At 54.3% G+C, this 57,671-nt stretch carries 54 protein-coding genes (2 of these 54 cut by a window edge); 14 read left to right on the top strand and 40 right to left on the bottom strand.

All coding sequences use genetic code 11. The features are described 5' to 3' along the window. Together betT and dauA are read left to right on the top strand one after the other, a co-directional pair. A protein-coding gene (betT, locus tag RO22_RS16480) for a choline BCCT transporter BetT (RefSeq protein ID WP_009287370.1) crosses the window boundary here: on the top strand, nucleotides 1–1,316 show its 3' portion. The gene continues 733 nt to the left of window position 1, outside the view; the window shows 1,316 of its 2,049 coding nt (coding positions 734–2,049); its start codon lies beyond the left edge, outside the window; its stop codon occupies nucleotides 1,314–1,316. Between the two features lie 151 nt (nucleotides 1,317–1,467). Next, the gene (gene dauA, locus RO22_RS16485; RefSeq protein ID WP_041158851.1) at nucleotides 1,468–3,216 is read left to right on the top strand and encodes a C4-dicarboxylic acid transporter DauA; all 1,749 of its coding nucleotides are present in this window, start codon (nucleotides 1,468–1,470) and stop codon (nucleotides 3,214–3,216) included. 76 nt (nucleotides 3,217–3,292) lie between these two features. Here dauA and adhP read toward each other — a convergent pair whose 3' ends face one another. Both adhP and RO22_RS16495 read right to left on the bottom strand, forming a co-directional pair. Beyond that, on the bottom strand, nucleotides 3,293–4,321 hold the full coding sequence (gene adhP, locus RO22_RS16490; protein ID WP_041158852.1) for an alcohol dehydrogenase AdhP: 1,029 nt from the start codon (nucleotides 4,319–4,321) through the stop codon (nucleotides 3,293–3,295). Nucleotides 4,322–4,459: 138 nt separating this feature from the next. Continuing rightward, the gene (locus RO22_RS16495) at nucleotides 4,460–5,980 is read right to left on the bottom strand and encodes an aldehyde dehydrogenase family protein (protein WP_027958074.1); all 1,521 of its coding nucleotides are present in this window, start codon (nucleotides 5,978–5,980) and stop codon (nucleotides 4,460–4,462) included. Nucleotides 5,981–6,096: 116 nt separating this feature from the next. Between RO22_RS16495 and RO22_RS16500 the strand changes: the two genes are divergently transcribed. Continuing rightward, complete coding sequence (locus tag RO22_RS16500) at nucleotides 6,097–6,774, top strand: response regulator (protein ID WP_022522294.1); 678 nt, start codon at nucleotides 6,097–6,099, stop codon at nucleotides 6,772–6,774. Here the strand turns inward: RO22_RS16500 and RO22_RS16505 are convergent. From RO22_RS16505 to RO22_RS16560, 12 genes are all read right to left on the bottom strand, one after another. Further along, entirely contained in the window at nucleotides 6,771–8,147 is a 1,377-nt protein-coding gene (locus RO22_RS16505) for a hybrid sensor histidine kinase/response regulator (protein WP_022522293.1), read from the bottom strand. The two genes, RO22_RS16500 and RO22_RS16505, sit on opposite strands and share 4 nt — an antisense overlap. Beyond that, nucleotides 8,116–9,282 (bottom strand): nitric oxide-sensing protein NosP, encoded by a 1,167-nt coding sequence (gene nosP, locus RO22_RS16510; protein ID WP_041158853.1) that lies wholly within the window; start codon nucleotides 9,280–9,282, stop codon nucleotides 8,116–8,118. Before nosP ends, RO22_RS16505 begins: the two co-directional genes overlap by 32 nt. Further along, complete coding sequence (locus RO22_RS16515) at nucleotides 9,263–11,509, bottom strand: ATP-binding protein (RefSeq protein ID WP_041158854.1); 2,247 nt, start codon at nucleotides 11,507–11,509, stop codon at nucleotides 9,263–9,265. Before RO22_RS16515 ends, nosP begins: the two co-directional genes overlap by 20 nt. Then, nucleotides 11,499–11,996, bottom strand: a complete 498-nt coding sequence (locus RO22_RS16520) for a molybdopterin-dependent oxidoreductase (protein WP_051052028.1) — start codon at nucleotides 11,994–11,996, stop codon at nucleotides 11,499–11,501. Before RO22_RS16520 ends, RO22_RS16515 begins: the two co-directional genes overlap by 11 nt. Before the next feature lie 165 nt (nucleotides 11,997–12,161). Next, a complete protein-coding gene (locus RO22_RS16525; RefSeq protein ID WP_022522289.1) occupies nucleotides 12,162–12,980 on the bottom strand; it encodes a DUF2189 domain-containing protein in 819 nt (272 codons plus the stop codon). Nucleotides 12,981–13,305: 325 nt separating this feature from the next. Next, nucleotides 13,306–13,734, bottom strand: a complete 429-nt coding sequence (locus RO22_RS16530) for a universal stress protein (RefSeq protein WP_027958076.1) — start codon at nucleotides 13,732–13,734, stop codon at nucleotides 13,306–13,308. Between the two features lie 11 nt (nucleotides 13,735–13,745). After that, nucleotides 13,746–16,340, bottom strand: a complete 2,595-nt coding sequence (locus RO22_RS16535; RefSeq protein ID WP_022522287.1) for a TRAP transporter permease — start codon at nucleotides 16,338–16,340, stop codon at nucleotides 13,746–13,748. Between the two features lie 157 nt (nucleotides 16,341–16,497). Beyond that, complete coding sequence (locus tag RO22_RS16540) at nucleotides 16,498–17,478, bottom strand: TAXI family TRAP transporter solute-binding subunit (RefSeq protein ID WP_022522286.1); 981 nt, start codon at nucleotides 17,476–17,478, stop codon at nucleotides 16,498–16,500. A gap of 324 nt (nucleotides 17,479–17,802) precedes the next feature. Beyond that, a complete protein-coding gene (locus RO22_RS16545; protein WP_009287381.1) occupies nucleotides 17,803–19,110 on the bottom strand; it encodes a TRAP transporter large permease in 1,308 nt (435 codons plus the stop codon). Continuing rightward, nucleotides 19,100–19,579, bottom strand: a complete 480-nt coding sequence (locus tag RO22_RS16550; RefSeq protein ID WP_027958078.1) for a TRAP transporter small permease — start codon at nucleotides 19,577–19,579, stop codon at nucleotides 19,100–19,102. Before RO22_RS16550 ends, RO22_RS16545 begins: the two co-directional genes overlap by 11 nt. Nucleotides 19,580–19,640: 61 nt before the next feature. After that, entirely contained in the window at nucleotides 19,641–20,651 is a 1,011-nt protein-coding gene (locus RO22_RS16555) for a DctP family TRAP transporter solute-binding subunit (protein WP_041158855.1), read from the bottom strand. Nucleotides 20,652–20,772: 121 nt separating this feature from the next. Next, a complete protein-coding gene (locus tag RO22_RS16560) occupies nucleotides 20,773–21,771 on the bottom strand; it encodes a LacI family DNA-binding transcriptional regulator (protein WP_039859393.1) in 999 nt (332 codons plus the stop codon). Nucleotides 21,772–22,029: 258 nt separating this feature from the next. On the opposite strand from RO22_RS16560, the gene RO22_RS16565 reads away from it, so the two are divergent. The 3 genes from RO22_RS16565 to RO22_RS16575 are packed head-to-tail and all read left to right on the top strand — an operon-like array spanning nucleotide 22,030 to nucleotide 25,556. After that, entirely contained in the window at nucleotides 22,030–23,208 is a 1,179-nt protein-coding gene (locus tag RO22_RS16565; protein ID WP_041158856.1) for a Gfo/Idh/MocA family protein, read from the top strand. 2 nt (nucleotides 23,209–23,210) lie between these two features. Continuing rightward, nucleotides 23,211–24,287 (top strand): sugar phosphate isomerase/epimerase family protein, encoded by a 1,077-nt coding sequence (locus RO22_RS16570; RefSeq protein ID WP_041158857.1) that lies wholly within the window; start codon nucleotides 23,211–23,213, stop codon nucleotides 24,285–24,287. A 42-nt stretch (nucleotides 24,288–24,329) separates the two neighbouring features. Then, nucleotides 24,330–25,556: a nucleoside permease gene (locus RO22_RS16575; RefSeq protein ID WP_041158858.1), complete on the top strand. Its 1,227-nt coding sequence runs from the start codon at nucleotides 24,330–24,332 to the stop codon at nucleotides 25,554–25,556. A gap of 110 nt (nucleotides 25,557–25,666) precedes the next feature. Here the strand turns inward: RO22_RS16575 and RO22_RS16580 are convergent, their stop codons facing one another. From RO22_RS16580 to RO22_RS16630, 10 genes are all read right to left on the bottom strand, one after another. Then, on the bottom strand, nucleotides 25,667–25,945 hold the full coding sequence (locus RO22_RS16580) for a hypothetical protein (RefSeq protein ID WP_152618914.1): 279 nt from the start codon (nucleotides 25,943–25,945) through the stop codon (nucleotides 25,667–25,669). A 410-nt stretch (nucleotides 25,946–26,355) separates the two neighbouring features. Beyond that, the gene (locus tag RO22_RS16590) at nucleotides 26,356–26,631 is read right to left on the bottom strand and encodes a type II toxin-antitoxin system RelE/ParE family toxin (RefSeq protein ID WP_041158861.1); all 276 of its coding nucleotides are present in this window, start codon (nucleotides 26,629–26,631) and stop codon (nucleotides 26,356–26,358) included. Continuing rightward, nucleotides 26,628–26,900, bottom strand: a complete 273-nt coding sequence (locus tag RO22_RS16595) for a CopG family ribbon-helix-helix protein (protein ID WP_041158862.1) — start codon at nucleotides 26,898–26,900, stop codon at nucleotides 26,628–26,630. Before RO22_RS16595 ends, RO22_RS16590 begins: the two co-directional genes overlap by 4 nt. A gap of 162 nt (nucleotides 26,901–27,062) precedes the next feature. Further along, nucleotides 27,063–27,761, bottom strand: coding sequence for a PQ-loop domain-containing transporter (locus RO22_RS16600; protein ID WP_041158863.1), 699 nt, complete (start codon nucleotides 27,759–27,761; stop codon nucleotides 27,063–27,065). Between the two features lie 285 nt (nucleotides 27,762–28,046). Next, nucleotides 28,047–28,685, bottom strand: a complete 639-nt coding sequence (locus RO22_RS16605) for an HAD family hydrolase (protein ID WP_041158864.1) — start codon at nucleotides 28,683–28,685, stop codon at nucleotides 28,047–28,049. Between the two features lie 218 nt (nucleotides 28,686–28,903). Continuing rightward, nucleotides 28,904–29,680 (bottom strand): DUF1080 domain-containing protein, encoded by a 777-nt coding sequence (locus RO22_RS16610; RefSeq protein WP_041158865.1) that lies wholly within the window; start codon nucleotides 29,678–29,680, stop codon nucleotides 28,904–28,906. A gap of 17 nt (nucleotides 29,681–29,697) precedes the next feature. Beyond that, a complete protein-coding gene (locus tag RO22_RS16615; RefSeq protein ID WP_041158866.1) occupies nucleotides 29,698–30,357 on the bottom strand; it encodes a gluconate 2-dehydrogenase subunit 3 family protein in 660 nt (219 codons plus the stop codon). After that, a complete protein-coding gene (locus RO22_RS16620; RefSeq protein WP_041158867.1) occupies nucleotides 30,354–32,042 on the bottom strand; it encodes a GMC oxidoreductase in 1,689 nt (562 codons plus the stop codon). Before RO22_RS16620 ends, RO22_RS16615 begins: the two co-directional genes overlap by 4 nt. A gap of 36 nt (nucleotides 32,043–32,078) precedes the next feature. Beyond that, nucleotides 32,079–32,978: a hydroxypyruvate isomerase family protein gene (locus RO22_RS16625; protein ID WP_041158868.1), complete on the bottom strand. Its 900-nt coding sequence runs from the start codon at nucleotides 32,976–32,978 to the stop codon at nucleotides 32,079–32,081. A gap of 47 nt (nucleotides 32,979–33,025) precedes the next feature. Beyond that, complete coding sequence (locus tag RO22_RS16630) at nucleotides 33,026–33,913, bottom strand: sugar phosphate isomerase/epimerase family protein (protein WP_052475665.1); 888 nt, start codon at nucleotides 33,911–33,913, stop codon at nucleotides 33,026–33,028. A 326-nt stretch (nucleotides 33,914–34,239) separates the two neighbouring features. Between RO22_RS16630 and RO22_RS16635 the strand changes: the two genes are divergently transcribed. Next, nucleotides 34,240–35,091, top strand: coding sequence for a DMT family transporter (locus RO22_RS16635; protein ID WP_022522271.1), 852 nt, complete (start codon nucleotides 34,240–34,242; stop codon nucleotides 35,089–35,091). 117 nt (nucleotides 35,092–35,208) lie between these two features. Continuing rightward, nucleotides 35,209–35,943, top strand: a complete 735-nt coding sequence (locus RO22_RS16640) for a ParA family protein (RefSeq protein WP_041158869.1) — start codon at nucleotides 35,209–35,211, stop codon at nucleotides 35,941–35,943. A 161-nt stretch (nucleotides 35,944–36,104) separates the two neighbouring features. Here RO22_RS16640 and RO22_RS16645 read toward each other — a convergent pair whose 3' ends face one another. The 7 genes from RO22_RS16645 to RO22_RS16675 form a co-directional block, all read right to left on the bottom strand. Beyond that, on the bottom strand, nucleotides 36,105–36,638 hold the full coding sequence (locus RO22_RS16645) for a DUF192 domain-containing protein (RefSeq protein ID WP_041158870.1): 534 nt from the start codon (nucleotides 36,636–36,638) through the stop codon (nucleotides 36,105–36,107). A gap of 2 nt (nucleotides 36,639–36,640) precedes the next feature. Further along, complete coding sequence (locus RO22_RS16650) at nucleotides 36,641–37,801, bottom strand: ABC transporter ATP-binding protein (RefSeq protein ID WP_235270525.1); 1,161 nt, start codon at nucleotides 37,799–37,801, stop codon at nucleotides 36,641–36,643. After that, nucleotides 37,794–38,462 carry a molybdate ABC transporter permease subunit gene (modB, locus tag RO22_RS16655; protein ID WP_027958096.1) on the bottom strand — a complete coding sequence of 223 codons (669 nt, stop codon included), beginning with the start codon at nucleotides 38,460–38,462 and terminating at the stop codon, nucleotides 37,794–37,796. Before modB ends, RO22_RS16650 begins: the two co-directional genes overlap by 8 nt. Before the next feature lie 13 nt (nucleotides 38,463–38,475). Beyond that, nucleotides 38,476–39,252 carry a molybdate ABC transporter substrate-binding protein gene (modA, locus tag RO22_RS16660; RefSeq protein WP_041158871.1) on the bottom strand — a complete coding sequence of 259 codons (777 nt, stop codon included), beginning with the start codon at nucleotides 39,250–39,252 and terminating at the stop codon, nucleotides 38,476–38,478. After that, nucleotides 39,239–40,714 (bottom strand): pyruvate kinase, encoded by a 1,476-nt coding sequence (gene pyk / locus RO22_RS16665; RefSeq protein ID WP_041158872.1) that lies wholly within the window; start codon nucleotides 40,712–40,714, stop codon nucleotides 39,239–39,241. Before pyk ends, modA begins: the two co-directional genes overlap by 14 nt. Nucleotides 40,715–40,832: 118 nt before the next feature. Further along, nucleotides 40,833–41,321, bottom strand: a complete 489-nt coding sequence (locus tag RO22_RS16670) for an ureidoglycolate lyase (RefSeq protein ID WP_041158873.1) — start codon at nucleotides 41,319–41,321, stop codon at nucleotides 40,833–40,835. 134 nt (nucleotides 41,322–41,455) lie between these two features. Further along, nucleotides 41,456–42,286 carry a bifunctional allantoicase/(S)-ureidoglycine aminohydrolase gene (locus RO22_RS16675; RefSeq protein ID WP_039859406.1) on the bottom strand — a complete coding sequence of 277 codons (831 nt, stop codon included), beginning with the start codon at nucleotides 42,284–42,286 and terminating at the stop codon, nucleotides 41,456–41,458. Nucleotides 42,287–42,533: 247 nt separating this feature from the next. Between RO22_RS16675 and RO22_RS16680 the strand changes: the two genes are divergently transcribed. Further along, on the top strand, nucleotides 42,534–43,982 hold the full coding sequence (locus RO22_RS16680) for a YfcC family protein (RefSeq protein WP_039859408.1): 1,449 nt from the start codon (nucleotides 42,534–42,536) through the stop codon (nucleotides 43,980–43,982). Nucleotides 43,983–43,993: 11 nt separating this feature from the next. Here the strand turns inward: RO22_RS16680 and RO22_RS16685 are convergent, their stop codons facing one another. The 6 genes from RO22_RS16685 to puuE all read right to left on the bottom strand — a co-directional run bounded on the left by RO22_RS16685 (nucleotide 43,994) and on the right by puuE (nucleotide 49,052). Further along, nucleotides 43,994–44,722 (bottom strand): amino acid ABC transporter ATP-binding protein, encoded by a 729-nt coding sequence (locus tag RO22_RS16685; RefSeq protein WP_022522261.1) that lies wholly within the window; start codon nucleotides 44,720–44,722, stop codon nucleotides 43,994–43,996. Further along, nucleotides 44,703–45,359 carry an amino acid ABC transporter permease gene (locus tag RO22_RS16690; protein ID WP_041158874.1) on the bottom strand — a complete coding sequence of 219 codons (657 nt, stop codon included), beginning with the start codon at nucleotides 45,357–45,359 and terminating at the stop codon, nucleotides 44,703–44,705. The genes RO22_RS16685 and RO22_RS16690 overlap by 20 nt, the downstream gene beginning before the upstream one ends. Continuing rightward, complete coding sequence (locus RO22_RS16695; RefSeq protein ID WP_022522259.1) at nucleotides 45,356–46,033, bottom strand: amino acid ABC transporter permease; 678 nt, start codon at nucleotides 46,031–46,033, stop codon at nucleotides 45,356–45,358. Before RO22_RS16695 ends, RO22_RS16690 begins: the two co-directional genes overlap by 4 nt. An 8-nt stretch (nucleotides 46,034–46,041) precedes the next feature. Continuing rightward, entirely contained in the window at nucleotides 46,042–46,896 is an 855-nt protein-coding gene (locus RO22_RS16700; RefSeq protein WP_052475666.1) for a transporter substrate-binding domain-containing protein, read from the bottom strand. 322 nt (nucleotides 46,897–47,218) lie between these two features. After that, nucleotides 47,219–48,094, bottom strand: a complete 876-nt coding sequence (locus tag RO22_RS16705; RefSeq protein ID WP_041158875.1) for a MurR/RpiR family transcriptional regulator — start codon at nucleotides 48,092–48,094, stop codon at nucleotides 47,219–47,221. Between the two features lie 22 nt (nucleotides 48,095–48,116). After that, nucleotides 48,117–49,052 carry an allantoinase PuuE gene (puuE, locus tag RO22_RS16710; RefSeq protein WP_009287395.1) on the bottom strand — a complete coding sequence of 312 codons (936 nt, stop codon included), beginning with the start codon at nucleotides 49,050–49,052 and terminating at the stop codon, nucleotides 48,117–48,119. Nucleotides 49,053–49,375: 323 nt separating this feature from the next. Between puuE and RO22_RS16715 the strand changes: the two genes are divergently transcribed. The 4 genes from RO22_RS16715 (at nucleotide 49,376) to RO22_RS16730 (ending at nucleotide 54,642) form a co-directional block, all read left to right on the top strand. Next, nucleotides 49,376–50,128 carry an aspartate/glutamate racemase family protein gene (locus tag RO22_RS16715; protein ID WP_041158876.1) on the top strand — a complete coding sequence of 251 codons (753 nt, stop codon included), beginning with the start codon at nucleotides 49,376–49,378 and terminating at the stop codon, nucleotides 50,126–50,128. 154 nt (nucleotides 50,129–50,282) lie between these two features. Further along, nucleotides 50,283–51,641, top strand: a complete 1,359-nt coding sequence (locus RO22_RS16720; RefSeq protein ID WP_041158877.1) for an NCS1 family transporter — start codon at nucleotides 50,283–50,285, stop codon at nucleotides 51,639–51,641. Between the two features lie 29 nt (nucleotides 51,642–51,670). Continuing rightward, nucleotides 51,671–53,149, top strand: a complete 1,479-nt coding sequence (locus RO22_RS16725; protein WP_041158878.1) for an NCS1 family nucleobase:cation symporter-1 — start codon at nucleotides 51,671–51,673, stop codon at nucleotides 53,147–53,149. A gap of 419 nt (nucleotides 53,150–53,568) precedes the next feature. Beyond that, nucleotides 53,569–54,642: a hypothetical protein gene (locus tag RO22_RS16730; RefSeq protein WP_041158879.1), complete on the top strand. Its 1,074-nt coding sequence runs from the start codon at nucleotides 53,569–53,571 to the stop codon at nucleotides 54,640–54,642. 139 nt (nucleotides 54,643–54,781) lie between these two features. Here RO22_RS16730 and RO22_RS16735 read toward each other — a convergent pair whose 3' ends face one another. From RO22_RS16735 to uraH, 3 genes are read right to left on the bottom strand one after another with little or no spacing between them, the layout of a single operon-like run. Next, on the bottom strand, nucleotides 54,782–55,498 hold the full coding sequence (locus RO22_RS16735; RefSeq protein WP_041158880.1) for a GntR family transcriptional regulator: 717 nt from the start codon (nucleotides 55,496–55,498) through the stop codon (nucleotides 54,782–54,784). 18 nt (nucleotides 55,499–55,516) lie between these two features. Further along, entirely contained in the window at nucleotides 55,517–56,716 is a 1,200-nt protein-coding gene (locus tag RO22_RS16740; RefSeq protein ID WP_041158881.1) for a urate hydroxylase PuuD, read from the bottom strand. A 15-nt stretch (nucleotides 56,717–56,731) separates the two neighbouring features. Then, a complete protein-coding gene (gene uraH, locus RO22_RS16745; protein WP_027958116.1) occupies nucleotides 56,732–57,085 on the bottom strand; it encodes a hydroxyisourate hydrolase in 354 nt (117 codons plus the stop codon). Between the two features lie 163 nt (nucleotides 57,086–57,248). Here uraH and uraD point away from each other — a divergent pair, with 163 nt between their 5' ends. Then, nucleotides 57,249–57,671: the 5' portion of a 2-oxo-4-hydroxy-4-carboxy-5-ureidoimidazoline decarboxylase gene (gene uraD / locus RO22_RS16750; protein ID WP_027958117.1), read on the top strand. 114 nt of this gene lie beyond the right edge of the window; the window shows 423 of its 537 coding nt (coding positions 1–423); the start codon lies at nucleotides 57,249–57,251; its stop codon lies off the right edge, out of view.

Below are 57,671 nucleotides of genomic sequence, written 5' to 3' on the forward strand. Positions count from 1 at the left end.
TAGCAACGATTTCTGTGGTGACCGGCGTTGAGAAAGGCATTCGCCGCCTCTCTGAGTTCAATATGCTGCTGGCATTGGCGCTGATGCTGTTTGTGCTCTTTTCAGGCGACACCCTGGTACTGCTGGATAAGGTGGTCAATAACGCCGGTGATTATCTATCCGGTTTTGTCGCTGCAAGCTTTGACACCTACGCCTTTGCCGATGAAGGCGCCCAAGAGTGGAAGATGTGGTGGACGATCTTCTTCTGGGGCTGGTGGATTGCCTGGACACCGTTTGTGGGTCTGTTCCTGGCACGTATCTCCCGCGGCCGCACCATTCGTGAATTTGTCGCAGGCGCCTTGTTTATTCCGCTGGCCTTTATGATGGTGTGGATGTCGGTATTTGGTAACAGCGGCATTGAGCTGGTGGCCAACCAGGGCGTTGTCGAACTGGGTGAACAGGCTCTTAACACCCCACAAACAACGCTCTACACGCTGCTTGAGTACTACCCCTATGTCGGCCTAACTGCGGCGGTTGTCACCGTGCTGGGTATCGTGTTCTTTATTACCTCAGCGGACTCCGGTGCACTGGTACTGGCCAACTTCACCTCTATTTTGAGCGACGTGAACCACGATGCGCCGGTGAAACTGCGTATTTTCTGGTCTGCGACGATAGGGTTGATCACCATAGCTCTGCTGATGGCCGGAGGCTTGAACGCACTACAGAGTGCCGTCGTTATAACCGCACTGCCCTTCTCAGTGGTGATTTTCGCGGTAATGGTGGGCATGTATAAAGCGCTGAAACTTGAAGGTAGCAAAGCCGATGCACGCCGCATGATTGCTGGTGGTGCCCCCGGTGGTGACTGGCGAGAGCGCCTGGATCGCGCCCTGGATACCTCTAATCGTGCGGGTGCCGCTGCGACGATCGAGCACTCCATTCGCCCAGCGATGACCCAGTTTGCTCAGGAGCTTGAAAGCCGTGGTCAAACCGCCAATGTGACCGAAGAGCATGTCGAGGGCGAGTCGCTACCGAACCTGACGCTCCAGGTCGACTTCGGTGACGCCACCAGCTTTGTCTACCAAGTGTGTCCGCACCGTATGCGCACACCAAGCTTCATCCCTGCCGATGATGACTTCTATGTACGTCTGGATGTCTACCTGGCGGAAGGTGGACAAGATAAAGACCTTAACGGTTATACCCGTGGTCAGGTGATTGGTGATTTGGTGGCTGAGTATGAGCGCCACTTACACTTCCTCACCTTGGCCGGTGAGCAGATGGGTCATGTTCAGGCAATGCCTGGCACCATCGGCGAACCGCCTGAAGACTCGCAGATATAAGTAAGCATCTGCGCTTAGCCTAAAAAAATCCCAGCCAAGCGGCTGGGATTTTTTGTGCGCGAACGACTCCGCGACTAACGACTTGTTGTGCAAATTTCACCGCAGGCGTAGCGTAATGGCTTGTTTTCCCTATTTTTAGGAGGCTGACTCTATGTCCCGTGTCCATCAATCTTCGGGATACGTTTTCCCGATGCCTGGCCGCGCGTTAGTAAACGCCTGGCGTGAAGGGTATACGCTGGCCAAATTCAAGCGGGATGTAATGGCGGGTCTGACGATTGGTGTGGTGGCGGTACCGCTCTCCATGGCGCTGGCCATCGCTACTGGCGTGCCACCTCAGCACGGGCTATACACTGCCATCGTGGCAGGCGCGGTGATCGCCTTGACCGGCGGTTCGCGGTTTAATATCTCTGGCCCTACCGCCGCCTTTGTGGTGATCCTATTCCCCATTGTGGCCAATCATGGTTTGGGCGGGCTGCTGATTGCTACCTTTATGGCAGGCGCCATTTTGGTCGCGCTGGGGCTGTCGCGGCTGGGCAGTCTGATTCAGTACGTCCCCTACCCAGTCATTCTTGGCTTCACAGCGGGCATTGGCGTCGTCATTGCGCTGCTGCAACTGCCCGATTTTCTCGGTTTGGCCGGGGTTGAGCTCGGCGATAGTACTCTGCGTAACCTCATGCTGATTGGTCGAGCACTGCCCACTCTGTCACTGGCTGAAATCAGCGTCGGGCTTGTGACCTTGGCAACGCTGTTAATCTGGCCCCGCCTGAATACGCCAGTTCCTGCCCCGCTGGTTGGCTTGGCGGTGGGTACCCTGGTTGCCGCCCTGCTGCTGGTGGGTGGTGTCGAGGTCGATACTATCGCCTCGCGCTTTAGCTGGGAGTATCAGGGCGAAAGCGGCAGTGGCATTCCTCCCTTCGCGCCTGGCTTTATCGCACCGTGGCATTTCCCTGGTGCCGATGGCACGCCGCTTGAGATCGACTTTGCGCTGATTCAGGCTCTGCTTGGCCCGGCACTGGCGATTGCACTGCTGGCGGCCATTGAGTCGCTACTGTGTGCCGTGGTAGCAGATGGCTTAACTCGCACCCGCCATGATCCTAATGCCGAGCTAATTGGCCAGGGGCTGGGCAATATGGTGGTGCCCTTCTTCGGCGGCATTACCGCCACGGCGGCCCTTGCCCGCACCGCGACCAATATCAAAAGCGGTGCCTTTTCACCTATCGCTGCGGTGGTGCACTCAGTCGTAGTGCTACTTGCCGTGGTCGTGCTCGCGGGAGTACTGGGATATGTACCCATGGCCGCTCTGGCTGCCCTGCTCTTCATCATTGCCTGGAACATGAGCGAGGCGCACCACTTTATGCATACGCTGAAAAGCGCCCCCGCCAGCGATGTTTGGGTGTTGGTGATCTGTTTCGTACTCACGGTTGTTTTCGACATGGTGGTTGCCGTGGCCGTGGGTATTGGCCTAGCCGCCGCGCTGTTTATTCGCCGAATGGCACAGCTGACTCATACCCAACGCTTGGCGGCGCCCAACACCAGCGAACACTTCCCGCCGGAAGTAGCCCTTTATAAGATAAGCGGACCGCTGTTTTTTGGCGCAGCAGAAAAGGCCATTGCCACACTCAGAGTGATTGACCACAGCGTAAAAATCGTCGTTCTGGATATGCGCGATGTACCTAGCCTGGATACCACCGCCATGGTGGCGCTGGATACGCTGCGACGCGAGCTGGGCGAGCATGGGGTGGGGGTAATATTTGTAGGGTTGTCACCGCGCATGGCGCTGAAACTCAAACGCGCGGGCATTAAGCGCGAAGCAGGTAAGTTAGCGGTTGTCAGTAACCTTGCCCACGCAGAGCGAATGGCGCGCCGTTGGTTGGGCCGACAGGGGAACGGCGGGGATTAAATCGTGCCTGAGCAGTGACACTACCGAAATTAAAAAGGGGAGTTGCCTCCCCCTGAGATACGACACTAGAACGATGTCAGCTCGCCATGTCCAACACGATACGACCTTCGATCTTGCCGTCGATCATGCGCTGGAAGACATCGTTGATATTGTCCAGCGTATCGGTTGCGACCGTGGCCTTAACCTTGCCTTCGGCAGCGAAATCCAGCGCTTCCTGCAGGTCGCTGCGCGTGCCAACGATAGAGCCACGTATGGTAATGCCATTGAGCACTGTGCTAAAAATTGGCAGCGGGAAGTCGCCGGGTGGTAGGCCATTGAGCACCAGTGTGCCGCCGCGGCGTAGCATATTCTGCGCTTGATCAAACGCCTTCGGCGACACCGCTGTCACCAAGGCACCGTGAGCGCCACCAATGGTTTTCTTCAGGTAGGCCGCTGGGTCGGTTTTCATGGCGTTAACAGTTACCGTGGCGCCTAAACGCTCAGCCAGGGCTAGCTTACCGTCATCGATATCGACAGCCGCCACGTTCAGCCCCATCGCTTTAGCGTACTGCACCGCCATATGGCCCAGGCCACCAATACCCGAAATCACCACCCACTGACCGGGGCGGGTATCGGTCATTTTCAAGCCTTTATAAACCGTTACACCGGCACACAGCACCGGGGCTATTTCGATAAAATCAACGGCATCCGGCAAGCGCCCTACATAGCCTGCATCCGCTAAGGTGTAGTCCGCGAACCCGCCGTTAACGCTGTAGCCGGTATTCTGCTGGGACTCGCACAGCGTCTCCCAACCGCCTAAACAGTGCTCGCAGTAACCACAGGCCGAGTAGAGCCAGGGTACACCAATACGATCACCCTCTTTGACATGGGTAACGCCTTCACCCACCGCCACGATATGCCCAACGCCTTCGTGCCCTGGAATAAACGGTGGCGAGGGTTTTACCGGCCAATCGCCGTGAGCAGCGTGTAAATCGGTATGGCAGACACCAGAGGCCGCCACTTTCATCAACACTTCGCCCTGCTTGGGGCGAGGTACATCAACTTCTTCTATGACCAACGGCTGGCCAAACTCACGAACGACCGCCGCGCGCATTGTGCTATCCATGATGCAACTCCTAATAGTTTTCGATACGGCAGTTTAAGCACTGCTCTTATCAGTAGAGTCAGCGTCAGGGGACTGACAATTACCGCCCGGCTGATGCCGGACGGTGTGGGTTAGCTATACATAGAAAAACGTGGCGGGTTAGAAGAAGCCCAGCGGATTGATGTCGTAGCTGACCAGCAGGTTTTTGGTTTGCTGGTAGTGCTCAAGCGCCACCTTGTGAGTTTCACGGCCAACGCCGGATTTTTTATAGCCACCGAAGGCCGCATGGGCGGGATACTGGTGGTAGCAGTTGGTCCATACACGTCCGGCTTGAATGCCTCGGCCCATGCGGAAGGCGACGTTGATATCGCGGCTCCACACGCCTGCGCCCAAACCAAACTCGGTGTCGTTGGCAATCGCCAACGCTTCTTCTTCATCCTTGAAGGTAGTGACTGCCACCACCGGGCCAAAGATTTCTTCCTGGAAGACGCGCATCTGATTGTTACCCTTCAGCAGCGTGGGCTGGATGTAGTAACCATCGTTGATGCTGTCGTCCATGGTCTCTTTATTACCGCCGGTGAGGAATTCCGCGCCTTCATCTCGGGCGATATCCATATAGGACATGATTTTATCGAACTGCTCTTGAGAGGCCTGAGCCCCCACCTGCACGTCGGTATCCAGTGGATTGCCGCGTTTGATGGTTTTGGTACGCTCGATGACCTTGGCCATGAACTCCTCGTACATGCTCTCTTGGATCAGCGCACGTGACGGGCAAGTACACACTTCACCCTGGTTAAAGAACGCCAGCACCAAGCCTTCGACTGCTTTATCAATAAAGGTCGGTTCGGCGTTCATGATGTCGGCAAAGTAGATGTTGGGGGATTTGCCGCCTAGCTCCACGGTAGAGGGAATGATGTTTTCCGCCGCGCATTTCAAGATATGCGAGCCAACAGGGGTAGAGCCGGTAAAGGCGATCTTGGCAATGCGCTTGCTGCTTGCCAACGCCTGCCCTGCCTCGGCGCCAAAGCCATTGACGATATTAAGGACGCCCGGAGGTAGCAGGTCGCCAATCAATTCGACGACTTTTAATATCGATGCTGGGGTTTGCTCGGCAGGTTTGAGCACCACGCAGTTACCCGCCGCCAGTGCAGGCGCCAGCTTCCAAACCGCCATTAGAATCGGGAAGTTCCAGGGGATAATCTGGCCCACTACGCCAAGCGGCTCGTGGAAGTGATAAGAAACCGTGTTGGCATCGATATCCGCCGCCGTGCCTTCCTGCGAGCGTATGCAGCCGGCAAAGTAGCGGAAGTGGTCAACCGCCAGCGGCAGATCGGCGTTCAGTGTTTCACGCACGGCTTTGCCGTTGTCCCAGGTTTCGGCAACGGCAAGCATTTCCAGGTTCTGTTCAATGCGGTCAGCGATTTTCAGCAGGATATTGCTGCGCTCTTGGGCGGATGTTTTCCCCCAGGCAGGTGCCGCTTTGTGGGCCGCATCCAGCGCTTTATCGATATCCTCTGCCGTTGAGCGGGGGATTTCGCAGAAGACATGGCCATTGACGGGGCTGATATTATCGAAGTATTGGCCTTTCACCGGGGCCACAAATTCACCGCCGATATAGTTGCCATAGCGTTTTTCAAATGACACCACAGAACCGGTATCACCAGGGTTGGCGTAGATCATTGTATTGCTCCTGAGTATTATGATTATTAAAGGTGCATTGACAGTGTTGTTCACTAAAGCAAATGGCGATATAGCCCGATGGCAGGATTAGCCCTCATCCCTTGGTAGGAGACGCCATGTATTCCCTGTTGGTGGCGGATGACCATCCGCTGTTCCGAGACGCGCTACAAACCGTGATTAGCGGGGGCTTGGCAGGCAGCCTGCTATTGGAAGCAGAGAGCCTTGCTGATGCAATAACGCTGATTGAAGCGCAAACAGAGCTAGATCTATTGCTGCTGGATTTAAGCCTTCCGGATGCGGAAGGCTTAGAGGGGCTGACAGCACTGCGAGAGGCATTTCCCTGGTTGCCGGTGGCGATTGTTTCTGCACATCAAGAGCGCCAGCTGGTACTCGATGCCATTACCCTCGGCGCGGTGGGCTATATTCCCAAATCCACACCCCGGGAAGCGCTGCTGGCGGCGTTAACGCAGATTCTTGAAGGCCAGCTCTACCTGCCGCCCGATATCATGCGTCGCCCAGCACCGCGCACTTCTGCGGTGCCACCCATTGCAAATGCTTCATCGACCAGCGAGCGGTTGGCGCGTTTAACCGATAAGCAGTTAGAGGTGTTGGCGTGCATGACGACAGGCATGTCGAACAAGCATATTGCCCGGGAGTTGTTGATTGCCGAAACGACCGTCAAAACCCATGTCTCGGCAATTCTGCGCAAGCTGAATGCCACGAGCCGGGTTCACGCCATTGTTATCGCAGGCGAGGAAGATCTAAGCTTTCACCGGGCCAACCGCACGCGTTAGGCTTTATTGAGCAGTGTGGCTAGCAGCATGCGCAGCCGCAGGGGCTTTAACGGTTTGAGCAAGCAGTACATGCCCGCTTCGCGGGTCGCACGCTTAATCTCCGCCTCGTGATTGGCAGTAATCACCACCGCTGCCAAGCCTGGATAACGGCGCTGCAGTCGCGCGGCCAACTCAATGCCGGTTTCGCGGTGATCGCCCAAATGATAATCCACCAGCAATACTGACGGTCGCTCACCGTCGCTGGCAGCCTCTAACGCACTCACCGTGGCAGCGGCGCGCACTCGGCACCCCCAACTGCCTAGCAGCGCCTGCATACCTTCTATAATCGCCAGGTCATCATCAATCACCCAAATGACACAGCCGCTTAGCGGATCCTCTGCAACGTCAGGCAGCGGCGTATAATGAGTGCTCGCCACTGCAGGCGGCGCGGCCGTCGCGTAGGGTACGGTGATCGAAAATAGCGCACCCGCGCCAGGGCTAGAGGCGAGCGAGATCGGTTGTCCCAGCATGGCGCTGATCCGGTCAACGATGGCTAGACCCAACCCCAAACCGCGGCTGTGGGAGCTATTGGGCTGATTAGCGCGGCGAAACTCCAGAAAGATCGCTTCCCGCTGCTGCTCAGGGATCCCGGGGCCGGTATCGCCCACCATAATTTCCAGGCCATCTCGTCTCCGCCGACAGCCCAGCAGCACGCGCCCCTGCTCGGTATAGCGCACCGCGTTGCTTAAGAAGTTGCGGATCACTCGCGCCAGCAACGCTAGATCCGACTCGACCACCGCACTGGAAGGCACGTAGTGCAGTGTCAGCCCCCGCACCCCGGCCACTTGGCGATACTCCTCTGCCAGCGCATCTAGCAGCGTGCTCACCGCGAAGGGCGCTTTATCGGCGTGGAGTACGCCTGCGTCCAAACGCGAGATATCCACTAGCGTTCCTATCAAGCCTTCAACATCTTTCAGCGAACGGCCAATATGGCCGACCAGAGCTTGTGAGGTATCAGGAAGCGAGTGGGTTTCTAACGCACTGGCAAACAGCCGGGCGGCATTGAGTGGCTGAAGCAAATCGTGACTGACCGCCGCCAGAAATTTCGTTTTGGAGAGGTTAGCGGCTTCGGCTTCGGCTTTCGCGGCCAGTAGGCGCGTATTGACCTGGCTCAGTTCGTCTAAGGTGCGGTGCAGCGCATCAGTGCGCTCACGCACCTGTTCGGCAAGTAACACTGAGCGTTCAAACGCGGCATAGGGCGCGGGGTCGGCACCGCTCCCCGTTTCCACCCGCTCCATCAGCGCTTGGCACACTTTACGCAAGCGACGGTTCTCTTCCCGCAGCGCCGCGACATCCGCCGCGTCAGTGTTTGTGGTTAGTTGGAAGAGATCCAAACGCCACCCCCGTAAACGTTTGATTCACATGCATACCATGATGCTGTTCACCGTACGTATTGAACCCCACTACGCCTGCCTGGCGCAGCAACTGCGATGCCTGATCCAACTGTTGTAACGCCTCGAGCTCCATCCTGCGTAGAAAACAGTCGCAGCCAATAATCATGCTCGGCGCGCCTAGGCGGGCACCTACTCCAGCAAGCATCACGCTGAGATTATCCAGTAGCGGCGTGGGCTGCATGGCGGTCAGTACAATGCCGTTTTCCACCGCGCAGTAAAAGCTCAAACTACTGTCGCTATTAACACGCTGAATAGAGCGCACGTAGTGCTGGCCGCCGATGCGTACGGCTAATGGATGACGGGCAAAAATGCCAGCGTTGAGCTGCGCAGGCGCACTACCTACCAGTTCGGCATATACCTGGGCGGCAGGCAACCCGTTGAGTTCTATCACCCGCCGCTGTTCGCGGTCAGCCTCGGTCACTACGAGTTTGTGGGCCAATGGTATTAAGTGGTGGGTTGAAAATACTTCAAAAGGCAGCCGAGTGTTGATCATCACCACCACTGCTGCACGGGTATAAAAGCGCCCAGCGGTATACACATGGGTATGGCTAAGGTGATTGTCGTCACCCGCCGAGCCGCCAAAACTGGGGATACGGCCTAGGGCGGCATCTAAGGTAGCGAGCACCTGCTCTTCACGGCTGGATAAGCCATCCAATAGCGTCAGCGCAAAGCTGTGTTCGTTAATCGGCGCGATGGTTTGTTGGCGGCACTGCTCCAACAGCGTATCGACCAGCGGTTGAGCGTTGGCTAGTTCAAAATGCTCCAGGTCGTCGATCAGCGCCGTTTCAATGGCAAACAGTCGGCGATCAAACCCAATCGCCACGATGGAACCGCGGTCATAGCCTCCAGGGGTTATTTCCCCAGCCGTCGTACAGCCACTTAGCGGCGTGGTGGGAAAACTACTTTTCAGCGCGTCTGCTAGGGCAGCTAAATCATACTCCGCGCTGCAGAAGAACAGCACGAACCCCAAGTGTTCGTGCTGTAAAGCGTCGGCTAACTCCGCCGCTGCCTGGCAAGCATTAGCCTGCTGACTGGCCGCAGTAAGAATACCCTGCTCAACCTGATAAGTGGTCACGGCACCACCTCTCTAGTGCGGCATATGTATGCGCCGCTGCAAGTCTTAACGCGCAGAACGCATCATCAAGCTGCTTGGATGTCGCATGTTGCGTTTCAGCTAATTTTTCAAGCTGCTTCGCCAATTCGGCAAGCTGGTCGGCGCCCATACTCAATGACTCGCCGCGCAGTTGGTGGGCAAGCCGCTCAACCTGCTGTGTCTGCTCTGACGTTAGGGGAGTAGCGGCCAAACACGCAGCCAACTGAGCGGAGTAATCGCTTACTTGCTGATGATATAGCATGATCAGTTGTGTAACGCTCGCCTCCCCTAGCGTCGTTTTCAGCATGCCAAGGGTATCGCTGTTAAGGAGTGATTGCTGCTTGGTTAACGGAGGAGAGACCGCTAATGCCTGTAAAGGCGTTGCGTCTGGGGTTGCAAAAAGTTGTAATGCCAACACGTTACTTAACGCCGCAAGCGACAGTGGCTTAGTGATGTAATCATCCATGCCCGCCGCCAGGCAGCGTTTACGGTCATCTTCAGCCCCCCCGGCCGTCATGGCAACAATCGGCACACTGGCCAGCCAGCCACCCTGTTCCCGCAAACGCTGGGTGACTGCCAGGCCATCCATATCGGGCAGTTGAATATCCATAAAGATCAAATGCACTTGTTGGGATTCGGCCATGGCCAAGGCATCATGGCCGTTCTCGGCCCAGACGACATCGCAACCTAAGCGCGCCAACAAGCCCATCGCGACTTTGCGATTAACGGCATTGTCCTCTACCAGCAGCAGTGTTGTGCCGGTAAAGTCCCGTTTGGGGGATGGGGGCAGCGTACTGGATACGGGGTCGGCGGCGATCAAGGGCAACTCACACCAGAAAGTGCTACCTTGGCCTAATTGGCTTTTTACCCCTAATCGCCCTTGCATGGCTTCGCTTAACCGTTTGCAAATTGCCAGCCCTAGCCCGGTACCCCCAAATCGACGTGCCACCGATTCATCCGCCTGCTGAAAAGGCTCAAATAGACGCTGCTGTTGCTGTTCGCTTAGACCACAGCCCGTATCACTGACCTCAAACAGTAACTGCTCCACCGTCGAAGAGACTCGTACGCTGACATCACCGTGATCAGTGAATTTAATCGCATTGGCAATTAGGTTAAGCAAAATTTGCCTCAGCCGACCTGCATCGACAAGCACCCAGGCAGGCACCAGTGCATCGACATTGACCGATAGCGTTAACCCTTTCATTTTTGCTCGGGGCGCAAATAGCACGACAACACTATCGACCAGCGGCTTGAGTTCCGTAGGCGATGTTTCAAGGGTTAAGTGCCCTGCTTCGATTTTTGAGAAATCGAGAATTTCATTGATCATCGCCAGCAATTGGTTGGCGCTGTCGTGGATCGTATGAGCGTAATCTTCTACCTGAGCGGGGCTGGCGGATTCACGCAGCAGCTCACTCATGCCGATAACACCGTTCAGCGGCGTGCGAATTTCATGGCTGACCATGGCTAAAAAGTCTGACTTTGCCTGATTCGCCGCCTGAGCCTGTTTGGCGGTGACTTCCAGCTGCCGACCAAGCTGCTCCTGGCTCCGCCTTATCGCCGCACTCTCACGCATTTCACGCACCAAAAAAGCAATCACCAGAAACGCCGCTAAGCTCATGCCAATAATCAGGCTCATCAGCAACTTGTAAAGCAGGCTGAGCTGGGCACGCTCCTCCGTCGCCGATTCGGCTAAATAGCCGTTAATAGCAATAACCAGGCGTTCAGTCAGTTGCGTTAGTACCTGTAGCTCATCTTCCAGCGCTGCTATCGGCAGTTGATCAAACACGCCGTAGGGTTCGAATATGATATCCAGCACATCAAGCTGCTGCTGAATTTCTTCCAGTAGCTCACGGGCGGTATCGATCTGCTGCAACAAGTTGCTGACTTCGCCGTCGTTAAGCAGCGTTATACGGCTATAAAGTAGCTCAAAGCGAAGATTTAGCTCCTCGTGAGCCGTCGGAGTTATCGGCTCGCGGGTTGCCGCCAATAAATGATTAAGTAGCTGTACCGCATCACGATCCAGCTTATAAACAACCCAGGCGGTATCTTCCCTCAGGCTTTGGGTTAGATTTTCCTGCCGCCAAGCGGCCAAGGTAGCGACGACCAACGCCGCAGCGAACAGTAACACCGCGACAATGGCAACGAGCTTAAAACGGCGAGGATAACGCAGTAGGTTGGAAGCCTGCGCACTAGGAGCGCTAGAGAACATTAATATGCATAACCTGCCATACCGCTCTAAAGCGGATTTTTTCGCTTAACAGCACTTCATCTTGATCAAAGGGGTAGAGCACCCACAAAGGGCCATATTCGCGAATCGGAATCGCCTCACCGTTTTTTTCGATGGCTAAGATGACATCGTGCTCAATAAAATCACTGACCGGTATTTCGGCTTCGTAACCGTTCAGCGCGGAAACGTGAACCGCATCACTGTCGGAGCTTAATAGCGCCAAAAGATCACGCATTAAAGGGCCACTATAGTGGCTGCGGCCCTCTGTCCACGGCGTGCTGGTATCAAATTCATACTGTGGTAAAGCCGCTAACATGGCCCGGTCAAACTGCGCTTCACTCCCCACATTGGTAAGGTCTATGTTACCACTGACGGTCAAAATAACGGGCCCGTTAGGCACGTCTAGTTCATCGACTGAATCAGCAAGCCCCACCAGGGGAGCGCTGAACATCAGCACGGCCCACCCCATTAACCACGCTTTCACAGTAAACACCTCACGCAAGGTTGCCCGCTGGTTATAGCTCCCAGGAACAATAAAAGAAGACAGCGTAAAGGTTACGCCATCTCCTTAAGCAGGTCAGGGCAAATACTGTTTTTTTCGTCACTGAAACGTTATTTACTGTTCACACTAGGGTTACGATTTGATTTTCTCGAAGGGTTCAAAGCGCACCAAATCTTCGTAGGCGTGCCAACTGGCATGTCCTAGCACAGGCAAAATAAGTGCAAGACCAATGTAAAACGTCATAACGCCAACCAGAACGCACAGGGTAAGAATCACCGCCCATAACAGCATCACGCGAAAGTTACGCGCGACACAGCGTACGCTAGCTTCTATCCCCTCCATAAAGGTTAGGTCTTGATCCATCAAGGTAGGAATCGCTACAACGCTTATGGCGAAGGCGCCAAAGGCTAAAATCCCGCCTGCAACTGTGCCCACTGCCAACATGCCCAGGCCCTCTGAGGTGGTCAGCAGCGCAGTATAGAGCGACGCGGGACTAGGCACTTCAAAACCGAAAAATAGTGCGAACAGCAGCGTGGCCAAACGAATCCAAGCGAGGAAGAAGATCATCATCATGACGCCCATCATCGCCAGCTGACCAGCATGGGGCTTCCAGCTTCCAAACGCATCACCTAGGTTAGGTACTTGTCCACGTTCCAACGCTCGGCTAATACCATAAGAGCCTACTGCCACCAGCGGGCCAATAAACATAAACCCGGCAATCATGGGCAGCAGCCAGTACCAGTAGCCCATGGTGAAGGCGCCAAGAGTAATGGCAATACTCAACCCCACCCAAAACATGCCATAAGAGAGGCTCACTACCGTTGCCCGACGAAAATCCTCTACGCCAGCAGCCAACCACGCCCTGGGTCGATCCAATCCAACCTTGTTAATAGTGATTTTAACGCTGGGTTGATCCGCATGGTGGTTTGTTTTTGTTGTAGCCGCATTCATGGCATCACTCCTGTTGTTCCTGATATAGACCCTGGATTCAGGATTTACCTCTAAGGCATCAACACTCATTACCCGTTGACGGTATTAACACTAAATTAATGGCTTAACATTATTTGTTAATACCCTCTTAATGTAGCTGACCAACGCTGTTTGGGGTGACGCTTTGAGATGCGCGTACAAAAAATCCACGAAACAGCTGTCAACCGCCAATTAAATTGCTGCGTTAGTAAAAACCGATATAGTCAAGACGCGCGACGGACGGCCATAAAAAACTCCGAGCAACTGCCCGGAGTTTTGGGTTTTCCGTACGTGACGCTCTGAATGTCTAGCGCACAATCATTACCGACATTTTGGCATGGTGCACAACGTGCTCTGCATTGGGGCCGAGCACATAATCGACAAACTTACGCTTATTGTGGGAAGCCATGACGATTAGATCGACGTCCAGTTTCTTACCGGCTTTAATAATGGCCTCCCAAGGTGAGCCATCCACAATGACACTTTGTACCTGAATGTCGTCGGGCACATTCGTCTTGATAAAGTCATGGAGCGCATCGGTGATCGCTGTATGCGCTTTTTTGGAGAAGTCCTTGGGGAAGTAGGAGCCCACCATGGGCATACGATAGTCCGGCAGTACCGTCACCACATGAAGCGAGGCGCCAAAAGTTCGACATAGCGTCAGGGCTGTGGGCAGCGCCTTCGACCAGGAAGACTCCTCGTTCAAATCCACCGGCAACATGATCTTGCTATACATGGCACTCTCCTTCATGCGGTGGCGGCAGCTTGCGTGTTATCGCGACGCCGACGCTGCATCAATACGATCAACCCAAAGACCAAGAAGGCAGGAATCCACATTAGCTCCTTAGTCCAGCGGTCGACGGGGGCCAGAACTTCGATGATTTCTTGATCGAAGTCGAAACCGAGCTCTGCCGCTTGGCTGCCGTAGGTCACCATATCAACGGTCGCCGTGCCATCCTCAATAAAGAGCTCCATGCCCAGGTTATTGAGCCGCTCCTGACCTGTTTCGCCTTCAGGTACCGGTAATGTCATGTAAGTGGTCATGGGATCGCCATAATCATCAAGACCCGCAATCTGCAAACGCAAAGTGGAGTCTTCATCCACATCACCCAGCGCTTCGACGAATTGCGCGGGCGGGATGGATTCGTAGGGATCATGAATCATGTCCATCCAGAAACCAGGCCGGAACAGCGTGAACGCAATCAGCAGCAGCACGATAGACTCATACCAGCGGTTGCGCGTAATCATAAAGCCCTGGGTCGCGGCAGCGAAGATCAACATGGCGATGGTCGACACCACAAAGATCAACACCCCCTGAAGGAAGGTCACATCGATGAGTAACAGATCGGTATTGAAGATAAACAGAAACGGCAGCGCCGCGGTACGAAGGCTGTAATAGAACGCCTGGAAACCGGTTCGAATGGGATCGCCACCGGATACTGCCGCCGCCGCAAAGGAGGCCAGCCCCACCGGTGGGGTAACGTCGGCCATGATGCCGAAGTAGAACACGAACAGGTGTACCGCAATCAATGGTACCAGCAAGCCATTTTGAGCGCCCAGGTTGACGATGACCGGTGCCAGTAGTGCCGATACGACGATGTAGTTTGCTGTCGTAGGCAGCCCCATGCCGAGGATCAAGCTAAGCACAGCGGTAAGCAGCAAGATTAGCATCAAGTTGCCCATGGCCAGCGTTTCCACCACTTCGGCTAGCACCAGACCCACCCCGGTCTGGGAGACGGCACCGACGATGATACCGGCGGTGGCCGTGGCAATGCCAATGCCGATCATGTTGCGGGCACCAGTGACCAGGCCATTCCAAAGATCCATCGCGCCTTCACGCAGATCCGCCCTCATATCGCTGCGTCCGCGAAAGATTGACGTAATGGGGCGCTGGGTCAGAATAATGAAAATCATGAAAACGGTGGCCCAGAAAGCCGACAGTCCTGGCGATAAACGTTCCACCATCAGACACCACACCAGCACAATAACCGGCAGGATGTACTGCAAGCCAACCAGCACCGTCGGTTTGGTCTGGGGCAGTGTAAAGATCGGTTGGTTAGGGTCATCGAGCTCGAGCTCTGGGTAACCGGCCGCCAGTTTGAGCAGGGCAATATAAATGACCGTAAGTCCAACGGCTACCACCCAGGGGGTCGCATCCCCCAGTACCGGCTTGAGCCAGCCAAGGCCGTAATAAACAGCCAGGGCGGTGCCCATCATCAGTAGCAAACCACCGAGAAAGCCAATCACTTTATTGACCAGCGGCTTAGGTGGGTTACTGCTTTGCAGCCCCTTCATGTTGGCCTTGAGGGCCTCAAGGTGAACGATGTAGACCAGCGCAATATAGGAGATCAGCGCGGGAAGGAAGGCATGCTTGATCACCTCGACATAAGAGATGCCCACATACTCGACCATCAAGAAAGCGGCCGCCCCCATTACCGGAGGCATAATCTGTCCATTAACCGATGACGCCACTTCAACAGCGCCCGCCTTTTCCGCGGAAAATCCGACACGTTTCATCATCGGCACGGTAAAGGTGCCGGTGGTCACCACATTGGCAATCGAGGAGCCGGAAATCAGACCGGTCATGGCCGAGGCCACCACGGCAGCTTTCGCTGGTCCGCCGCGATAGTGGCCCAATAGTGAGAACGCCACCTTGATAAAGTAATTGCCAGCGCCGGCCTTATCGAGCAGGGCACCGAATAACACAAACAGAAACACGAAGCTGGTTGATACCCCCAGAGCGATACCGAAGACCCCCTGCGTAGTCAACCACTGGTGATTAATCAAGCCAAAGAGGCTCACCCCACCATGGGAAAGAATACCCGGCATCCAAGGGCCAGCCAGGCTATAGAGAAGAAAAACCGACGCTACAATCATTAACGGCGGGCCAAGCGCTCGACGCGTCGCCTCGAGCAGCAGCAGTATCCCTGCGATGCCAATAATAACGTCCTGCAGTATCGGTGCGCCGGGGCGCTGAGATAACTGCTCGTAAAACATAAACATGTAAGCGCCACAGAAGGCCGCCGCCGCTGCAAGCACCCAATCCTGAATCGGAACACGGTCGCGCGGGGAGCGCTTGAGTGCCGGATAAGCCATATACGCCAAAAAAAGCGCAAAGGCCAAGTGAATAGAACGCGCCTCAGTGGCACTAAATACACCAAACCCAAGGACGAAGGGCACTGGCGAAGCGATCCACAATTGAAAAAGAGACCACACTGCCGCAATGCTTACCAAAAGCTTTCCGGGCATGCCGGCTGGCTTGCGGGCTCCTGTGTCGCTGGAGGCGACCATATCCTCCAAGTCTACTCCGGCTCCCGAAGGCCTGTTCTTATCGTCTGTCATCTGCCTGCCCCGCTCCGAGTCGATTGACGCATCATTGCCATATCGAAATGCCCTATCAACATTTTAAACGCCCTATCAACATTCTAAACCAAAATGCGCGGCACCCTGAGGTAACCGCGCATTTCTTACTAAGGTAGTATCACCTTAGGCGTCTGGATTACTCAATCCAGCCTTGTTCACGGTAGTAACGCGCTGCCCCATCGTGCAACGGTGCGGAAAGCCCTTCACTCACCATCTCTTCTGGATCAAGATTTTCGAAGGCCGGATGCAGACGCTTGAAACGATCGAAGTTGTCAAAAACCGCCTTGACGGTCTGATAGATCACTTCTTCGTCAGCCTCAGCGGTGGTGACAAAGGTCGCTGCCACGCCGAAGGTTTCGACATCTTCGTCATTGCCGCGATACAGACCACCCGGAATTACCGATGCGGCGTAGTAAGGATATTCATCGACGATGCCTTGAATGTCTTCGTCGTTCAACGGAATCAGACGAGCATCAACGGTGGTGGTGGCTTCCTGGATGGAGCCATTGGGATGGCCAACCACGTATACCATGGCATCGACGTTATTATCAGCGAGTGCCGCCGCTTGCTCGGCAGCATCAAGCTGAGATGCCAGCGAGAAGGTATCTTCAGTCCAGCCCTTGGCTTCCATCACCACTTCCATGGTGTTGCGCTGGCCCGAACCTGGATTACCAATGTTGACACGCTTGCCTTCCAAGTCATCGAGCGTCTCGATGCCAGAGTCAGCCCGCGCAAGCAGCGTCAACGGCTCACCGTGGACACGGAACACCGCACGCAGCTCTTCGTAGGGCTCGCCTTCGAAATTCCCAGTGCCGTTGTAGGCTTGATACTGAACATCGGATTGAGCGACACCCATGTCCAATTCGCCGGACTTGATGCCATTGATATTGGCGACAGAACCACCGGTGGAAGGTGCATTACACTTAATATCGGCGTCTTCGAGACGATTAACCAAACGACAGATCGACTGACCCACGACGTAGTAAACGCCGGTTTGGCCACCGGTGCCAATGGTGATGAATTGCTCGTCATCCTGTGCCATTGCCGGTGAGGCGAAAGCAGCGGCGGCAAGTAGCGCACCGGAGAAAGCAGTAGTGGAAAATACATGGCGTTTCATGAACACACCTCTTTGTATTGATGTTGTGAGCGTATTTGATGTTACGAGCATCGCACGCTTTGGTCTCACCTGATGAACCGTTCCCTCAGGTGCCCTTGTTCCAAAACGTTTTCAAGACATTCTATTTTCAAGACAAACGGTTACAGGCGACCCATAAGCTGCCTGCTAGCATTACTTTAGCGAAAAAAACCTAATTAGCGAAATGTAATACGCTAAATAATGAATTTCGCTGTCGTCTAATACTCAGTGTAGCGGTCTTCATCGTTTAGGGAACGTTAACTGCTATACCGCCTTTGCATAAGGTACGCAAAAGGGTAAGCCAAATTAGTCAACGTTATAGCCCAAAACGCGCGGCAGCCATAGCGCGATAGCGGGGAAGATTGCCACTAGCGCTAGCGCACAGCCCATTGCAACGACAAACAGCAGCGCCCATCCGATGGTCTGCTCCAAGCGAATTTTGGCCACTTCGGTGGTCACCATCAAATTCACCGCCACCGGCGGGGTAAATTGGCCAATGGCAATATTCATCGCCAACAGAATCCCAAACCACACCGGGTTCCACTCAAAATGCTGCATCACGGGGATCAAAATCGGCATCATGATCAAATAAATCGAGATCGCATCCAACAGCATCCCAGCGACCAACACTGCTAACATCACCAGGATTAGCAGCAAAACGCCGTTATCGGTCAGGCTAATAATCCATTCCGCCAAGTGGCGGAAGGTGCCCAGCATGGTTCCTGCCCAGGCAAAAATCCCCGCCAGAGCGATAATCAGCATCACCACGCCGGAAATAATCGCCGCCTCACCCAATAGCTCCCATAAATCACGCAGCGACAGCTCGCGGGTTAGAAAAAGACCGACAATCGCACCATAAGCAACGGCTACCACGGCCGCTTCGGTGGGTGTAAACAGCCCTGAACGCAAACCACCCAGAATCAGCACCGGGGCAAACAGCGCCGGTATCGCCTGTTTAAAAGTGGAGCGCACACTTAGCCTTTCAGCCCCCTCTATGGGTGTGCCGCCCTCCCAACCGTAGCGTTTGGAAACGAGCATAGCGGGCACCAGTAGCGCCAGCCCCGCCAGAATACCGGGAAATAAACCTGCTGCGAAAAGTGCGCGTAAATCGACGCCCGGCACCACGATCGAGTAAAGAATCAGCGCCACTGAAGGGGGAATGAGAATCGCCGTCGAGGCAGAGGCGGCAATCAGCGTGGCGGAAAACGGCTTGGGGTAGCCCGCTTTGGTCATACTCGGCAGCATCACCATCGCAACCGCCGCGGCATCAGCAGGGCCTGAGCCACTCATTCCGCCCATAATCATACACACCAGCACCGCCACCAAGGCCAAGCCACCGTGGCGCGGGCCAATCAAAGCCTGGGCAAAACGCACTAAACGCAGCGCTACACCGGAACGTTCAAAAATAAGCCCGGTTAAGATAAACAGCGGAATCGCAATCAAAGGGTACTTGGCAATACTGTTATAGGTATTGGTACCCATCGTTGCGAGCATGTCCGGTGACAAACCCAGCACGATGCCAACGGCCCCGGAGAGCGCCAGCGAAAACGCTACCGGCACCCCCGCTATCAGCAGCCCCGCAAACGCCAGTATCATCCACACATCAGGGCTCATCGGTGAGCCTCCCCGTTAAACGGTCGGCGGTTTGCTGGCATAAGCGCCACACCATGGCCGCAGAAAGCACGGGCAGCCAGACTAAATACCACCACTGAGGCAAGCCAAGCCCTGGTGACAGCGACTCCCACTGATACTCTTGCCAGGCCATCTTGCCGCCATACCAGGTGATCAAACCCAGCACGGTGGCACCGCAAAGCGCTTGAAAAAGGATCAGTGCACGACGGTACTTGAGCGGCAATGCCCGTTCCAAAAAGCCAATACGAATATGGCGGTTACGCCGCAGCGCCACCGAGGCACCGGCAAAGGTCAGGACTACCAACAAAAACACAGAAAACTCTTCGGTAAATGAAAAAGAGCCGCCGGTTAAGTAGCGAGTAATCACATTACCAAGACTAATCAATGAGATAATGATTAATGCCAGCGCGCCCAGCCAACGTTCAGGGCGCGCATCAGGAAAGCCTTTCATGGCAGCCTCACAGCAAAAAACTCCCAGCCTTCAAGGCCGGGAGTTTGAACATCAAAAGTAATTAACGCGCGTCGATAGCGGCTTGTGCGGCCTCTACCACCTCTTCACCAATCCGCGGCGCCCATTTTTCGTAAACGGACTGGGTGGCATCGACAAACGCCTGGTACTGCTCATCGGAAAGCTCGGTTACTGTGACGCCGCGCTCTTGAATCGCCGCAAGCCGCTCGCCCTCTTCTTCACGGGTCATGGCGATTTCCCACTCACCCGCTTCTACCGCGGTTTCGCGCAGCAGGGTTTGCTGCTCTTCGCTCAATGTTTGCCATACCTGCTGATTGACCGCAAAAATCAGTGGGTCATTCATGTAGTTCCAGAGTGTCAAATGCTCCTGGCCGACTTGATCAATGCGCGCGACGTCAAACACAGAGAGTGGGTTTTCCTGGCCATCAACGGCGCCGGTGGTCAGCGCAGGCTGAGCGTCTGTCCAGCTCATTTGGGTGGGGTCGGCGCCCAATGCCGAGAAGGTATCCTGGAACAGCGGCGAGCCAACAACGCGGATTTTCAGGCCGTCCAAGTCGTCTGGTTGGCTAATCGGCCCGCGAGAATTGGAAACCTGGCGGAAACCGTTTTCACCCCAGGCTAACGGGATAACGCCACGAGATTCGATTGCTTCAAAAACCAACTCCCCTGCTTCACCACCGGTAACCGCATCAACGGCGGCTTCATCGGGAATGAAGAACGGTAAAGAGAATAGATTAAGTTCCGGCACCTGGGGCGACCAGTTGATGGTCGAGCCCACAGCGGCGTCGATCAGCCCGGAGCGCATTGCAGAAAATTCGCGGGTTTGGTCACCGGAAACCAACTGAGAGTTGGGGTAAACGCGCAGCGTTAACTCGCCGTCGCTGTGCTCCTCAACTAGTTCGGCCCACTTCTCAGCCGCCTGCCCCCAGGGGAAAGCGTCAGACAAAACCGTAGAAACCGAGAGTTCGCGTGCTTGTGCAGAAAGGGAGGCGGTCAGCAGAGCCGCACCGGCCAAGCCAGCGGTTAAACGAGCCATTGGGCGTGTCAGCGTCATGGTAGATCCTTTTTTAGCTATTTTTATGATGTGCGTTTAGTGGTGTGCGTGGACAGCAGTTGTGAAGCTTTTCGAGAAAGCCCCACTTATTGTATGCACTTAGGGCGCGAAAGGAAGTCGCCTAAGGTCGGCATGTGGCAGTACTGGCCCTTGAGACCAGGGTATATGGCAACACCAAATTGTCTACTTGCCTCCCTTCCAGCACCTCGATCAACATCGCAACAGCTTCGCGTCCGAAGGCTTCCGCCGGTTGGGCAATCGTCGTCAGCGGCGGGTCGCTGTAAGAAGCAAACGCAATATCATCAAAGCCTGCCACCGAAATATCCTCCGGCACCCGCAGGCCCGCTTCTTTGATACGGCTTATAGCGCCTATGGCCATTTCATCGCTTTCACAAAAAATGGCGGAGGGGCGCTCCGCTAAAGCAATAAGCGTTTCAGCCGCCTGATAACCAGAACGTGGCGTGAAATCGCCAGGACAAAGCAGGCACTCATCTAACGGAATGCCCGCTGCGCTCAACGCATCCTGGTAGCCTTGTTGGCGGTCACGGGTCAAGGGGCTGCGCCGAGGCCCTTTAATCATGCCAATTCGACGATGCCCCAGGGAGATCAAGTGCTCGGTGGCCTCCCGGGCTGCCGCTCGGTTATCGAGTTTGACGGTGGGACAGGGCGCATCGTCCAGCACCTCGCAGGCATTGATCATGGGCAATACCGCCCCAGCAGGAAACGCCTTTTCAGAAAAAGGGTTAAAAGCACGCAGTTGAATCACGCCATCCGCCTGGCGGGTACTGACTAAACTGGCGTATTGGGTTTCCATCGCCTCATTACCAAGCGTATTACACAGCAGAACGCCGTAGCCGCGTTCTTGGGCAGCTTCCTGAATACCGCTGATTACCCGCGCAAAAAAGGTGTTTGCGATCGTGGGTACCAATACCACTAAGTTATAAGTACGTTGAGAGCGAAACTGAACCGCCATCAAATTAGGCTTGTAGCCCGCTTGATCAACGGCCTTCAGCACTTTTTCCCGGGTGGCCGGTGAGACGATATCCGGCGACTTTAACGCGCGTGATACGGTCGCTACCGATACCCCCGCTAACTCGGCGACCTTACGTATATTGGTCATGGCCTCCCTTATCACTAGGTAATCGCCGTAAGCAGATGGTTGCGCGGCATTATTCATATCAGCTTAACGTATCCCAGCGTTAAACTCAGCGCGCGATGTCCCAACCCTTCGCGCGCACCGATAGACCTTTGTCGCATTGACGCTTATAGCGTGAAGCCCTAATTTCAAGCCAAATGTAACCGGTTACATTATCGTCTGTACAAGCGCAGCAAGCGCCACCTGAAAATTCATAAGTTTTATTAAAGCAGGAGCCTCTCTATGCCGCGGCCCAATCAACCCCGCATCCGCTTAGGCATGATCGGCGGCGGACAAGGGGCGTTTATCGGCCAAGTTCACCGCTTAGCTGCTCGCCTCGACGATACCTGCGAGCTGGTATGTGGCGCCTTTAGCCGCTCGGCGGATAACAACCAGCTGACTGGCGAAGCGTGCCACCTCCCCGACGAGCGTATTTACGCTGACTGGCAGCAATTACTGGAAGGCGAGCAGCAACTTCCCGCCGAACAACGCATGCAGTTATTGGTGATCGTAACGCCTAATCATCTTCACGTGCCGATCGCGGAAGCGGCCATGCAGGCAGGTTTTCATGTGTTTTGCGAAAAACCGTCGGCAGTATCGCTCCAAGAAGCTCAGCGCTTAGCAGAAAGCTGGCATGCCAGCGGCTGCCTGTATGGCTTGGCGCATACCTACTTAGGCTACCCCATGGTATGGCAAGCCCGAGAAATGGTGAGCGAGGGCCAAATAGGTAGCATTCGCAAAATTCATGTGGAGTACCCCCAGGGCTGGCTAGGCGAGCATTTAGAACAGCAGGGTAATAAGCAAGCCGCGTGGCGCACCGACCCTACGCTCGCAGGTATCAGCGGCTGCATGGCCGACATTGGCACCCATGCTTTCGGCCTCGCCGAGTTTATTTCCGGACATCGTGTTAGCGCTCTCTGCGCCTCGCTTGCCAGCCACGCCGATGGCCGCCAATTAGACGATGATGGCGATGTACTGCTGCGCACCGATCAAGGCGCCAGCGGAACCCTCATTGCCAGCCAGATCTGCAGCGGGGAAGAAAACGCACTTAAAATACGTATTTACGGCGATAAAGGGGCATTGGAGTGGCACCAAATGGAGCCCAACAGCCTGTTCTACCGCCCGCTTCAAGCACCGATGCGCACCCTCCGTGCGGGCATCGACCAACCCGACCTTTTCCCCAGCGCGATGCAGCGCTTGCGCCTACCCGGCGGCCACCCAGAGGGGTATCTGGAAGCACTCGGCAACCTTTACCGCGACTTTGCCCACGCCATTCATCAAGGCAAGCAAGGCGACGTTGAGGGCGTTCCCGGTATGGCCTCCGGGCTACGTGGCATGGCGTTTATCGAGGCCGTCACCACCAGCGCCAAAAGCGAACAGAAATGGACTCCACTGCCTGCCACTCAACTAACGGGAGCCTAATCATGCCAAACACCCACAAAGGCATCCGCGGGCCCGCCATTTTTCTGGCCCAGTTTATCGGCGACGAAGCGCCTTTCGATAGCCTCGACGGTATCGCTCGTTGGGCGGCCGAACAGGGCTATCAAGCCATTCAGCTACCCACTGCAGACAGTCGTTTTATCGACCTGCACAAGGCCGCTGAAAGCCAAAGTTACTGTGATGAGTTAAACGCCCGCTGTGAAAAAACCGGCGTTGTGATCAGTGAACTCTCTACCCACTTACAGGGCCAACTGGTCGCCGTGCATCCCGCTTGCGACGACTTATTCGATGATTTTGCGCCTGTTGAGCTACACGGCAAGCCGCAGGAGCGTACCGAGTGGGCCATTGAGCAGCTAAAGCTGGCTGCCAAAGCCAGCCAACGGCTTGGTTTAACGGCTCACGCGACGTTTTCCGGGGCGCTGCTATGGCCCTTTGTTTACCCCTGGCCCCAACGTCCTGAGGGGCTAGTCGAAGAAGGGTTCAACGAGCTGGCCCGGCGGTGGCGGCCAATTCTGGATGCCTTTGATGAGGCAGGTGTTGATCTGTGCTTTGAGATTCACCCTGGCGAGGATCTTCACGACGGTGCGTCTTTCGAGCGGTTCCTGGCGGCAGTGGACAACCATCCACGGGCGAAAATTCTTTATGACCCCAGCCACTTACTGCTGCAGCAGTTGGATTATCTCGAGTTTATCGACCGCTACCACGAGCGTATCGGCATGTTCCACGTTAAAGACGCTGAATTTAACCCCAACGGCCGCAGCGGCGTTTATGGCGGTTACCAAGGCTGGGTAGAACGCCCTGGACGCTTCCGTTCATTAGGCGATGGGCAGATCGATTTCAGCGGGATTTTTAGCCGCCTGACGCAGTACGGATTTGATGGCTGGGCGGTGCTTGAGTGGGAGTGCTGTATTAAGGACGCCGCCCAAGGCGCTGCAGAGGGCTCACCTTTTATCGAAGCCCATCTGATTCAACCCGCCGGTCGCGCTTTTGATGATTTTGCCGGTGTCACCACCAGTGTTTCGCGCAACCGTCGAATTCTTGGTCTTCCTTCACACCGTTAATTGACTGTTTTTTTAATCACAACCACAACAAAGGATCACGTCATGGCTATGATACGCACACGACTCAGTATCATGATGTTTTTGCAGTTCTTTATCTGGGGCGGCTGGTTTGTCACCCTGGGCACCTTCCTGGCCAACAACCTCAACGCCAGCGGTGGTCAGATTGGCATGGCGTTCTCCACCCAATCCTGGGGTGCCATTATTGCCCCTTTCATTATTGGCTTGATCGCTGACCGCTATTTCAACGCCGAGCGTATTCTCGCCGTACTCCACTTAGCAGGCGCTGCGTTAATGTACGGCCTGTATGTCGCCAGCGATTTCAGTACGTTTTACCCGTTAGTGTTGATGTATATGATTATCTATATGCCGACACTGGCGCTGGTTAACTCAGTCTCTTTTCGCCAAATGAGCGACCCAGGCCAGGAGTTCGCCAAAATCCGCGTATGGGGAACCATCGGTTGGATTATCGCGGGCTTGGGTATCAGTTACTTATTCGCCTGGGACTCTTCTCAAGGCATCGCCGACGGCATGCTGCGTAACACCTTTTTGATGTGCGCTATCGCATCATTAGCCCTAGGCCTATACAGCTTTAGCCTGCCCGCCACGCCGCCTAAAGCAAACGGCCCGGTTGGCTTAAAAGAAGTACTAGGGCTAGATGCACTGGCCCTGCTAAAAGACCGCAACTACGCCATCTTCTTTATCGCCTCTATTCTGATTTGTATTCCGCTGGCATTTTATTACCAAAACGCCAACCCTTTTCTGGCAGAGATCGGCGTGACCAATCCAACCGGCAAAATGACCCTGGGCCAGGTATCGGAAGTGCTGTTTATGCTGTTGCTACCGGTCTTTATTCATCGCTTTGGTATCAAGAAAACCTTGCTGATCGGTATGCTGGCGTGGGCGCTACGCTATGCGCTGTTTGCGTTCGGTAACGCCGATGAGATGGTGTTTATGCTCTTGATTGGTATTGCACTGCATGGCGTGTGCTACGACTTCTTCTTCGTGACCGGCCAAATCTACACCGATGCCCGCGCAGGGGAGAAGTTTAAAAGCTCTGCCCAGGGCATGATCACGCTGGCCACTTACGGGGTAGGCATGCTAATAGGCTTCTGGGTAGCCGGTCAGATTACCGATCACTTCTCCACCAACGGCGCGCACGACTGGCAAGGCATCTGGATGTTCCCAGCAGCATTTGCTATCGCGGTGCTGGTGTTGTTCTACCTCACCTTTAAAAACGATAAAAGCGTAACGGCTAAGCCTAACGTGTAAGGGTATAGAGCATAATAACAGCCGGGTGTATTGGCGGCACCCGGCTTGCTATTTTATAAAATTTTCAAATACTTAATGAGCACAACATCCCCGTAAAACGGCTTTATTTGTTACACACTAAAAAGGCCCGATATTGCGCCTACGACAACCTCAACAATAGTCATGATACCTTCAGCTACCGACATGACGATTTCTAGCAGCACCTCTAAAACTCCCTCACTGCTGGCAATCACGGGTATTGAGATACCAGCGAGAGCAATCCCCATCGCGCCAATCGCCACCACTTCAAACCCAATGATCACAATATAAAGTAGCGCCCCGATTAACGCACTTGCACAAACTGAGTTTAGCGTCTTAATCTTCACTGACCTTTGTTTTCTAGCCGCCACTCCTTTGCCTCCTGACAATAGAATTAAACTCATCTAAATGAATGGCACAGCCGAAATCTAAAACTGTCCGAGCAAATACAGAGCCAACACAATCAATGCAATCAAGCCCACTACTGCACACAAAGCGCCGTCGGATCGACTCCTATGCTCATCGAGATATATCACTTTAGAAGCCGAAGGATATTTTCCCAAAGTAACTAGTTTACAGATTGGCCAACCAACCCAGTAACAAATTGTTCTAAAGAATACCTCTGCCAGTATGTAACCTATTCCCCTAAAAAACCCCCTGCCTATCTCTTCAAAAAAGCCGTCCATAAAACTCCCTTTCGGTTAAACGTAAATACATAACCAAATCCGCTTTCTTTTCACTTCTATTTTGCCATAGCCGGGAATTGCAGCTGGCTTAATGGCTAACGCTCACCTTCCAGTTCGTGCCATACGCGCAGAATCATGATGACGCTCGGATGTACTGAATAGCGGATAACGTACTTACCAAAGACCATGTCACGAACAGAATCCGGTGCCATTTCAACCGGCGTTCCCATTTTGGGGAAGTCTGGCAGTAAGTCGATTTTGCCGACCAGCTCAGCTGCTATCCGGCCGGCTGCTGATGGATTATGGATGGCGATGAACTCTCTAAGGCGCTGCAAATCTTCAATGGCTTCATTCGTGTAAACCAGTTTCACCTATCCGACCTCGGCGCATCCTGCTCATTTTCGGTTCCCCAGCTATTGAGCCAACGATGAACCTCGCTGCTATCAACCACCTTCCCCTGTGCGGCAGACTCCATTGCCTCCAGCGTTTGCCTCCAACGCTCTTGCTCAAGCTGTTGCTTCTCGATGTATTCCGATAACGCCTGGTTGATCACCCAGCCTTTGCTCCGGTGGAGCCTGCTAGCGATAGCTTCCAGATGCTGTTCAACATCCGCCTGAAGACGAACTGTAGTGACACCCATATCTATACCCTCAACCCTGATGACTACAATGTATTACAGCATAGTCAATGAGATTGCTGCAAAAATTTAATCTTGTACAAAGCATCACGCACGGCTGGGGAATAGCGCAGTGACCATCGCCGTAGCAGGCCTTGTTGTAGCATCTTTCGAGCCTGCTCATACTTAGTGATAGCCGACTCTGGCCTCTGCCTCCAGCTTCTCTGGATATAGTAGGAAGGTAATGGTTACGCCGAGTTTTAATATACCGCTGACAGCCCCCATTAGTATCAAAGGCCAACCAAGCTCAAGTCCGAGTACAATTCCAAAGAATACGTTCGAAACGTCCTTGGCAAAGAAAACCAATGTCATGGGAAGCGAGAGAGCTCCAGTGCATTTCGCTTGCCATATTTTCCTTATTTGCTGAATACCGCCCTGAAGAATGATCAGTGTTGCGAAAACAGCAAGGGACTCTGCTGCCACCTCACCCAAATGGCTAACTTCCTCCCGAAAAAATAAAGCGCCGAACGCTGCTAGCAAAGCGACTGAAGCGGTTAAAAATGGCGCCCTTTGCGATAGAGGCAACCGATCCCGGAAGATCTCAAACAGTACGATCCATGTGGCCAGTGAAGCAATCAATCGAGTAAAGAAGATATAATAATCAATATCTTCTAGCATTATCGAATAAAGCAAAAATGAATAGAACGCGATGAAGCTTGAAAAGAAACCATTCACCGAAAGTGACTGGGTCGCGTAGCCGAGCTCAGCTCCTCTTGGGTCGGCAATTTTCCGTTGCCGTACCTTTCTAATCTGAACAACCAAACCTACCAGGCACCCAAGAAAGAGAAGCGAGCTGATAGTTCCTGCCACGTTGTAAAGAGTCATAACACTTCCATGCTTTTCCCAAGTTATAACCGTGATTATACCGCGCATCTAATTATCGAATGAGGGTGTTGCACTCAGAGTCTGCATCCACCCAATTTATAGCTATACGCTCATACACAACCCGAGCATCAGCAGAAACTTCTTTCCTAATTACATTAAAGAAAAAGGCCATACGCAAAGCATCAAGAAAATTCATTGATGTTTTTCGCTTTAGTTGTAACCCCCGCTCTTAACGGTAGACAAGCCGTAGCGAAGCGGAGATTGCGCATTGGTTGCTTGGCCTGATTATAAGCCAATGTACCTAAAGGCCATCTCAGCTTCGCTATAATCTCGAATCGTTTGAGGGCTAGAAATGCAATTCCCGACTGAGACGAAGTTGTACCCCAGAGTTTCAGATGCTTTCTGATCCCAAGGTCCGTCTCCAAAATAGGTTATAGAGTCGTAATGACCGTTACCCGCGCGCCTTTCTGCCAATCGCATAATCTCTATCCTGCTAAAGTGATCCGAAGGCGAAGCCAGTGGTATAGACGAAAAGCTGATACCTGCAGCTTCAAGCTTCATCCTCGCGGATTCACTCCAGCCACCAGTAGCAAATGCTAACGCAACATCCTGACGTGCAACGAGCTGCGATATAAACTCATAAGCTCCAAAAATAGGGAGTACATCGTGACATGAGATGTAATCCGCTACTCGACTTACGAACCGCGCCTTCACTTCCTTTGTGATTCGCTCGCTGTCACTTTGAAGATTCAATTCTTCAATCACCTCAGCGAGAATTCCAGAATCGGTCACATGATTATAGCGGCTCCAATCAGGGCCAATGGTCACACCCAATATATCCTTGGTTGCTGCTTGAAAGCATTCTGTATCGAAATCGTACGACTCGACTAGCGTTCCGTCTATGTCGAATAAGACTAGGTGCACAACCGCCCCCTTGGCTTATAAAAGTAATTATACCGCGCATCTAATTATTGAATGATGGGAATAGTTAATTTTACCTAATAATATTGTATGGAAAAGCAACGTACAAAACACTAACCCGTGATGAAAAAAGTTCGAGGCCTGCCAAAAAGCCCAGCCCCCGATACTATATAGCATCAGAAGACTGGGCTTGCTCGCTTAGGGTGCTTATAAGCGCTCTGCTATAACTCTCTTACCCATATGTTTCGAAAGCTAACGTCCGCATCGTGATCCTGCAGGTAAATGGGCGCGCAGCCGTGGGCTTCGTCGTAGTTGGGTTCGCCAATCCACTCGGTGGTGCCTTGCACTTCAGCATGGTGCTGAACCACTACACCGTTATGCAGAACGGTGATGTAGGCAGGCGATTCAAGGGCGCCTTCATCATCAAAACGTGGCGCGGTGTAGAGGATGTTATAGCTCTGCCACTCACCGGGCGGGCGGGATGCGTTGACTAACGGAATATGCTGTTTGTAGATAGATGCCGCTTGGCCGTTGGGATAGGTCGGGTTGTCATAGGAGTCCAGCACTTGCACTTCATAACGCTCCTGCAGGAAGACGCCGCTATTGCCACGATCTTGACCCTCCATGCCATCGATATCGGCCGGCGCTCTCCACTCCAAGTAGAGCTGCACGTCGCAGAAATCCTGACGTGTGCGTATTCCTCCCGCGCCGCGATTCACCGTCATCACGTCGTCTTCCACGTGCCACTCGGCTGGCCCGCCCTCTTCGGCTTCCCACGCGCCTAAACCTGTGCCATCGAATAGCACGATCGCATCGGAAGGAACGCCCGTCTCAGGCACCGAAACCAAAGGTGGCACAGGCTCCCACACTTCTGTTTTGGTGGATTGCTGTTCGGGTGTCAGCGACTTATCCGAGCCGCCCTCCTGAGCCGCACTGTCGAATGCCAACAAACTGCCACAAGCCAATAAGCAGAATGCCTGGGTGTATTGATAGTTCATCAATGCTCTCCTTTCCATTATGTGGCCCAAGCAGGCTCGCCGTTATAAGGCGCGCAGCCCTCGTAGCGGCCTGGCACCGCTTCGTAGCGCAAGACTTCAGTCGCGCCAACTTCTGAGGTGAAGAAGCCGAACAGCGTTAGCTGCTTCATCATAGTGAAGTAGTGTGGAAACGCTTCCTCGCTATCCGCGTGCTCCTGGGATGACTGGGTTTCCGCCGTTTGATTTTGAGCGGTCTGGGTCTCTGCAGTCAGTGCCTCAGCAGGGGTTGGCTGCTTTCTGCGGGCCTGTTGCTGGGCGTGCGCCATCGCTTCGCGATCCAACTCGTTTACGAGCTCTAACCGCTGCTCGCCACTCAGCGCTATAAAATCACGTTCGTAAGCCGCTCTGCTGCGTGCCTCAAGCTGCGCTAAACCAAAATAGAACACCTCTCTTTCTGAGGGCGTATAGCAGTCGTTGACGAACAGGGCCATAAACTCCCCGACGCCAGCGTCTTTAGCACCTGGGGTATCGGTTCTCGGCAGAATGGTTTCGGCAAGCTCGTCCAGCCGCTCTACATCACGGCTGCTAAAGGGATGACCTGACTGGCCAGCATCGCTAAAGGCAAATAGGGATTTGCCTCCAATCATCGCTGTACCGGTAGTCAGGGCGATCATTTTGAGTAATTCGCGACGATTCATGACAAGTTCCCCCGCTTCAGCTCTTCCACCGCATAGTCCACCGCCCGAGCGGTAAGCGCCATATAGGTTAGAGAAGGATTTACACAAGAGGATGACGTCATGCAGGCGCCATCCGTAACAAACACATTGGGCGCATCCCACACCTGGTTGTGGCTATTGAGCACTGAAGTTTTCGGGTCACGGCCCATACGCGCGGTGCCCATCTCATGGATCCCCATGCCTGGCGCGTAATCGCCTACGTCACCTGTGACGTTCTTCACGCCCGCGGCCTCAAGTAAGTCGACCGCATCTTGAACCATGTCCCGACGCATATCGCGCTCGTTTTGCTTGAGCTCAACGTTGATCGACAGCACAGGCAGCCCCCATTTATCGCGAACGCTGTGGTCAAGGGAGATGCGGTTATCGTGATCGGGCAGCATTTCGCCGAAGCCTGTCATACCGATCGTCCAACCGCCTGGCTGGCTAAGTGCTTGCTTTAAATCAGCGCCGATATTGAGCTCAGCAATTTCGCGATCCCAGCCCTCGCGGCTCGCCGCGCCTTGATAACCAAACCCGCGCACGTAGCTTCGCTGCTCATCGCCTACGTTGCGAAAGCGCGGAATGTAAAAGCCCGCAGGACGGCGTCCGAAGTAGTATTTGTCGAGATAGCCTTCCACTTCGCCACTGGCACCGCAGCGGAAGTGGTGATCCATCACGTTGTGACCCAGTTCGCCGCTGCTACTGCCCAAGCCCCCTTCCCAGACATCGGTGGCGGAGTTCATCAAAATCCAGGTAGTGTTGAACGTAGACGCATTGAGGAAGATGACATCAGCGGTGTACTCATGGACTTCATGGGTCTCAGCGTCAATCACCTCAACGCCCCGCGCCCGCTGACGGTCTTTGTCGTACAGCACCTGGCTGACAATCGAGAATGGCCGTAACGTTAGATTACCTGTGGCCACCGCCGCGGGAAGCGTGGCGGACTGGGTGCTGAAATAGGCACCATAAGGGCAACCCAGCCAGCATTTATTGCGGTATTGGCAGTTGACGCGATTTTGTTCCGGCTTTGGCTGGGTAATATTGGCGACTCGGCTGTGGATAAGATGGCGCTGCCCACCAAAGGCCTCTTTAATACGCTTGGCGGCATCTTTTTCCACGCAGTTAAGCGGTATTGGCGGCAGAAACTCGCCATCGGGAAGAATATCTAGCCCTTCCTGAGTACCTGCAATACCGGCAAAGCGCTCCACATAGTCATACCACGGGGCGATATCTTCATAGCGAATCGGCCAATCAATGGCGATGCCTTCACGCTGGTTGGCCTCGAAGTCCATAGGGCTGAGCCGATAGCTTTGCCGCCCCCAAAGCAGTGAACGCCCCCCTACGTGATAGCCGCGAAACCAGTCAAAGCGCTTCTCTTCCACGTAGGGATTGGCCTGTTCATCCGCCCACATGCCCATGGTGGCTTCGTTAAGGGGGTAGTCGCGCCTGAGCACGGGGTGTTTAGCGATCATCTCCTGGGTCGGCTCATTGCGGTGGGGATAATCCCACGCCTCTTTATGGGCATTGTGGTAATCCTTCACGTGTTCAATGTTGCGCCCACGCTCAAGCAGTAAAACCTTCAAGCCTTTCTCTGTAAGTTCTTTAGCGGCCCAGCCGCCGCTAATGCCTGAGCCAACCACGATGGCATCGTAGTGATTATCTGGCATGGTCATCTTCCTTATTGTGTTGTTGTTCGCGTCGAATCACACATCGCAGCGCTGAATAGCTGCCTGCAGTGATTCTATTTTTGCCTGTTGGCTAGTACGGTCAGGGAGAAATTCTTGGGCGATATAGCCCTGAAAGCCGGTATCTCGAATAGCGCGGCAAATCGCGGGGTAGTTGAGCTCTTGGGTGTCGTCTATTTCATGGCGCCCAGGCACACCGGCAGTATGGTAATGGCCGAAAAAGCGATGGTTTTCACTGATAGTGCGAATGACATCGCCCTCACTAATCTGCATGTGATAGATGTCATAGAGCAGCTTGAAGTTGGGCGAATCGAGGCGACGGCAAAGCTCAATGCCCCAAGCCGAGTTGTCACAAAGATAATCGGGGTGGTCGATTTTGCTGTTGAACAGCTCCATCTGTAGCACCACGCCTTTTGCCTCTGCCTGGGCAAGAATCTCCTTCAGCCCCGTTTCGGCATTTTGCAAACCCTGTTCAGGGCTCATACCCCGGGCATTGCCGCTAAAACAAATGAGATTGGTGTAGCCCGCTTGGCTGACCAGATCGATATGATGGAGGTATCGCTCAATCAGCTCTGAGTGAAAGCGGGTATCGCCCCAGCCATCCTCAAGGCTCAACTCAGCGCCATTACACATGGAAGAGTCGAGCCCATACCGCTGAAGCACAGGCCACTCTTCTGGCCCCACCAGATCAATCGCCGTAATGCCCAACTCAGTTGAAAGCTGGCAAAGCTCTTCCAAAGATAGAAAATCGAATGTCCAACGAGCGACTGAATGATGGATATTGCCTTTTAGCGCCCGCTGAGAAGGCATATCGTCAGCCAGGGTTCGAGAGCCAATCTGAGATAGCGCCGCCAGACCAATAGCACCGGTAACGCTGTGGCGCAGCAAGCTACGCCGATCAATAAGGTAGCGCTTCATAAAGCATCCTCGCGTTCGTCATCTAAATGAGATGGCCTAGGCGTGCATTACTCTTCTCGAAGCGCTGTCAGTTTTTCCTGTAAGAAGCTGTTGCCCTCGGTAATCACCGCTTCTGCGTCTAGTGGCATATCGTGTTCGATGATGTACCACTCAACATCAGCGGCCTCGATGGCGGGCAAGATTGCATCCCAATCCAGTACACCTTCCCCGAGTGTGGCGAAACCGCCCTCTTCTTCGGCGGTGCCTTCTGGAGCATTATCTTTGGCGTGTACAGCAAACAGTTGGCCATCGAAACGCGAGACATACTCAACCGGGTCAAACCCGCCACGTGCCACCCAGGCGATATCCAATTCCGCCAGCAGATCAGATCCAGCCGCATCAAACAGATGCTCTAACGCGGTTTTACCGTCATACACTTCCATCTCGAAATCATGGTTGTGGTACGCCAAGCGGAAACCTTCGGCATCTAGCTCAGCGGCAATATCACCTAGCTCTTTACCCAGCGCCTGCCAGCCTTCGGCATCGCTAGGGCGTGCGTCCTCGGCTAGATAAGGCATTGTTAAGGTATCGTTACCCACCGCCTGATTGAAAGCCACCGTGTCGTCTAAGCGATTGCGCAAATCGTCTAGCTGCACATGACTTGAGATCACCTCAAGCGCGTGCTCTTCTAACAAAGCGTTGAGTTCTTCGGCTGTCACGTCCTGGGTGCCCACCGTCTCAATGGCAGAGATTCCCGCTCGATTTACGGCGGCTAACTGCTCCTCCAAATTGCCAAAATCACGCAGCGTATACATTTGAACAGCAATGGGTAATTCTGCTGTGCTGCTTTGTTGAGCTTGAACAACGCCAGGCACACTCAGCACTGACAGCGCCACTGCACTAGCAGCCAGCAGAGCCTGTGAACTCAAACGCTTTGGGCGTAGCGGGGTATCCATATCCACCTCATTGTTGTTGGATTGTTATATATTGTGAAAGCGCCGACGCAAAAATGTAATCGGTTACATTTTTTTAGAACATCTCAGTAAAATGTGCAAGTCAGCCGCTTTTTTTACCGCTTTTAAGGGGACAAAAAGGACTTAATACTCACACAAGTCAATTCACAACCAATTGGTTATCAACAACATATAGACTATTAAAGAAAAAACTAATACTTTGGTATCAAGCAGTAGCGACGCTTACCTGCAACTCATTTCACTATTATTTTTGCCGTCTCCCAAGCTGATACAATGGCTATCGTTTCCATCCACCAACGGACATCAACGTGCCACTACGCGACCTGCTGCTCGGCCTCTTTGTTATCGCCATTTGGGCGCTGAATATCATTGTTATCAAGGTCGGTGTAGCGGAGCTGCCGCCGCTATTAATGACCACCCTACGTTTTATGCTGGTCGCAGTTCTGCTGGTGCCCTTCTACCCGGTGGCGCGGGTGCAATTGCCGTTTTTGCTACTGTTATCCATCACTTTCGGCAGCCTCCACTTCGCTCTTCTGTTTATTGGTTTGGAGCATGCAGAAGCAGGTACCGGCGCGCTTTTAGTACAGATGGGCACGCCCTTTGCCACATTGCTAGCGGTAATCTTTCTAAAAGAGAAGCTAGGCCCCAAACGGATTGTCGGGCTGCTACTCTCTTTTGCTGGGGTAGTCGTACTGGCCGGTGGGCCAACGCTGCCCTCTCCTTTACCACTGGCGATTCTGTTGTGCAGTGCCATGGGCTGGGCGGTGTCGCAGCTGTTGATCAAGCGTGGCCCGCCCATTGCGCCGATGGCGTTGGCAGGCTGGGTGGCGCTGTTCGCGGTGCCTCAGGTAGGGTTGGGGTCATGGCTATTTGAGAGCGGTCAGTGGCAGGCGATGCAGCAAGCAACTTGGTTAGGCTGGGGGGCGATGATTTACACCGCCGTAATGTCGTCGATTGTCGCTTACGGGATTTGGTATGCGCTTTTACGCCGTCACCCGGTTAATCGCGTGGTACCCATGACGCTACTCGTACCGGTATTGGCAGTCGGCCTAGGCGCGCTGTTAATGGGCGACAGCCTAGGCGTGCATAAACTAGTGGGCGGCGGCTTAGTGGTCGCGGGTATAGCCCTGATTGTGATCAGATTTCGCCGCCGCCGATAAAGGTCATATCGAGGGAAATCAGCGTAGCGACATCGGCAGCAGCGCCGTCATCGAAACGTCACATATCCACTCAGGCCAATCAGTTAGACTGAACAGTCACCAAGCCGGGAGTTCCCTATGCAGATGCTGGCGCTTTACAGTATCAAGGGGGGCGTGGGCAAGACCGCCTCCGCCGTCAACCTCGCCGCCGAAGCGGCACGCGACGGCAGGCGAGTATTGCTGTGGGATCTCGATCCGCAGGCCGCCACCACCTTCTATCTACGCAGCAAACCCAAAGTGCGTGGTGGCGTCGGCAAACTGGTCAAGGGCAAGGCCGATCTCGACCGGGCGATCCGCGAGACCGACATCGAAGGGCTCGACCTGCTGCCAGCGGCGCTGGGCTCGCGTGACCTGGAAGCGTCGATGGAAACCCGCAAACCCAGCCGGCTGCGTAAGATCCTCAAGCCGGTGATGAGCAGTTACGACCTGGTGATACTCGACTGCCCGCCGAGCCTGTCGGCACTCGCCGAGCAGATCTTTTCAAGCGTCGATGCCCTGCTAGTGCCGATGGTACCGACCACCCTGTCGTTGCGCACTCTTGAGCAACTGGACGGTCATCTCGACGCGGTCGACCATGCCTGCCCGATCTGGCCATTCGTGACCCTCGCCGACCGTCGCAAGACCCTGCACCGCCAGGTGATGGAGAGTCTCAGCGAACGCTGGCCGAGGCGCCTATCGACGACCGTGCCCAACGCCAGTGAGGTCGAGCGTATGGGTATCGAACGCGCTCCGGTCGGGCATTTCGCCCGCAGCAGTCGGGGCAGTCGCGCCTACACCGCGCTGTGGCGAGAGATCGCGCAGCGTATACAATGACCTTCTGAGCTTCGCTCTGCTGTTAATTGGCTTGCAGCAGGCGGAAGAGGTACCGGCGCGCTGTTAATGGACGACAGCCTAGGCGTGCATAAACGAGTCGGCGGCGGCTTAGTGGTCGAGGGTATAGCCCTGATCGTGGTCAGGTTTCGCCGCCGCCCAGTTTAATCTCCAGGCTGGCAGAAACCGACTTCTTCAGGAATAGAAACACAGTCCCCTACTTTGATACCGCGCTCAGCAAAATAGCCGCCATTAACCTCTAGCGCTGAATGATAAGCCGCACCTGCAGGATAAGAGGGGCAGTCGCTCGGCGACGAGGATTCACAGGGCTGCATAGTATTAATCGCCACAATCCGCCCATCGCTATCGATAAAGGCAATATCCAGAGGGATTAGCGTGCGATACATCCAAAAGGCATTGTTGGCCGACTGCTCGCTCTCAAAGCGAAACAGCATGCCACTTTTTTCGGGCAAGCTCTCACGCCCCATTAACCCGCGCTGACGCTGAGAAGCCGTTTCCGCCACTTCAACCTCTAGACGATGTGGGCCGCCCTCGCTGTGAATAGCCAGCGCCAGCGTCTGCATCTCTTGTGCAGACGCCTGCCCCCAAGCAAACGAGCTGAGTAGCGACATCGGCAACAGCGCCGCCATCGGTAACAGTAAAGACGCCTTAAGCAGCGTGCGACGCGTGGGATCCATGCTTACTTCCTTTTGTCATGCGCATCTGCGCGAACTTGGTGGCCTGGCAAAAGGTAAATGCCTGCTGCCAGCAGCGAAACCTTCACCACGGCGCCGCTGGTTAACTGATTACGCCGGGCGGCATGGGTGGCAATATCAAAACGTAACATATCGCCGTGATCGACGCTTAGCGAAACTGAAGTGATGCCGCCCAGTACGACCAGTTCGCTAACGGTGGCAACGACCGGGTTCTCCCGCTCGCCGTGTGAAGGACGGCCGCGACGGTGAAGCACAATATCGGAGGGCGGCAAGTACCAGGTGACTGTTTCACCCAGCGTCAGATTATCTAGCCCCTCGGCTACCTCTAGATAATTTTCGCCCCACCGCAGCCGACGCTTGCCGTCCTCATCCACCACTATCCCTTCAAACAGATTATGGCGGTCTAACAAGCGCGCCACCAGCGGCGACAACGGCCGACGAAAAAGCACATCAGGAGCATCTTGCTGCAGGCTGACGCCGTTATGCAACACGCAGATTTGGTCGGCCAGCGCGGCGGCTTCTTCCAGGTCGTGGGTCACCAGTACAATAGGGATGTCGATCTGCTGACGCAGCAGCGCCAGCTCGCGCTGCAACCGCCGCCGGGTCACTTGATCCACCGCCGAAAACGGCTCATCGAGTAACAGCACTTTGGGGTCGCGGGCCAAGGCACGGGCCAGCGCCACACGCTGGCGCTGGCCCCCCGAAAGCGCGTTGGGGTAGCGCTTGCCCAGCCCGTCTAAACGCACCTTGGCTAGCCACTGCTCGGCCTGTTCACGGCGTTGCGGTTGGGGCAGGTGGCGCAGAGGAAGTTGAATATTTTGCGAGGCGGTTAGGTGCGGAAATAGCGCATAGTCCTGAAACACTATGCCGACCTGTCTACGCTGGGGCGAGAGTGAATGCTTACGTTCGGCGTCAAACCAAACCTCTCCAGCGCACTCCACTCGCCCGCCCTGGGGGCGATAAAGCCCGGCAATGGTGCGCAACAGCGTGGTTTTGCCGCTGCCCGATGGCCCTACCAGCGCCAGCAGTTCACCGGGTTGGCAAACAAACTCGGCGGCCAGTGGAATCGGCCCCGTTTGATTGACCGCCACGCTCAGCCCTGCAAGCGGCCCAGAGACCGGCTCTGTGATGCGAGAATCAGCCACGTACCCACCGTCTGCGCCCGGCCAGCCCATAGACGAGCCCCAAGGTAATAAACGATACCAACAGCAGCAGCGCCGACATCTGTGCAGCGCCCTGTTCATCGAAGGCCTGGACGCGATCATAGATGGCAATGGCGAGAGTGCGGGTTTCACCATCAATGGCGCCACCCACCATCAAGATGACGCCAAATTCGCCCAGCGTATGGGCAAAGGTAAGCGCTGCCGCTGACATAATGCCTGGCCACACCAAGGGCAGCTCGATGCGCAGCAGCGTCTGCCAAGGGCTTAGCCCACTGCACCAAGCCGCTTCACGCAGGTTGTGGGGCACATGTTCAAAGGCACGCTGAATGGGCTGCACGGCAAACGGCAAATTGGCGATCAGGGAGGCCAATAGTATGCCAGTGAAAGTGAAATTCAGCCCGCTACCGGTCATTGCTGCCCAAAACGAGCCCACTGGCGCGTCGCGGCCAAAGCTCAACAGCAGATAAAAGCCCAGTACGGTAGGCGGCAATACCAGCGGTAATGCGATCAGCGCTTCACATAGCCCTTTGCCGCGGAAACGCGCATAGGCCAGAGAGCGACCTAGCCAAATAGCGATGGGTAGCAGGATAAGACAGGTGAACGCCGCTAGGCGTAATGAGACCGAAAGCGCCGACCAATCCATTATGCTCCTTCCATTATTCGACGCTAAACCCGTAGGTACGCAAAATGGATTGTCCCTCGTCCTCTTGCAACCACTGATAGAAGGCCGTGGCAATATCTCCAGCCTGATTGGTCAGTACCATTCGCTGGCGTAGTGGGCTATGCCACTCTTCAGGGATAAGTACGTACTCACTTCGCTCACCTAGTGTGGGAGCCAGCGCCAAGGAGTAAGCCACCAGCCCACCGCGCGCATCGTCGGAGAGCGCAAACTGCGCCGCCTGGGAGACATTTTCGCCCAGTATCCGCAGCGGCTCTGTTTGCTCCCAAAGCCCGGCGTACTCAAGCGCCTGCCGCGCCGCCACGCCATAGGGGGCGTGTTCGGGGTTGGCCAGGGCGATGCGCTCAGTAGTCCCCGCCTCTAACGCGGTTTTAACCGCTTCAAGCGGCGTCTCCTCGTTAGGTAAATCACCACGCCCTGCGCGCTGCAGCCACACTAAACGACCAATGGCGTAAATCACGCCCTCATCTTGTGTGTAGCCCTCCTCATAAAGCGCTTGAACGTAGCTCTCGTCAGCGGAGAGATAGAGCTCAAAGGGCGCGCCCTGGGCAATTTGACGCCGGAAGTTGCCTGACGAGCCAAAGTTTAGCCGTAGGGCGTGGCCGGTTTCCTGCTGAAACTGCTCGGCGGCTTCTGTCAGCGCAAACTGTAGATCAGAGGCCGCCGCCACGATAGGCGCCTCCGCCTGCGCAGGGGAACCTATCAGAAGCAAGCAGGCGAGCAGCAACCCATGCGCTAATTTAGCTTTTAGCATGCTCGTCAGTAATCTCCATTACCTTCATGGTATTGGTGCCGCCATGGGCGTTCATATGGTCGCCGCGAGTTAGGATTACATGGTCGCCAGGTTTGGAGATACCGGTCTTGACAAGCATCTCGAGGGCACGGTCGTTTAGCTCGGTGGCGCTCATTTCGGAGGTATCGAACGGTAGCGAAACAACACCGCGGTAGAGCGCCATGCGGCGTTGGGCAATGGGATTATGCGCCAAGCCGACAATCGGCAGGCCCGAACGAATGCGCGAAGCGATCAGCGGTGTATAGCCCGATGAGGTCATACAGGCAATCGCGGTAATGCCGGTCATATGGTTGGCCGCGTACATGGCGGAGAGCGCAATGGTCTCGTCAGGGCGGGAAAAGCCTTCATGAATACGGTGACCGGACTCCTGGGCGGTTTTTTCCCGCTCAGCTCCCAGGCAAACACGTGACATGGCTTCTACGGTTTCCAGCGGGTAGTCGCCCGCCGCGGTTTCCGCCGAGAGCATGACCGCATCGCTGCCATCCAGCACCGCGTTGGCCACGTCAAACACCTCAGCGCGGGTGGGAAGTGGCGCTGAAATCATGCTCTCCATCATTTGCGTGGCGGTAATGACCGCACGATTTAGCGAACGTGCTCGTTTGATCATGCGCTTTTGCACGCCGACCAACTTGGCATCGCCAATTTCTACGCCTAGATCACCGCGCGCCACCATGACCGCCTCAGAAGCTTCGATAATGCCATCCAGGGTGGCATCATCCGCTACGGCTTCGGCACGTTCGACTTTGGCCACCAGGCCAATCTCTTTACCCGCCTCACCTAATAAGCGGCGTGCTTCGAGCATATCTTCAGCATGGCGGGGGAAAGAAATGGCCAGGTAATCGACGCCAATCTCAACGGCGGTCTTAAGGTCTTCTTTATCTTTTTCAGTCAATGCCGGAGCGGAGAGTCCGCCGCCCTGCTTGTTGATGCCTTTATGGTTAGAGAGCTTGCCACCCACTACCACGGTGGTATGCACCTGTTGGCCGTCAACACGGGCCACATCCAGCACTAAGCGCCCGTCATCTAACAGCAGGCGATCACCGGCGGTAACGTCTTGGGACAAGGTCTTATAGTCGCAGCCGACTTGATGCACATCGCCCGCATCGCCATCCAGCGCCATATCGAGAATAAACGGCTGGCCCTCTTTAAGCACCACAGCCCCCTCTCTAAACCGCGCAATACGAATTTTGGGCCCCTGCAGATCACCCAACACCGCGACGCTGCGGCCTAGCTTGGCGGCGATTTCACGTACCTCGTTTAGCCGGCGGCGGTGATCATCCGCTGTGCCATGGGAGAAGTTAAGACGCACCACATCGACACCCGCCTTGAGCATGGCTTCCAGCACGCCTTCCCGGTCGCTGGCAGGACCAAGGGTGGCGACAATTTTGGTACGACGGATCGAGGAGAAGTGCAGTGCGTTCATAATGTTCCAACCATGCAATTTAGCGTGTAGTGACTTTTATTAAGTAACTCTATTCAGTAACCCTAGCTTACCAGTTTAACGCGCTCTATATGACAGCAGTGCAACGCAGAGGGTTGGTTTAAGTCAACGTCACGGTGATCGCGAGAGGAAACTCATCGCAGTTATTGCCATTACCACCTCGATCCACCACCAAAAACTCGCCTTCACGCTCCAACACCGACTGAATGGCGTGCCAGGTGCCTGCGCGGTAATTCACGCCCTGGCGGCCATCGGTGACAAAAGCCCGCACGTCTGCAGGGTTAATATGTTCCCCCGGTGGCGCTACCACCACAATAAAACGCTCCTGATGCAGCGGCATAAACGCCTGACTGCCCTGGGGGTGACGCTCTAAAAACGTTAGCTCCAACGGCAGTGTGACCGGCTGGCTCACAAAGATATTAATCAGCGTGTGAGCGTTTTCACCCAGTGTTTCCACCTTGGCAAGATCATGGTGGCGCTGCGTGCGCCCGGCGTTGATGGGAAACGACGCTGAGGTGCGCGCATCCATCACATCGCCAAAAGGGGCGAAGGCCTCTGCGGTCAACGGCTCGGCTTTTAGCTCTAGCATTGTTGTGTCCTTCTAAAGTTCTTTGTTACTCAGCGTGGCATGGCCACTTCCAGCCTGATAAATGCACTAGTGGGAGGCAGCTTTAGCTCGCGACCCTTTAAAGCTGCCTGCTTGAAAAGCTGGAGCAACCAGTTTTAACGAGCACCCAGACGAAGAGCAGGATGGCGATTAACATCTTTATACAGCAGATATCGGAACGGCCCTGGGCCAGCGGCGTAGCAAGCCTGGGGGCAGAAGGCGCGTAACCACATGAAATCGCCCGCTTCCACTTCTACCCAGTTTTGATTCAGGTGATAAACGGCCTTGCCTTCGAGCACATAAAGGCCGTGTTCCATGACATGGGTTTCATCGAAAGGAATCACGCCGCCGGGCTGGAAGGTAACGATATTCACATGCATATCGTGGCGAACGTCCGCAGGGTCGACAAAGCGTGTGGTGGCCCAGCGTCCTTCCGTGCCCGGCATTTCGATAGGCGCAATGTCCTGCTCGTTGGTGACAAACGCCGTTGGCACCTCAAGCCCTTCCACAAACTCATAGGCCTTGCGTACCCAGTGGAAACGTACCGGCGCGTTGGATTCGTTGCGCACCTGCCACGAACTGCCAGGGGGAATAAACGCATAGCCGCCGGGCTGCAGGGAGTGGCGCTCGCCTGACAGAGTAAGCGTTAACTCACCTTCCACAATAAACAGCACGCCTTCCGCCTGGGGATCAGGCTCAGGCTTATCGCTGCCGCCCTGAGGCTGGACTTCCATAATGTACTGAGAGAACGTCTCGGCAAACCCCGACAGCGGACGCGCCAGCACCCATAGCCGGGTGCCTTCCCAAAACGGCAGATTACTGGTGACGATATCGCGCATCACGCCTTTGGGGATCAGCGCATACGCTTCAGTGAACACGGCGCGATCAGCGGTGATTTGCGTTTGCGGCGGGTGCCCGCCGGTGGGAGCGTAGTAAGTAGCTGGCATTTTTAAACCTATTTGACTTAGTAAAAACACAAGTTATTCATCTTGTATACAAGATTAGCTAACCACAATAAAGCAATCTTTAACAAAGCTCTTGTGAAACACTCCTCCCAATAGTAACTTCTTTAGAAACTTTCGTTTCATAATTCTAAGATCATACGAGCATGTCCAAAAACAGCAACCTCGGCGCGGCGTGACGCCCGCTAACCGCTGCTCAGGTCAGCTACTTATAACAAACGCGAGGCATAGCATGTCCCAACACACCCCCTCTTCGTCTTCCTCAGATCGCCCCACGCCCAAGAAAAGCTGGTGCCGGATCCCTGACATTTACGCGGTTCTGTTCATATTTATCGCCCTGGCCGCGATAGCAACGCACTTTGTGCCGGCCGGGCAGTTCGAGCGTGTTCCTGGCCCGAATGGGCGCATCACTATCGACCCGAACTCTTATGAGCAGATCGCTTCGTCACCAGTTGGCATCGTCGACTTTATGCTGGCGATCCCGAATGGCTTAATGAGTGCCGGTGAAGTTGTCTTTTTCACCTTCATGATCGGCGGTATGTTCATGGTGCTAAGGCGCACCGGCATTATTGAAATAGGTGTGGACAAGCTAACGCGCCGCTTTGCGCGACAGAACCTGCTCACTATCCCCGTGTTGATGACGGTTTTTGCCCTCATAGCGACGGTTATCGGTACCCAAGAGTTGGCGCTGGTCTATGTGCCGGTCATCTTGCCGCTGATGATTGCCTTGCGCTTTGATTCAGTCACGGCCGCGGCGGTGGCACTTTGTGCTACCACGGTCGGTTTCACGACGGGTGTGCTCAACCCCATCAATACCGGCCTAGGACAGCAACTCTCAGATCTTCCTCTCTACTCCGGCTATGGCTTGCGCGTTGTGGCATTTGTGGTGATGTTAGCCGCGGCCATTTTCTTCGTTATGCGTTACGCCCGTATGGTGCATCAAACACCTTCACTTAGCCTGCTGAGCAGTGACACTAGCGAATCCGAAAAACGCTCGCTTTATCAACATGCTGACAATAGCCCAGCCTTAATCGCCAGCGCTCGCCAGAAGCTCGCGGCCATCGCCACCTTCGCCTTCTTCGCGGTACTCGTCTATGGCGTACTGCAGCAAGGCTGGTTCATGATGGAAATGGCAGGCCTGTTTATCATCATGGGCATTGTTGTGGGCCTAATAGCAGGCCTCGACACCGACGAAATATGCGCAGGCTTCAACCAAGGCTTCCGAGACGTGCTGGTCGGCGCCATGATCGCCGGCGTCGCACGCGGTGTTGCCGTGATGCTGGAAGATGGCCACATCATGGACACGCTGGTGTTTGGGCTTGGCAACCTCGTCGGAGGCCTGCCCACCCTGCTTTCGGCGATTGGCATGTTCTTCGCCCAGCTAGGCTTCAATTTCATTGTCCCCTCCGGTAGCGGCCAGGCCCTGGTCACCATGCCGCTGATGGCACCGCTCTCCGACATCATCGGCGTTACCCGCCAAACGGCGGTGCTGGCGTTCCAGTTGGGTGACGGTATCGGCAATATTTTATACCCGACCTCAGGCTACTTTATGGCGACCCTGGCACTGGCAGGTGTGCCATGGCAAAAGTGGGTCAAATTCTTCTTCCCACTTTTTTGCGTCTGGATAGCGATTGCCCTGGGCTTTCTTATTTTCGCGCAGGCAACCCAGTGGATCGGCTAGAAGTGGATCGACTAGAGCACGGCAGAGATAAACTGCTTTAGCTCCGGCGTTTGTGGGTTGCTGAATAGCTCGCTGGGGGCGCCCTCTTCATGGATGCGCCCCTGGTGCATAAACACCACGCGGTCGGCCACATCACGTGCAAAGCTCATTTCATGGGTGACCAGAATCAGCGTCATGCCCTCGGCCGCCAACGCCTCCAATACGCGCAGCACTTCCCCGACCAGCTCAGGGTCAAGTGCTGAAGTCACCTCATCGCAGAGCATCACTTTGGGGCGCATGGCCAGCGCCCGGGCGATGGCGACCCGCTGCTGCTGACCACCGGAAAGCTGCGCCGGGTAGGCATCGTATTTGTCGGAGAGGCCCACTTTCTCAAGCACTTCGCGGGCGACTTTCTCGACCTCGGCTTTCTCCTCGCCACGCACCACCAGCGGCGCCAAACAGACGTTCTCACCCACGGTTTTATGAGGAAACAGATTAAAGCTTTGGAATACCATGCCGACGTTTTCACTCAGCTCTTTGGGCGACATTGACGCCGCATCGAGCTGCTTATCGGCAATGGTGATCTCGCCGCTGTCATGTTTTTCCAGCTGATTCAGGCAGCGCAGCAGGGTACTTTTACCCGAGCCACTGCGACCAATAATCGCCACCACTTCGCCTTGCGCAACTGAAAGGTTAATACCTTTAAGCACTTCCAGGTCGCCAAAGGCTTTATGAACGTTATCAACGTAAACCAGCGTCATAGAGCTTTTTCTCCAGATAGCGCGCGTAGCAGGAAAGTGGGTAGCACAGCGCGAAGTAAAGCAGAGCCACAAGGGCAAAAATGGTGAAGGGTTCGAAGGTGGCGTTATTGAGCATGGTGCCCGCCTTGGTCAGCTCGACAAAGCCGATGATGGAGGCCAGCGCCGTGCCTTTGATGACCTGTACCGAGAAACCCACCGTGGGCGGAATCGAAAGCCGCAGCGCCTGAGGCAGGATCACATGGCGCATGATCTGGAAGTAGTTCATGCCCAGCACCCGCGCCGCGTGCCACTGCCCTTTGGCAACCGCCTCTAAACAGCCGCGCCAGATGTCACATAGAAAAGCACTGGTGAATAGTGTCAGTGCGATGGAAGCCGCCAGCCAGGCAGAAATGGGATGCCCCATGGCGGCAGCACCAAAGAAGATCAAAAACAGCTGCATCAACAGCGGCGTACCTTGGAACAGGTCAACATAAAGAGACGTTAAGCGCTGCAGCCAGCGGTTGCTGGAGAGGCGCATAAAGGTCAGTAGCAGCCCCACCGTCGCACCGCCCACAAAGGCAATCAGCGACAGCACAATGGTCCAGCGGGTTGCCAGCAGCAGGTTGCGCAAGATGTCCCAGAAGGTGAACTCAATCATCGTTGTTCTCCTTGCTGATAGGCGAATACCCGCTTGCCCACCAGCATAAAGCTGCGCCGCATGCCGAAGGCGAGGAGCAAATAGACCAGCGTGATCAGCAGGTAGACTTCAAAGCTGCGAAAGTTGCGCGATTGGATAAAGTTAGCGGCGTAGGTCAGGTCAAATACCGATATTTGCGACACCACCGCCGAACCCAGCATCACAATGATCGACTGACTGATCAGCGCGGGGTATACCCTGGCAAACGCGGGCACCAGCACGATATGGCGATAGCTTTGCAGTGTGGTCATACCCAGTGCCCGCCCGGCTTCCAACTGCCCCTTGGCCGTGGCGCTAATACCGGCACGTAAAATCTCGGCGCTGTAAGCGGCCAGGTTGAGCGTCATGGCAATAAACGCCGCGGTAATGGCATCAATTTTAATGCCTAGCCCCGGCAGCCCGAAGAAGATAAAAAACAACTGCACAATAAAGGGCGTATTGCGGGTTACTTCGACGTAGCCGCCTAGCCCCCAGCGCACCCATGGCTGCGCGTTGACGCGTAAATACGCCACTGCCACCGCCAGCGCTAGCCCCGTCAAGGTGGTCACCACGGTCAAAACGACCGTGGTGGTAAGACCTTTGAGGAGCTCACTGGCGTAGGGCAACAGGGTAAGAAAATCGAGTGTTGGCCCCATGCTAAACCTCAGCTACCGAAGTTTTCAGGCAGGTCGGCACTGAACCAGCGCTGAGATAGCTCATTCAGGGTGCCATCTTCCAGGCCTTGTGCGATCAGGCGATTCACTTCTTCCATTAACGCTGGCTCGTTTTTATTCATGCCCACGTAGCAGGGTGAATCTTTGAGCTGATAAATCAGCGAGGGCGCGCGATCGCTGTTGCGTTCGGCGATTTCGGCGGCGACTACGTTACCGGTGGCGACGTAATCGACTTGACCGGAAAGAAACGCAGAAATGGTGGTGGCGTTATCTTCAAAGCGCTGCACTGTGGTTGAATCCGGGGCAATATTTGAAAGCTCCATATCTTCCACGGCGCCGCGGGTTACCCCGATGGTTTTATCGGCCAGGCCTTCTGGGCCTTCCACGCTTTCATCTTCATCAGCGCTGAACACGCCTAGAAAGAACGGCGCGTAGGCATCGGAAAAATCAATCGCCGCTTCGCGCTCCGGGTTCTTACCCAGGCTAGAGATTACCAAGTCCGCCTGGCCAGTCTGTAAGTAGGGAATACGGTTAGCGCTAGTCACGGTAATCAGTTCTAGCTGAACGCCCATTTCGTCAGCGAGGTATTGGGCCATATCAATATCGTAGCCGCGCGGCTGTAGGTCGGTACCTACTGAACCAAACGGTGGGAAATCTTGCGGGACAGCGACCCGGATAGTGCCGCGTGATTCGATATCTTCTAGTGCATCCGCCTGAACGTTTGGGCTAGTGGTAATAGCACCGAGGGCCACAGCGGCACTCAGCCCTGTGGCTAAAACACCGGACTGTAGGCGTTTGAATTGGTTAGAAAAAGAGTGATTGAAACGGTGCGATAGCGATTTCATGGTGTTCTCCTAATAAGAGCAGCCTGACAAGGGCATGTCGGCCAGTGAGTAGCCGTAGCGGTATTAGTAAGGGATGCAGAGCGAGTGAAAGCTTTGTTGCATAAAACCCAACAAAGAAACTTTCGTTTCACCTGACCACCTATTAGCAACAGCGATACCAGAAGTGGCTAACGTTTTTTAGAACAGCAGCTTAGCGGACACGCAAAGCCACAACGCAGCGATTGCCGCGTTGAGAGGAAGGTATAAAAAGAGAGAGATGCAACGTTCTGGTGCAGTTTTCATCCTTTAATAGGACGAGATGCACCATTAAAGGTGGCCCAGCCTATTGAGCGCTCCAATCCACGCTCATGGTAGGCGCCTCCAACTCACTAAGCTCGGCGTAAACATCGCTGATCGCGCTGATGCGCTCTCGACCTTCTGCAAGGCGACGGTGCAGTACGCCGTTGGCAATCAGGCAGATCAGGCTATTGGTGGCGGCGTAGCTATCGAAGGCGGAGAGGCTTTCCAGCGGCGTTTCAAAAAACCACGTTACTTGTGAGGCGAAATTGACCGCGGTGGGGTCAGCCAGCAAGGCTACCTTGGCCGGTGAGCGCTCAAGTGCATTAATTAGCGAAGCAAATGCCGCTGGGCGGCGGCGAAAACCAAACAGCACCACCACGTCCTGCTCGGTGAGATCGACGATCTCTTCCGCTAACGACTGATTTGGATGAGGAACCACTCGCACCTGGGTGCGCGCCTGAATCAACTGCTGGCGAAAATGCAGCGCTAGCGGGTAGCTGTTACGAAAACCGATCACGACCACATGACGCGCGCTATCCAACCGCTCTACCAGTGCCGCAAATTGATCCGCCGCAATGCCATTTAAGCAGCGCTGCAGATTATCCTGCTCCCGCTGCAGATGGCGCTGAAACGGCGCCCCGGCCTCTTCCTGCATGGCGTTGGCGTCGATCACCAAAGGCACACCCAGGTTACGTAGCTGGCGGGCGTGGTCTTTAACGGTGCGGTAGCTCTCGAACCCCAGCCGCTTGAATAGGCGGCTAACCGTCGATTTGGATACCCCGGTCAAACGCGCCAAATCAGCGGCGCTATACACCGCCAGATCATCAAAGTGATCGAGAATAAAGCTCGCCACCCGCTGCTCCTGGGCAGTTAGCGCGTCAAACTGGGCGGTAATTCGCTGTCCGATATGCGGCGTCATAGCATCCTATTAAACTGCTTAATTAACGAGTTGCCGGGTGGTGCTCAGCCCAATGGCGGGCGATATCGACCCGCCGGGCAACCCACACGCGGTCGTGGGTTTCGATGTAATCCAAAAAGCGCTGCAGAGCGCGAAAACGCCCAGGGCGACCCAATAAACGGCAATGCATGCCCACCGAGAGCATTTTGGGTGCCTCCTCCCCTTCTGCGTAAAGTACATCAAAGGCATCGCGCAGGTAGGTAAAGAAGTGATCCGCCGTATTGAAACCTTGCGGCGCGGCAAAACGCATATCGTTGCTGTCCAGCGTGTAGGGCACGATCAGGTGGTTGTGGTCACCGCCCTGACTATCGGTCACCTGCGTCCAGAAAGGCAAGTCGTCGCCGTAGTAGTCGCTATCGTAAAGGAAACCACCTTCGTCTAGCACTAAGCGCCGGGTATTGGGACTATCGCGACCGGTGTACCAGCCTTGGGGTTTTTCGCCATAGAGGCGTTGAAAAATCTCCATGGCCTGCTGTAGATGCTCGCGCTCAACGTGCTCGGGCACTTCCTGATAGTGAATCCAGCGATAGCCATGGCAAGCAATCTCGTGGCCCAGCTCTTTAAATGCCAGGGCGACATCCGGGTTACGCTCCAGCGCCATGGCAACGCCAAACACCGTGAGCGGCAAATCACGCTTCTCAAATTCACGCAGAATGCGCCATACCCCGGCGCGAGAGCCGTACTCGTAGATCGACTCCATGCTCAAGTGGCGATCCGGATAAGCCGGTGCGCCGATAATTTCCGATAGGAACTGCTCGGAGCCTGAGTCGCCGTGCAACACGCAGTTCTCGCCGCCCTCCTCGTAGTTGAGCACAAACTGAACGGCAATTTTGGCCTTGTTTGGCCAGTTGGCGTGGGGCGGGTTGCGTCCATAACCGATCAAATCGCGGGGATAGTGGCCCTTAGGTGACGACGACATAGCTAGCTCCTTGATTCATACAAACCATTCATACAAACCCGGGCAGATCATTGGCAAATAGCCGCCCAGCAATACAGAAAATTATTTGTATACAAAATAGCGACATTCATAACCAACCGCAACGCAGTCGACCGCTAATCCCCTGACGCTAATAGCGTTTCTCAGTTTAAAAGGCGTTAAGCCATTGAATCCTGAACAAATGGTCAAGTTTTATCAGTTGCTTTTTTATTGCCGATTGCTCATTAGTCCCTTGCGCCACGTAGAAAACCGCCCTATTTTTGTATACAAGAAATGCCATATTGTTTACACACGGAATAGCTATCGTGCATATACGCATTATTAACCCCAACACAACGTCCTCCATGACCGCTGCTATTCATCAGGCAGCGCAGCAGCAGGCGGGCACTGGCACCACAGTGAGCGCTTCACAGCCGGACGCTGGCCCGGTTTCTATCGAGAGCCATTTCGACGAAGTGATCAGTGCGGTAGGAGTGGCCGAAGAAGTTCTAAAAGGCGAACGCGAAGGCGGCATTGATGCCTATGTGGTGGCCTGTTTTGGTGACCCAGGCCTGCTCGCAGCGCGGGAGCTAACCCGTGCGCCGGTGATTGGTATCGCTGAAGCGGCCTTTCATCTTGCCACGCTGGTGAGCACGCGCTTTTCCATTGTTACCACCCTGGGCCGCACCGGCATTATCGCCGAGCACTTGCTACAGCAGTACGGCTTTAGCCACCACTGCCGCCGCATTCGCGCTGCGGAAATTCCGGTGTTGGATCTTGAGCACCACCCTGAAGTGGCGTTTACCCGCATTGTTGAAGAGTGCTGCCGCGCCCGGGATGAAGACGGCATTGGCGCCATCGTTTTAGGCTGTGGTGGCATGGCTAATTTGACCCAGCAGATCAGCCGCGAAGTGGGCCTGCCAGTCGTAGAAGGTGTTACCGCCGCGCTGAAACTGGCGGAATCACTGGTGAGTTTGGGGCTGCATACCAGTAAATATGGAGACCTTGCCTACCCACGGCCAAAGACCTTTACCGGTAAGTTTTCTGAGCTCTCGGATCTTGCGCTACCGCTTAAATAACAGTTCCAAAAAATAATAGTGACTCAACAACACCTAATAACAATAGCTTAAATAGAGTTTTAAAAAGTACGTCCATTAGCACGCCACGCCGCAAGCGTTTCCCGATACCTAATCGGGGATTAATAAAAACCGACAATCTTGCGAGGACGACAACATGAGCGCTTCAACCTCGGCTCTTGCGTCAGAAGAACGATCCGATGCTGGATCAAAAGCACTCGGGGCAGAAAGCCTGGCCCCACAACACACCCGGATAATGGGGCGCGGCTCCTATTTTCTGGCGTGGTTCGGCGGCTGCGTTTCCATTGGCACCTTTGCCATGGGCTCAAGCGTAGTCGGTACCCTGAACCTGTTACAAGCCACCCTGGCGATTGCCATCGGCTGCTTTGTGATCGGTATTGCCCTGGCCATTAACGGGGCCGCGGGCTACAAGTACGGCATTCCGTTTATGGTGCAGGCGCGCAGCGCGTTCGGCTTTACGGGCACGCGCTTACCGGGCTTGGTACGCGCAGTGCCAGCGGTAGTGTGGTACGGCTTTCAAAGCTGGATTGGCGCCGGGGCACTCAATATGGTGTCGGCTACCCTGTTCGGCTTCGACAACCTTATCTTCTACTTCATTACCTTCCAGTTTCTGCAAATTGGTCTTTCGGTAATGGGTTTCCAGGGCATCAAGTGGTTAGAGAATATCGGCAGCGCCTTTATCCTCGCCTCGCTGGTGTATATGTTCTACGCCACGGTGCAGCGCTATGGCGATGAGCTTTCCGCCAGCCTGCTGACCATGGAAGGCTCCTGGGGCATGCCGTTCTGGGGCGCGACCATGCTCTTCCTGGGCATCTACAGCACCATGATGCTCAACGTCAGCGACTACTCCCGCGAGCACAAAAAGGGCACGGCTCAAAGCCTGCTGACCACTATCTACGCCATGTCGATTCTACCCTGCACGCTGTTTATGGGCTTGATCGGCTATATGGTCTCCCAGGCCACCGGCACCGCCGACCCTATTCAGGTGTTTGCCAACGCCGTCGACAACACCCCGCTGCTGATGACTACCCTTCTATTCATCGCCTTCGCCCAGGTCACCACCAACGTACTCAACAACGTGGTACCGCCGACCTATGTATTGATGGACATCTTCAAGATCAAGTTCTCGGTCGCCACGGTGATCGTTGGCTTGCTGGCCTTCGCCACCTTCCCCTGGAAACTGGTTCAGCCGGGTTCTGCGGCAGGCCTCCAGCTGTTTGTGCAGACTTATTCCGCCTTTTTGGGCCCTATCTTCGCCATTCTGGTGGTCGATTATTATGTGATTCGCCGCCGCACGCTGGATATCAATAAGCTGTATGACACCACCGGCCCCTACCAAGGCGTGAACTTAGCCGCTTTCATCGCCACGGCGGTGGGCATTGTTGCGGCGCTCTCTTTCTCGGCGATCTCGTGGTACGCCAGCCTGATACCCGCAGGTGTTACCTACTACCTGCTTATGAAGTACTGGGCTCCCTGCCAGCGCTTTAGCCAGTAACTCCATTTGCCAACCGAAGAGCTAATAAGATGAAAGAGAGCAACGACGTTAGTGACCTGGATATTAAGCACATTGATCCCACGCTGTATAACGAGGATCTCGCACCGCTGAAACCCCAGGATCGTAACTGGGGTGCGTTTGAGATATTTAACGTTTGGTCTAACGATATCCAGAGCCTGTTTGGCTACACTCTGGCGGCCTCGCTGTTTTTAACCTACGGCCTGAACGGCTGGGCGGTGATGGCGGCGATTATTCTGGCGGGCGTGATCGTGATGTTTTTGGTCAACCTCACCGGTAAGCCCAGCGTTAAATACGGCATCCCTTTCCCAGTGATGGTGCGCGCCAGCATGGGGGTACGTGGCGCTAACCTACCCGCGATGCTGCGTGCCATCGTGGGAATTTTTTGGTACGGCGTGCAGACCTACTTCGCCTCCACCGCCGTCACCCTTCTAATTACGGCGTTTTTTGGCACAGGCAATGGCAGCACCTTCCTGGGGCTTTCCGGCGTGGCCTGGGTGTCGTTTGTGATTGTGTGGCTATTCCAGATCGCGATCTTCTGGCAAGGCATTGAGCGCATTAAGCACTTTCTCAACTGGGCGGGCCCGTTGGTCTACGTGGTGATGTTGGTGCTGATGATCATTGTCTGGTATCAGGCGGGAAGTGAGCTAATCCCCGCCATTGGCACCATTTTCAGCGGTGGCAGTGAAACCAGCGGAAGCTCAATCGCCGCCTTTATGGCGATTGTGGGCACCATGGTGGCGTATTTCGCAGCGGTGGTGATCAACTTCGGCGATTTTACCCGCTTTGTGAAAACCGAGCGCCAGATGAAGCTTGGCAACCTGTTGGGCTTGCCGCTCAACGTGGCGTTTTTCTCGTTTATCGCGCTGATTATTACCGCTGGTACCTTGGTACTGTTTGGCGAGGCGCTGACCAATCCCGCCGATATCGTTGAGCGGGTGGATTCACTACCGCTGACAATTATCGCCGCGCTGACCTTCTTTGCCGCCACAGTGGGCATCAATCTGGTCGCCAACTTCATCCCGCCCGCCTACGACCTCGCCAACCTGTTTCCCAGCAAAATCAGCTTCAAGATGGGTGGCCTAATTACCGCAGTGATTGCGTTCTTTGTTGGCGCGCTATGGCTTTCGGTGATCAGCCAGATTGGCGTTCCCGGCTTTGTGAATGCGCTAGGTGCCATCGTCGCGCCCTTCTACGGCATTATCGTGGTCGACTACTACCTGATTAAGCGTCAGCACTTGAACATGCAGGAGCTTTTCTCGTCAGCGCCCGACAGCGCCTACTACTACGTCAACGGCTGGAACACCCGCGCCCTTATCGCCTTCGGTGTCGCGGCACTGTTCTCGCTATCTACCGTGCTAGTACCCGCGCTATCCAGCTTGGGTGGCTACGGCTGGTTGATCGGTGCTGGATTAGGTGGGCTGTTCTACTATGGGTTGATGCGACAGTTTAAGGCTGCGCCTGCTTATGCTGAACAGAAGGTAAGTTAAGACGGCCTTAACTAGAAGCTCATATAAGCGCCATCGGCACTAAGCTGATGGCGCTTTTTTATGGTCGCAGCCTAACTCAGGCTTTTTGGAACATATGAGGAGACTTACGTGGATCTGGAAGGTAAAGTGTTATACGGTATGGAAATTCAGCGAAATGAGATATTTCCGATCCTCAATACGTATTTTCTGGTATGCTCGATAGAATACATGATCATATTTCTGAGAAGTATCTAGTCAAAAAGTTAAAAATTTAAATTTTGAAAAGAAACAGAGGCCAATAACATGGACATATCTAAAACCGAAACCAAATCGCCTCTATTATTATCTTTACAGCATCTAAAAAAAAGGATTTAAAATCTTCAACTGAGATTCTTGGAATAACAGATAGTCAAGCACAAGAAATTGATTTTATAAATCGCATGATGGCTCTAGAAGAAGGGCTTAACTTATTATTTTCTGGTCATCACTCCCAGTCAGTCTTACTACTTCGCAAAGCAATACCCCTAATCAATATAACGAATGATGAAGAAGCAAAAATCTTAGTTCCAACTCTTGCAAACTTTGCGGAGGGCATAGCTTTTCTTTTACAAGGGAATGCACATGATGCTGTAAAATTATTAAGAATAAGTAGCGACGAAATCCAAAGATTAAATTTTTTCATACCAGGAATGAAGAAAAGCTTACTTAGCTTTAAAGCGGCCGCAGAATTGGCAGTAGCACGAACCCATATGAATATAGGAGACATACCTGAAGTAGAAGCAACATTCGGAAAAGTAATACAAATACATGAAGAATTGCTTTCAATATTAGATGAAACGAATATTGAAGATTTCCCATTATTTAATGAAGTTTTTGGAACTCGACTTGAGATCTCCCTGGTATTTATGCGCTTTGACCTTGAAGCTCTTGATTTTGACTCTCTTATCAATCGCGTTGATTTCACTAAACACAACTTAGAAAAACTAAGCAATTTTATAGAAAAAACCCCTGAAAGCCCTATAAAAATAGCATTAGAAATAGTTCAGACTTTATATGTTATTTTCGAAATATACAGTCGAATAGGGAAAAACATTATCATAGAACGACTTCCATTGAAAAAAACAGAAATGGAAGAGTTATTAATAGCTGATAAGAAAATATTTGAAGCTCGCCAAAAGGCAAATAACGCGGGTGACAGGGGAAAAATGTTTCTTTACACCATCAATCAGTTAAAAAGACTGAACGATAGTTTCTTTACTATTGGAAAAGTACAAAAAAATGATTTTGGAAGAATGAGTGGTCTAATTGCACTAGGCGCTCTTATTCTGCAGGTAATAATTGTCCACTTGACTATAAGGCCAACTGGCAATGCCGCTATATTATTCTTTTTAGGAGAAATAATAGTGTCTCTTATCGCAGGCTACGGATATGAGGCTTTAAAGTTCAAACCTCTGCTCAAACTTTACTCAGATTCCATTAGAAAGAAATCTAATGGTAAGAAAAATGATGCTTAAAAATTGTATCTATCAGAGTGAGAGAAGTACAGTGGCGACAACGGGGAAAGTCCATTGGTGCCACTGGTAAAGCGGCGCGGTAAGCATTTGAAGCACCCGCAAATATATATTGGATTCAGGATTAAAATGTAAGCAAGGGCTACCCCCCAAATATCTGCTGCAAATCCGGCACGTTCTCCACCTCTTCGACCATAGAGAGCGAGGCTTCAATCGCTTTCAAGTGACGGCTCATAAAGGCTTTGGCGCGTTCGCCGTTGCCTGCTTCCAGGTAGCCGATCAGATCATCGTGGTCATGGGATTCGCAGCCTAGGTGGCCGCGATGGCCGTAGACGGCGAGTATCAGCGATGAGCGGGAGCAAAGGCGTTCGACAAACTCCGCCAGGGTGGCGTTGCCTGAGAGTTGCGCTAGGCGCACGTGAAAATCGGCGGATAGGCGAATAGCCACGCTCTGCTGGCCGCTGCGCAGCGCTTGGCGCTCCTGGCGGGCCATTTCGCGCAATTCTGCCGCTTCTTTTTCGCCCATACGCCGCGCAACATCGGGCATTAATCCGCACTCGATCAACTGGCGGGCATCGAATACGTCTTTGGCTTCATCGGCGGTGGGCCGAGTAACGCTGGCGCCACGGCGTGGTGTCAGGGTGACCAACTGCTCTAGCGCCAGGCGCTGCAGGATTTTACGAATACCGGTGCGGCTAATGCCAAATACGTCCGCCAACGCATCTTCGCGCAGCCGTGCGCCGGGCTTTAAACGCTGCTCAACAATGGCATCGCTCACGGCGCGGTAAATGGCGTCGTGGCGCTCTTCACCCTCTTTCTCTGAAGGCTTTCGTTTTAACGCCGACTGCGCATCACTCATAGCTGGCCTCTCTGATCATTACTCCCAAGCGGCAATGATATCGCGCTCTTCATCGCTCATGTTGGTCATATTGCCTAACGGCATATAGCGGCTGGTCACGACCTGCTGAATTTGTGCCTTTTGCCCGAGGATTTCATCCCAGCTATCGAAAGCAATCCCCGCGGGCGGTGCTGAAAAACCAGCATGCTCAGGGTTGCGAGCATGACACTGAACACAGTGCTGCTCAATCAAACCGATGATTTGCGCCTGATCCGGCCCTTGCGCGCCGTCATTACCACTAGGCGACGATGAACTTGGTGCGGCCACCCAAAACGCTAACAGAATAAGCCCTACCCCAACGGCGGGATACGCTGGCTGAGTTTTGCCTGCATGCATCAACACAAAGAATTGACGGATTAAAGCACCGGCAAAGATAAACAGCACCATCACCACCCAGGCAAGCTCGTGGGAGTAGATAAAGGAGTAGTGATTACTCACCATCAACAACACGACCGGTAGCGTGAAGTAGGTATTATGCACCGAGCGCTGCTTGCCGCGTTTGCCATCCAAAGGATTGGGGGCATCGCCCGCCTTCATGGCTTTTACCATGCGGCGCTGGCCGGGAATGATCCAGAAGAAGACATTGGCTGACATTGCCGTCGCCATCACCGCACCTGTGAGCAGGAAGGAGGCGCGACCGGTGAACATCTGCGTGCTGAGGTAGGCAACGACCACCATCATTACGGCAACAGCGACACTGAGCAGGCCGTCGCGATCCATATTGGGGCTAATGCGTTTACACAGCTCGTTATAAACCACCCAACCGCCCAGCAAAAATGCCAGCGCCAGCACGTTGGCCTGCCAGCCAGTCATGTTGGCTGCCCACTCCCAGGGACTATTGGGGTTTACCAGATAGAAGCCCGGATTGACCATGTAGAGAATCACAAACAGCGCAAAGCCGGAAAGCCAGGTGGTGTAGGCTTTCCAGAATGACCAGTGCAGATCATTGGGTAACTTGGCAGGCGCCGTGGCGTACTTTTGGTTGTGGTAAAAACCACCGCCATGCACCGACCACATTTCGCCAAATACGCCCTTCTGGCGGTCTTCCTCAGCCTTTGGTGTGCGCAGGCTATTATCCAGCATGACAAAGTAGATCGACTCGCCGATCCAGGCGATGGCCGCAATCACATGCAGCCAGCGCAGCAGCAAATTAACAAAATCGATTAGATACGCTTGCATAACGGAAGTCCCTTATCAGCTACCGCGGTAAGTTGAGTAGCCATAAGGCGAGAGGAGTAGCGGCACATGGTAGTGCTGGCTGGCATCCGCAACGCCAAAGCGCAGCGGGATAACATCTAGAAAGCGCGGTTCGGCAGCTTCAACGCCTTGAGCACGCAGGTAGTCACCGGCATGGAACACCAGTTCGTACTCGCCTGGCGTGAGCGCATCACCCTCTAAAATGGGCGCATCGCAACGCCCGTCACTGTTGGTGATCACGGTACTCAGATGCTGGCGCTCACTGCCGGTAAGGCGAAACACCTCAATGGTAATCCCCTGACCGGGCTGACCTTTGGCGGTATCCAGTACGTGGGTGGTTAAACGTCCCATAGCCGCTCCTTGTTGATTATTGATGACGTTGCTTGACCTATTGGTCAAAGAGTACCGTTACTGATATTTATTGTATACAGTAATTCCAACCCTGCACATTTAGATCCACGTTTGCTTTGAATCACGTATGTTGTAAAAACTTAAACCGCTTAGGAGAGTTCCAGTGCCCACACCGCAACCGTTGCTACTTTCACCCGCGCCTAGCAAGTGCAGCCTTGAAATGCTGACTCATCACTATGGGGATGTTTATGAACACTCCCCCTGGGTGGCCGAAGCTGCCTGGCAGCACGGCCTGGCTGAAGCCCACGACGAGCCTGACGCATTAGCCGAGCTGATGGGGCTTATGTTGCAGCAGGCGAGCAACGAACAGCAAATTAAGGTGATTCAGGCGCACCCTGACCTGGCAGGCAAAGCCGCTATGGCAGGTGAATTAACCCAAGACTCAACCAGCGAACAAGCAGGCGCCGGGCTTGACCAGTGCAGCCCTGAGGAGTTTGCGCGCTTTGAATACCTTAATGCGGCGTACAAGGAGAAGTTTGGCTTTCCTTTTGTGATTGCCGTTAAAGGACTGGATCGACATGCCATA

Origin of the sequence: Halomonas sp. KHS3, assembly GCF_000830495.1 — a bacterium.
Taxonomy (GTDB): domain Bacteria; phylum Pseudomonadota; class Gammaproteobacteria; order Pseudomonadales; family Halomonadaceae; genus Vreelandella; species Vreelandella titanicae.

Coding starts and splice junctions, on each gene's coding strand:
- dauA (WP_041158851.1), top strand. CDS start 1,468: ATGTCCCGTGTCCATCAATCTTCGGGATACGTTTTCCCGATGCCTGGC.
- adhP (WP_041158852.1), bottom strand. CDS start 4,321: ATGGATAGCACAATGCGCGCGGCGGTCGTTCGTGAGTTTGGCCAGCCG.
- RO22_RS16495 (WP_027958074.1), bottom strand. CDS start 5,980: ATGATCTACGCCAACCCTGGTGATACCGGTTCTGTGGTGTCATTTGAA.
- RO22_RS16500 (WP_022522294.1), top strand. CDS start 6,097: ATGTATTCCCTGTTGGTGGCGGATGACCATCCGCTGTTCCGAGACGCG.
- RO22_RS16515 (WP_041158854.1), bottom strand. CDS start 11,509: ATGTTCTCTAGCGCTCCTAGTGCGCAGGCTTCCAACCTACTGCGTTAT.
- RO22_RS16520 (WP_051052028.1), bottom strand. CDS start 11,996: ATGGGGTGGGCCGTGCTGATGTTCAGCGCTCCCCTGGTGGGGCTTGCT.
- RO22_RS16525 (WP_022522289.1), bottom strand. CDS start 12,980: ATGAATGCGGCTACAACAAAAACAAACCACCATGCGGATCAACCCAGC.
- RO22_RS16530 (WP_027958076.1), bottom strand. CDS start 13,734: ATGTATAGCAAGATCATGTTGCCGGTGGATTTGAACGAGGAGTCTTCC.
- RO22_RS16535 (WP_022522287.1), bottom strand. CDS start 16,340: ATGACAGACGATAAGAACAGGCCTTCGGGAGCCGGAGTAGACTTGGAG.
- RO22_RS16540 (WP_022522286.1), bottom strand. CDS start 17,478: ATGAAACGCCATGTATTTTCCACTACTGCTTTCTCCGGTGCGCTACTT.
- RO22_RS16545 (WP_009287381.1), bottom strand. CDS start 19,110: ATGAGCCCTGATGTGTGGATGATACTGGCGTTTGCGGGGCTGCTGATA.
- RO22_RS16550 (WP_027958078.1), bottom strand. CDS start 19,579: ATGAAAGGCTTTCCTGATGCGCGCCCTGAACGTTGGCTGGGCGCGCTG.
- RO22_RS16555 (WP_041158855.1), bottom strand. CDS start 20,651: ATGACGCTGACACGCCCAATGGCTCGTTTAACCGCTGGCTTGGCCGGT.
- RO22_RS16560 (WP_039859393.1), bottom strand. CDS start 21,771: ATGACCAATATACGTAAGGTCGCCGAGTTAGCGGGGGTATCGGTAGCG.
- RO22_RS16565 (WP_041158856.1), top strand. CDS start 22,030: ATGCCGCGGCCCAATCAACCCCGCATCCGCTTAGGCATGATCGGCGGC.
- RO22_RS16570 (WP_041158857.1), top strand. CDS start 23,211: ATGCCAAACACCCACAAAGGCATCCGCGGGCCCGCCATTTTTCTGGCC.
- RO22_RS16575 (WP_041158858.1), top strand. CDS start 24,330: ATGGCTATGATACGCACACGACTCAGTATCATGATGTTTTTGCAGTTC.
- RO22_RS16595 (WP_041158862.1), bottom strand. CDS start 26,900: ATGGGTGTCACTACAGTTCGTCTTCAGGCGGATGTTGAACAGCATCTG.
- RO22_RS16600 (WP_041158863.1), bottom strand. CDS start 27,761: ATGACTCTTTACAACGTGGCAGGAACTATCAGCTCGCTTCTCTTTCTT.
- RO22_RS16610 (WP_041158865.1), bottom strand. CDS start 29,680: ATGAACTATCAATACACCCAGGCATTCTGCTTATTGGCTTGTGGCAGT.
- RO22_RS16615 (WP_041158866.1), bottom strand. CDS start 30,357: ATGAATCGTCGCGAATTACTCAAAATGATCGCCCTGACTACCGGTACA.
- RO22_RS16620 (WP_041158867.1), bottom strand. CDS start 32,042: ATGCCAGATAATCACTACGATGCCATCGTGGTTGGCTCAGGCATTAGC.
- RO22_RS16625 (WP_041158868.1), bottom strand. CDS start 32,978: ATGAAGCGCTACCTTATTGATCGGCGTAGCTTGCTGCGCCACAGCGTT.
- RO22_RS16630 (WP_052475665.1), bottom strand. CDS start 33,913: ATGGATACCCCGCTACGCCCAAAGCGTTTGAGTTCACAGGCTCTGCTG.
- RO22_RS16640 (WP_041158869.1), top strand. CDS start 35,209: ATGCAGATGCTGGCGCTTTACAGTATCAAGGGGGGCGTGGGCAAGACC.
- RO22_RS16645 (WP_041158870.1), bottom strand. CDS start 36,638: ATGGATCCCACGCGTCGCACGCTGCTTAAGGCGTCTTTACTGTTACCG.
- modB (WP_027958096.1), bottom strand. CDS start 38,462: ATGGATTGGTCGGCGCTTTCGGTCTCATTACGCCTAGCGGCGTTCACC.
- modA (WP_041158871.1), bottom strand. CDS start 39,252: ATGCTAAAAGCTAAATTAGCGCATGGGTTGCTGCTCGCCTGCTTGCTT.
- pyk (WP_041158872.1), bottom strand. CDS start 40,714: ATGAACGCACTGCACTTCTCCTCGATCCGTCGTACCAAAATTGTCGCC.
- RO22_RS16670 (WP_041158873.1), bottom strand. CDS start 41,321: ATGCTAGAGCTAAAAGCCGAGCCGTTGACCGCAGAGGCCTTCGCCCCT.
- RO22_RS16675 (WP_039859406.1), bottom strand. CDS start 42,286: ATGCCAGCTACTTACTACGCTCCCACCGGCGGGCACCCGCCGCAAACG.
- RO22_RS16680 (WP_039859408.1), top strand. CDS start 42,534: ATGTCCCAACACACCCCCTCTTCGTCTTCCTCAGATCGCCCCACGCCC.
- RO22_RS16685 (WP_022522261.1), bottom strand. CDS start 44,722: ATGACGCTGGTTTACGTTGATAACGTTCATAAAGCCTTTGGCGACCTG.
- RO22_RS16690 (WP_041158874.1), bottom strand. CDS start 45,359: ATGATTGAGTTCACCTTCTGGGACATCTTGCGCAACCTGCTGCTGGCA.
- RO22_RS16695 (WP_022522259.1), bottom strand. CDS start 46,033: ATGGGGCCAACACTCGATTTTCTTACCCTGTTGCCCTACGCCAGTGAG.
- RO22_RS16700 (WP_052475666.1), bottom strand. CDS start 46,896: ATGAAATCGCTATCGCACCGTTTCAATCACTCTTTTTCTAACCAATTC.
- RO22_RS16705 (WP_041158875.1), bottom strand. CDS start 48,094: ATGACGCCGCATATCGGACAGCGAATTACCGCCCAGTTTGACGCGCTA.
- puuE (WP_009287395.1), bottom strand. CDS start 49,052: ATGTCGTCGTCACCTAAGGGCCACTATCCCCGCGATTTGATCGGTTAT.
- RO22_RS16720 (WP_041158877.1), top strand. CDS start 50,283: ATGAGCGCTTCAACCTCGGCTCTTGCGTCAGAAGAACGATCCGATGCT.
- RO22_RS16725 (WP_041158878.1), top strand. CDS start 51,671: ATGAAAGAGAGCAACGACGTTAGTGACCTGGATATTAAGCACATTGAT.
- RO22_RS16730 (WP_041158879.1), top strand. CDS start 53,569: ATGATGGCTCTAGAAGAAGGGCTTAACTTATTATTTTCTGGTCATCAC.
- RO22_RS16735 (WP_041158880.1), bottom strand. CDS start 55,498: ATGAGTGATGCGCAGTCGGCGTTAAAACGAAAGCCTTCAGAGAAAGAG.
- RO22_RS16740 (WP_041158881.1), bottom strand. CDS start 56,716: ATGCAAGCGTATCTAATCGATTTTGTTAATTTGCTGCTGCGCTGGCTG.
- uraH (WP_027958116.1), bottom strand. CDS start 57,085: ATGGGACGTTTAACCACCCACGTACTGGATACCGCCAAAGGTCAGCCC.